General features: G+C 71.0%; 51 protein-coding genes (1 of these 51 running past the window's edge). 24 read left to right on the forward strand and 27 right to left on the reverse strand.

Annotated features, from left to right (window positions below; genetic code table 11):
* Positions 1-536 precede the first annotated feature (536 nt).
* Positions 537-1,520 carry an SEC-C metal-binding domain-containing protein gene (locus tag ACIA8K_RS32825; RefSeq protein WP_396066345.1) on the reverse strand — a complete coding sequence of 328 codons (984 nt, stop codon included), beginning with the start codon at positions 1,518-1,520 and terminating at the stop codon, positions 537-539.
* A gap of 315 nt (positions 1,521-1,835) precedes the next feature.
* On the opposite strand from ACIA8K_RS32825, the gene ACIA8K_RS32830 reads away from it, so the two are divergent.
* Positions 1,836-3,020 carry a chitinase gene (locus ACIA8K_RS32830; RefSeq protein ID WP_396066347.1) on the forward strand — a complete coding sequence of 395 codons (1,185 nt, stop codon included), beginning with the start codon at positions 1,836-1,838 and terminating at the stop codon, positions 3,018-3,020.
* Between the two features lie 45 nt (positions 3,021-3,065).
* Here the strand turns inward: ACIA8K_RS32830 and ACIA8K_RS32835 are convergent, their stop codons facing one another.
* On the reverse strand, positions 3,066-4,133 hold the full coding sequence (locus tag ACIA8K_RS32835; RefSeq protein WP_396066349.1) for a hypothetical protein: 1,068 nt from the start codon (positions 4,131-4,133) through the stop codon (positions 3,066-3,068).
* A gap of 154 nt (positions 4,134-4,287) precedes the next feature.
* On the opposite strand from ACIA8K_RS32835, the gene ACIA8K_RS32840 reads away from it, so the two are divergent.
* From ACIA8K_RS32840 to ACIA8K_RS32855, 4 genes are all read left to right on the forward strand, one after another.
* The gene (locus ACIA8K_RS32840) at positions 4,288-6,003 is read left to right on the forward strand and encodes an IlvD/Edd family dehydratase (protein ID WP_396066351.1); all 1,716 of its coding nucleotides are present in this window, start codon (positions 4,288-4,290) and stop codon (positions 6,001-6,003) included.
* A gap of 96 nt (positions 6,004-6,099) precedes the next feature.
* Positions 6,100-7,332 (forward strand): beta-ketoacyl-[acyl-carrier-protein] synthase family protein, encoded by a 1,233-nt coding sequence (locus ACIA8K_RS32845; RefSeq protein WP_396066578.1) that lies wholly within the window; start codon positions 6,100-6,102, stop codon positions 7,330-7,332.
* Between the two features lie 248 nt (positions 7,333-7,580).
* Positions 7,581-9,104 carry an apolipoprotein N-acyltransferase gene (lnt, locus tag ACIA8K_RS32850; protein ID WP_396066353.1) on the forward strand — a complete coding sequence of 508 codons (1,524 nt, stop codon included), beginning with the start codon at positions 7,581-7,583 and terminating at the stop codon, positions 9,102-9,104.
* An 18-nt stretch (positions 9,105-9,122) separates the two neighbouring features.
* The gene (locus tag ACIA8K_RS32855; RefSeq protein ID WP_396066355.1) at positions 9,123-9,521 is read left to right on the forward strand and encodes a PPOX class F420-dependent oxidoreductase; all 399 of its coding nucleotides are present in this window, start codon (positions 9,123-9,125) and stop codon (positions 9,519-9,521) included.
* 79 nt (positions 9,522-9,600) lie between these two features.
* On the opposite strand, the gene ACIA8K_RS32860 is transcribed toward ACIA8K_RS32855, so the two are convergent.
* From ACIA8K_RS32860 to ACIA8K_RS32885, 6 genes are all read right to left on the reverse strand, one after another.
* The gene (locus ACIA8K_RS32860; RefSeq protein ID WP_396066357.1) at positions 9,601-10,386 is read right to left on the reverse strand and encodes an alpha/beta fold hydrolase; all 786 of its coding nucleotides are present in this window, start codon (positions 10,384-10,386) and stop codon (positions 9,601-9,603) included.
* Positions 10,387-10,556: 170 nt separating this feature from the next.
* Positions 10,557-10,970 carry a MarR family winged helix-turn-helix transcriptional regulator gene (locus tag ACIA8K_RS32865; protein WP_396066359.1) on the reverse strand — a complete coding sequence of 138 codons (414 nt, stop codon included), beginning with the start codon at positions 10,968-10,970 and terminating at the stop codon, positions 10,557-10,559.
* Positions 10,971-11,093: 123 nt separating this feature from the next.
* The gene (locus ACIA8K_RS32870; protein WP_396066361.1) at positions 11,094-12,479 is read right to left on the reverse strand and encodes an NAD(P)/FAD-dependent oxidoreductase; all 1,386 of its coding nucleotides are present in this window, start codon (positions 12,477-12,479) and stop codon (positions 11,094-11,096) included.
* Positions 12,480-12,635: 156 nt separating this feature from the next.
* Positions 12,636-13,589, reverse strand: a complete 954-nt coding sequence (locus ACIA8K_RS32875; RefSeq protein ID WP_396066363.1) for an AraC family transcriptional regulator — start codon at positions 13,587-13,589, stop codon at positions 12,636-12,638.
* Between the two features lie 113 nt (positions 13,590-13,702).
* The gene (locus ACIA8K_RS32880; protein WP_396066365.1) at positions 13,703-14,491 is read right to left on the reverse strand and encodes a GNAT family N-acetyltransferase; all 789 of its coding nucleotides are present in this window, start codon (positions 14,489-14,491) and stop codon (positions 13,703-13,705) included.
* Between the two features lie 109 nt (positions 14,492-14,600).
* The gene (locus ACIA8K_RS32885; RefSeq protein WP_396066367.1) at positions 14,601-15,803 is read right to left on the reverse strand and encodes an amidohydrolase family protein; all 1,203 of its coding nucleotides are present in this window, start codon (positions 15,801-15,803) and stop codon (positions 14,601-14,603) included.
* 275 nt (positions 15,804-16,078) lie between these two features.
* Here ACIA8K_RS32885 and ACIA8K_RS32890 point away from each other — a divergent pair, with 275 nt between their 5' ends.
* A complete protein-coding gene (locus ACIA8K_RS32890; protein WP_396066369.1) occupies positions 16,079-17,023 on the forward strand; it encodes a GlxA family transcriptional regulator in 945 nt (314 codons plus the stop codon).
* A 30-nt stretch (positions 17,024-17,053) separates the two neighbouring features.
* On the opposite strand, the gene ACIA8K_RS32895 is transcribed toward ACIA8K_RS32890, so the two are convergent.
* Positions 17,054-17,833: a helix-turn-helix domain-containing protein gene (locus ACIA8K_RS32895; protein ID WP_396066371.1), complete on the reverse strand. Its 780-nt coding sequence runs from the start codon at positions 17,831-17,833 to the stop codon at positions 17,054-17,056.
* 162 nt (positions 17,834-17,995) lie between these two features.
* On the opposite strand from ACIA8K_RS32895, the gene ACIA8K_RS32900 reads away from it, so the two are divergent.
* The 3 genes from ACIA8K_RS32900 to ACIA8K_RS32910 are packed head-to-tail and all read left to right on the forward strand — an operon-like array spanning position 17,996 to position 20,402.
* Entirely contained in the window at positions 17,996-18,754 is a 759-nt protein-coding gene (locus ACIA8K_RS32900) for a nuclear transport factor 2 family protein (RefSeq protein WP_396066373.1), read from the forward strand.
* 8 nt (positions 18,755-18,762) lie between these two features.
* On the forward strand, positions 18,763-19,560 hold the full coding sequence (locus tag ACIA8K_RS32905) for a protein-ADP-ribose hydrolase (RefSeq protein WP_396066375.1): 798 nt from the start codon (positions 18,763-18,765) through the stop codon (positions 19,558-19,560).
* Positions 19,557-20,402, forward strand: coding sequence for an NAD-dependent protein deacetylase of SIR2 family (locus ACIA8K_RS32910; protein ID WP_396066377.1), 846 nt, complete (start codon positions 19,557-19,559; stop codon positions 20,400-20,402). Before ACIA8K_RS32905 ends, ACIA8K_RS32910 begins: the two co-directional genes overlap by 4 nt.
* Before the next feature lie 24 nt (positions 20,403-20,426).
* Here the strand turns inward: ACIA8K_RS32910 and ACIA8K_RS32915 are convergent, their stop codons facing one another.
* Complete coding sequence (locus ACIA8K_RS32915) at positions 20,427-21,398, reverse strand: aldo/keto reductase (protein WP_396066379.1); 972 nt, start codon at positions 21,396-21,398, stop codon at positions 20,427-20,429.
* Positions 21,399-21,541: 143 nt separating this feature from the next.
* Between ACIA8K_RS32915 and ACIA8K_RS32920 the strand changes: the two genes are divergently transcribed.
* From ACIA8K_RS32920 to ACIA8K_RS32935, 4 genes are all read left to right on the forward strand, one after another.
* On the forward strand, positions 21,542-22,141 hold the full coding sequence (locus tag ACIA8K_RS32920; protein ID WP_396066381.1) for a TetR/AcrR family transcriptional regulator: 600 nt from the start codon (positions 21,542-21,544) through the stop codon (positions 22,139-22,141).
* Positions 22,142-22,355: 214 nt separating this feature from the next.
* Positions 22,356-24,458 (forward strand): EAL domain-containing protein, encoded by a 2,103-nt coding sequence (locus tag ACIA8K_RS32925; protein WP_396066383.1) that lies wholly within the window; start codon positions 22,356-22,358, stop codon positions 24,456-24,458.
* Positions 24,459-24,592: 134 nt separating this feature from the next.
* Entirely contained in the window at positions 24,593-25,537 is a 945-nt protein-coding gene (locus tag ACIA8K_RS32930) for an NAD-dependent epimerase/dehydratase family protein (protein WP_396066385.1), read from the forward strand.
* Between the two features lie 120 nt (positions 25,538-25,657).
* A complete protein-coding gene (locus ACIA8K_RS32935; RefSeq protein WP_396066387.1) occupies positions 25,658-26,377 on the forward strand; it encodes a spermidine synthase in 720 nt (239 codons plus the stop codon).
* 28 nt (positions 26,378-26,405) lie between these two features.
* Here ACIA8K_RS32935 and ACIA8K_RS32940 read toward each other — a convergent pair whose 3' ends face one another.
* The 3 genes from ACIA8K_RS32940 to ACIA8K_RS32950 all read right to left on the reverse strand — a co-directional run bounded on the left by ACIA8K_RS32940 (position 26,406) and on the right by ACIA8K_RS32950 (position 27,858).
* Positions 26,406-27,080: an Atu4866 domain-containing protein gene (locus ACIA8K_RS32940; RefSeq protein ID WP_396066389.1), complete on the reverse strand. Its 675-nt coding sequence runs from the start codon at positions 27,078-27,080 to the stop codon at positions 26,406-26,408.
* 136 nt (positions 27,081-27,216) lie between these two features.
* Complete coding sequence (locus ACIA8K_RS32945; protein WP_396066391.1) at positions 27,217-27,375, reverse strand: hypothetical protein; 159 nt, start codon at positions 27,373-27,375, stop codon at positions 27,217-27,219.
* Between the two features lie 111 nt (positions 27,376-27,486).
* Complete coding sequence (locus ACIA8K_RS32950) at positions 27,487-27,858, reverse strand: DUF4267 domain-containing protein (protein ID WP_396066393.1); 372 nt, start codon at positions 27,856-27,858, stop codon at positions 27,487-27,489.
* A gap of 94 nt (positions 27,859-27,952) precedes the next feature.
* Between ACIA8K_RS32950 and ACIA8K_RS32955 the strand changes: the two genes are divergently transcribed.
* Entirely contained in the window at positions 27,953-28,537 is a 585-nt protein-coding gene (locus ACIA8K_RS32955) for a TetR/AcrR family transcriptional regulator (protein ID WP_396066395.1), read from the forward strand.
* 218 nt (positions 28,538-28,755) lie between these two features.
* Positions 28,756-30,234 (forward strand): hypothetical protein, encoded by a 1,479-nt coding sequence (locus tag ACIA8K_RS32960; protein WP_396066397.1) that lies wholly within the window; start codon positions 28,756-28,758, stop codon positions 30,232-30,234.
* A 62-nt stretch (positions 30,235-30,296) separates the two neighbouring features.
* Here the strand turns inward: ACIA8K_RS32960 and ACIA8K_RS32965 are convergent, their stop codons facing one another.
* Entirely contained in the window at positions 30,297-31,007 is a 711-nt protein-coding gene (locus tag ACIA8K_RS32965; protein ID WP_396066399.1) for an SDR family oxidoreductase, read from the reverse strand.
* Positions 31,008-31,074: 67 nt separating this feature from the next.
* Entirely contained in the window at positions 31,075-31,932 is an 858-nt protein-coding gene (locus tag ACIA8K_RS32970) for a LysR family transcriptional regulator (protein ID WP_396066401.1), read from the reverse strand.
* 87 nt (positions 31,933-32,019) lie between these two features.
* On the opposite strand from ACIA8K_RS32970, the gene ACIA8K_RS32975 reads away from it, so the two are divergent.
* The gene (locus tag ACIA8K_RS32975) at positions 32,020-33,228 is read left to right on the forward strand and encodes an MFS transporter (RefSeq protein WP_396066403.1); all 1,209 of its coding nucleotides are present in this window, start codon (positions 32,020-32,022) and stop codon (positions 33,226-33,228) included.
* A gap of 137 nt (positions 33,229-33,365) precedes the next feature.
* Here the strand turns inward: ACIA8K_RS32975 and ACIA8K_RS32980 are convergent, their stop codons facing one another.
* From ACIA8K_RS32980 to ACIA8K_RS33000, 5 genes are all read right to left on the reverse strand, one after another.
* Positions 33,366-34,781 carry a PepSY-associated TM helix domain-containing protein gene (locus ACIA8K_RS32980; RefSeq protein ID WP_396066405.1) on the reverse strand — a complete coding sequence of 472 codons (1,416 nt, stop codon included), beginning with the start codon at positions 34,779-34,781 and terminating at the stop codon, positions 33,366-33,368.
* 195 nt (positions 34,782-34,976) lie between these two features.
* Positions 34,977-35,909, reverse strand: coding sequence for an NADP-dependent oxidoreductase (locus ACIA8K_RS32985; protein ID WP_396066407.1), 933 nt, complete (start codon positions 35,907-35,909; stop codon positions 34,977-34,979).
* A gap of 265 nt (positions 35,910-36,174) precedes the next feature.
* Positions 36,175-36,432: a hypothetical protein gene (locus tag ACIA8K_RS32990; RefSeq protein ID WP_396066409.1), complete on the reverse strand. Its 258-nt coding sequence runs from the start codon at positions 36,430-36,432 to the stop codon at positions 36,175-36,177.
* 5 nt (positions 36,433-36,437) lie between these two features.
* Positions 36,438-36,656 (reverse strand): LLM class flavin-dependent oxidoreductase, encoded by a 219-nt coding sequence (locus tag ACIA8K_RS32995; protein ID WP_396066411.1) that lies wholly within the window; start codon positions 36,654-36,656, stop codon positions 36,438-36,440.
* Positions 36,653-37,561 carry an NADP-dependent oxidoreductase gene (locus ACIA8K_RS33000; RefSeq protein WP_396066412.1) on the reverse strand — a complete coding sequence of 303 codons (909 nt, stop codon included), beginning with the start codon at positions 37,559-37,561 and terminating at the stop codon, positions 36,653-36,655. Before ACIA8K_RS33000 ends, ACIA8K_RS32995 begins: the two co-directional genes overlap by 4 nt.
* A 128-nt stretch (positions 37,562-37,689) precedes the next feature.
* Between ACIA8K_RS33000 and ACIA8K_RS33005 the strand changes: the two genes are divergently transcribed.
* The 3 genes from ACIA8K_RS33005 to ACIA8K_RS33015 all read left to right on the forward strand — a co-directional run bounded on the left by ACIA8K_RS33005 (position 37,690) and on the right by ACIA8K_RS33015 (position 40,481).
* A complete protein-coding gene (locus ACIA8K_RS33005; protein ID WP_396066413.1) occupies positions 37,690-38,817 on the forward strand; it encodes an LCP family protein in 1,128 nt (375 codons plus the stop codon).
* A 129-nt stretch (positions 38,818-38,946) separates the two neighbouring features.
* Positions 38,947-40,170: a prolyl oligopeptidase family serine peptidase gene (locus ACIA8K_RS33010; RefSeq protein WP_396066415.1), complete on the forward strand. Its 1,224-nt coding sequence runs from the start codon at positions 38,947-38,949 to the stop codon at positions 40,168-40,170.
* 74 nt (positions 40,171-40,244) lie between these two features.
* Entirely contained in the window at positions 40,245-40,481 is a 237-nt protein-coding gene (locus ACIA8K_RS33015; RefSeq protein ID WP_396066417.1) for a hypothetical protein, read from the forward strand.
* Positions 40,482-40,491: 10 nt separating this feature from the next.
* Here ACIA8K_RS33015 and ACIA8K_RS33020 read toward each other — a convergent pair whose 3' ends face one another.
* On the reverse strand, positions 40,492-40,950 hold the full coding sequence (locus ACIA8K_RS33020; protein ID WP_396066419.1) for a PH domain-containing protein: 459 nt from the start codon (positions 40,948-40,950) through the stop codon (positions 40,492-40,494).
* A gap of 109 nt (positions 40,951-41,059) precedes the next feature.
* On the opposite strand from ACIA8K_RS33020, the gene ACIA8K_RS33025 reads away from it, so the two are divergent.
* Positions 41,060-41,824: a tetratricopeptide repeat protein gene (locus tag ACIA8K_RS33025; RefSeq protein ID WP_396066421.1), complete on the forward strand. Its 765-nt coding sequence runs from the start codon at positions 41,060-41,062 to the stop codon at positions 41,822-41,824.
* Between the two features lie 455 nt (positions 41,825-42,279).
* On the opposite strand, the gene ACIA8K_RS33030 is transcribed toward ACIA8K_RS33025, so the two are convergent.
* Positions 42,280-43,932 (reverse strand): hypothetical protein, encoded by a 1,653-nt coding sequence (locus ACIA8K_RS33030; RefSeq protein ID WP_396066423.1) that lies wholly within the window; start codon positions 43,930-43,932, stop codon positions 42,280-42,282.
* Between the two features lie 75 nt (positions 43,933-44,007).
* Between ACIA8K_RS33030 and ACIA8K_RS33035 the strand changes: the two genes are divergently transcribed.
* The 4 genes from ACIA8K_RS33035 to ACIA8K_RS33050 all read left to right on the forward strand — a co-directional run bounded on the left by ACIA8K_RS33035 (position 44,008) and on the right by ACIA8K_RS33050 (position 50,184).
* On the forward strand, positions 44,008-44,745 hold the full coding sequence (locus tag ACIA8K_RS33035) for an alpha/beta hydrolase (RefSeq protein ID WP_396066425.1): 738 nt from the start codon (positions 44,008-44,010) through the stop codon (positions 44,743-44,745).
* A 39-nt stretch (positions 44,746-44,784) separates the two neighbouring features.
* Entirely contained in the window at positions 44,785-46,179 is a 1,395-nt protein-coding gene (locus ACIA8K_RS33040; protein ID WP_396066427.1) for a diguanylate cyclase domain-containing protein, read from the forward strand.
* A 138-nt stretch (positions 46,180-46,317) separates the two neighbouring features.
* Complete coding sequence (locus tag ACIA8K_RS33045; protein WP_396066429.1) at positions 46,318-49,281, forward strand: family 16 glycoside hydrolase; 2,964 nt, start codon at positions 46,318-46,320, stop codon at positions 49,279-49,281.
* 114 nt (positions 49,282-49,395) lie between these two features.
* Positions 49,396-50,184 carry a methyltransferase gene (locus ACIA8K_RS33050; protein WP_396066431.1) on the forward strand — a complete coding sequence of 263 codons (789 nt, stop codon included), beginning with the start codon at positions 49,396-49,398 and terminating at the stop codon, positions 50,182-50,184.
* Positions 50,185-50,290: 106 nt separating this feature from the next.
* Here the strand turns inward: ACIA8K_RS33050 and ACIA8K_RS33055 are convergent, their stop codons facing one another.
* The 5 genes from ACIA8K_RS33055 to ACIA8K_RS33075 form a co-directional block, all read right to left on the reverse strand.
* Positions 50,291-51,475 (reverse strand): hypothetical protein, encoded by a 1,185-nt coding sequence (locus tag ACIA8K_RS33055; protein WP_396066433.1) that lies wholly within the window; start codon positions 51,473-51,475, stop codon positions 50,291-50,293.
* Positions 51,472-51,981 (reverse strand): SigE family RNA polymerase sigma factor, encoded by a 510-nt coding sequence (locus ACIA8K_RS33060; protein ID WP_396066435.1) that lies wholly within the window; start codon positions 51,979-51,981, stop codon positions 51,472-51,474. Before ACIA8K_RS33060 ends, ACIA8K_RS33055 begins: the two co-directional genes overlap by 4 nt.
* Before the next feature lie 1,588 nt (positions 51,982-53,569).
* Positions 53,570-54,547, reverse strand: coding sequence for an asparaginase (locus ACIA8K_RS33065; protein ID WP_396066580.1), 978 nt, complete (start codon positions 54,545-54,547; stop codon positions 53,570-53,572).
* Between the two features lie 25 nt (positions 54,548-54,572).
* Positions 54,573-55,298: an alpha/beta fold hydrolase gene (locus ACIA8K_RS33070; RefSeq protein ID WP_396066437.1), complete on the reverse strand. Its 726-nt coding sequence runs from the start codon at positions 55,296-55,298 to the stop codon at positions 54,573-54,575.
* Positions 55,299-55,346: 48 nt separating this feature from the next.
* Positions 55,347-56,028, reverse strand: the end of a protein-coding gene (locus ACIA8K_RS33075) for a hypothetical protein (protein ID WP_396066439.1). Its footprint extends 1,523 nt past the window's final position; only the last 682 of its 2,205 coding nucleotides appear in the window; the start codon falls outside the window, past its right edge; it ends in the stop codon at positions 55,347-55,349.

The following is a 56,028-nucleotide window of genomic DNA, read 5'->3' on the forward strand; positions in this document are numbered from 1 at the left end:
GAGGTCCTATATCGCCGCCGCCTACGGCCGTGCGCCAGCTGTGCACAAGATCCTGGCGGCTCTGGTGGCCCTTATTCCGCCGGAATAAGGGCCACCAGAGCCGCAAGGATCTTCATCCCGCCAGGTGGATGGTTGGTTCCCGCATGTCGGGCGCGCGCACCGCGCGGCCGGGCATCACAGTGCTCCGCAGCCCTCACTTCGCGGTTCGCGCTCTGCGTGCGGTTCGCGCTCTGCGTGCGGTTCGCGCTCTGCGTGCGGTTCGCGCTCTGCGCGCGGCTCGCGCTCTGCGTGCGGTTCGCGCTCTGCGCGCGGCTCGCGCTCTGCGCGCGGCTCGCGCTCTGCGCGCGGATGTCCTCTGCGCGCGGGCCGTGCTCTGCGTGCGGACTCGCCTGTTCTTGGCGTGAGTGGTCGCGGGCTTGGAGCCCGCGGGAGCGTGCGGGCCGGACCACCACGGGAGCGGGAAAAGTGGTGTAGGTGGTGGTGGAAAGAGGATGGTCCCCCGGCGCGAGGGCGCTGGGGGACCGGTGGGAGGTGGGTCAGGCGCGGGCGCGGCGCAGGCAGCACTTCTTGTATTTGTCGCCGGAGCCGCACCAGCAGGGGGCGTTGCGCTCCGGGGGCCAGGTGATCTGGCCGCCGGTACGGGTGGCGGCCTGGCGGGCGTAGCCGGCGCGGGTCTTGGGGTCGGACGGGTCGTCGCCGGTGGCGGCGAAACCGGTCAGGCCTGCCACGGTGCCGGACGGTACGGTCTGGCCGGCGGTGCCCTGGCGGATCAGCGCGCGTTCGACGTGGGCGCGGTGCTCGTCCCAGGTCTTGCCGTAGGCGTCGGACAGCGCGGGCCACTGGGTGATCAGCTTGTCGAACTCGGCCTGCGGCCAGAACAGCAGCTCGCCGTCGGGCACGGCGGTGTTGGCGATGCCGGCGTTGGCCAGCTTCGTCTCCAGGCGGTCGGCGAGGTTGTCGTTGCCGTCGTGCGGCAGGCCGAGCAGGTGGCGGATCCGGTGCCGTTGCTGCAGCAGGAAGAAGAGCAGGCCGGCGTCCTCCGCGGAGGACGGCTCGGAGGCGCGTTCGGCGAGCGCGGTCTTCACCGCCTCGGTCAGCCACTCCTCGGCGGTCTTGGCGCGGCCGCCGACGGCCAGGGCCGCGCTGATGTACGCGGCCGCGTCCGTGTATTGGAGCAGCAGCGGGCGCAGCGGCTCGATCTCGGCGAGTGCCTCGTCCTCGTGGCCGGTCCGGAAGAGGATGCGGGCGCGCAGCGCGTGTGCGGACGCGGCCTCGGTGTCGTCCCGGGTTCCGAACGCCTCAAGGGCGCGGTCCACGTAGCGCTGGGCGGCGTCGAGCTTGGACCGGCTCTCGGCGATCTCGGCGGCGAGCGTGAGCGCGACCCCGGCGTCTGCCTGGTCGGCGAGGTGGCCGTCGTCCACGGCGCCGGCCAGTTCGGCGGCGACGCCGAGCGGGTCGGGCGCGCCGAGGGCGGACTGCCGGATCTCGTGAAGGTCTGCGCTGGTCAAGTTGGCTTTCATCGGCACCTTGTCACGGTACTGCGCCGAAGGCACCGATATCGGTTGATCTAAGTCTCATTCCGGAGTTCAGGCGCCCGCCGCCACCCGATCGAGTGGCCCGTGATCATCCGATCGTCGCGCGCTCGGAGAACGCGGCGGGGCGGACACCTTAAATAAGTTTAGGGAACCGTCTATGGACTCCGACTGTTAACAGTCCTAATAATTGCTCAACCCCACCACCTCCGGGACGAACGACCCACCGACGTCTGCACGCCGATCTGCGAAGTGAGCAGGTCCGGCCGGTCGCGCGCGCCCCCACTCCCACCGGAGAACACCATGAAGCTCAGAGGGAAGTACGCCGCGGCGCTCGCCGCCGTGCTGGTCGCGTCCGGAGTCGGTGCGACGATCGTGCTGGCGCCGGGTGCCAACGCGGCCGCCGCCTGCGCCACGGCCTGGAACTCCTCGGCGATCTACGTCAAGGACAACGTCGTCTCCTACCAGGCGCACAACTACACCGCGAAGTGGTGGACGCAGAACGAGGTCCCGACCGCGAGCGGCCAGTGGGGCGTCTGGGCGGACAACGGCGCCTGCGGTGGCACCACCCCGCCGACGACGCCGCCGCCGACCTCGCAGCCGCCGGCCACCGGCACGAAGATGGCGTCCGCGCCGTACATCTACCCGGGCTGGGGTAACCCGCCCGCGCCCGCGACGGTGATGAGCGAGACGGGCATCCGCGCGTTCACCATCGCGTTCGTGCTTGCCAACGGCTGTAACCCGGTCTGGGACGGGGAGAGCGGCCTGACCGGCGGCGTGCACGCCAGCACGATCTCCGCGATCCAGGCGGCGGGCGGCAGCGTGGTCCCGTCGATCGGTGGCTGGAGCGGCAACAAGCTCGGCCCGAACTGTGCGACGCCGGAGGCGCTTGCCGGGGCGTACCAGAAGGTGATCAATGCGTTTGGTCTGAAGGCGATCGACATCGACATCGAGAACTCGGACGAGTTCGAGAACACAGTGGTCCAGGACCGGATCCTCGGCGCCCTGAAGATCATCAAGCAGAACAACCCGTCGGTGAAGACGATCCTGACGTTCGGCACCTCGCCGACCGGGCCGAACTACTACGGCATCCGGCTGATCCAGCAGTCCAAGGCGCTCGGCGCGAACATCGACATCTTCACTCAGATGCCGTTCGACTTCGGTGGCGGCACGGACATGTACGCCAGCACTGTCGGCGCGTCCGAGGGTCTGAAGAAGCAGCTCACGGCCACCTTCGGCTGGACCGACGCGCAGGCGTACTCGCACATGGGCATCTCCGGCATGAACGGCCTCTCCGACCAGCGGGAGGTGACCTCGGTCGAGACCTGGGCCCGGATCCGCGACTACGCGAAGAACAACAACCTCGCCCGGTTCACGTTCTGGGCGGTCAACCGGGACCGCGGCTGCCCCGATGGCGGCGTGGCCTCCGACTGCAGCGGCATCGCGCAGTCCGACTGGGCCTTCACGAAGGTCAGCGCCGGCTTCTGACCGGCTCACCTCGGGGCCCCGCCAGAACTGTGGCGAGGCCCCGGGTCAGCCGGCCTGGGTGAGCAGGTCGTTGACGATCTTCTGGGGTACGGCCCGGTCCTCCGGATCGCTGTACGCCCACACGCCCACCTGCCACCGGTCGCCGTCGCCGCCGGTGAAGAAGTGGCTCAGGTCGAGTGAATAGCGGCCCTTGTCGTCCTTCGCGGTCTCGATGAACGACGTGCGCTCGTCCACAGCAGTCGCCTTCGCGCCCTCGAACCACTCCTGGTCACGCGTGGCGCGCTCGGCCGGCCCGCACGACGCCGGGCAGGGCCGCAGCATGATCTGCGCCCGCTTGGTACGGTCCGCCGGGGCGCCGCCCGCCTCGAACGGGTTGCCCTCGTCGATGCACACCCAGGCCTTGGCGTCCGGGACGTCGACTGTCGCGCCCAGGCACCCCCAGCCCGTCGGCGTCCGGAACGCGAACGGCAGCCCGTCGAGCGTCATCGTGTAGGTCTTGTCCCCGGGCGCGTAGGACGGCCCGGCGACAGTGCGTGCCGGCACCTGGCGCAGCGTGGGTTCGCCCGTGCCGGACTCCGGCGTCGGATCCGGCGTCGGGCTCGACGTCCGCGGTGTGCCGGCCGTGGGCGGTGGAGGCTGCGTGTCGGCGGGCTGCCGGGCCGCGGGCGTGCCGTCGTCCTGGGAGAGCACCAGCGCCGCGACCCCGCCGCCGATGCAGAGCAGCGCGACAAGCGGCACGACAAGCAGCGCGATCCCGGCGGCCAGGCCCCGGACGGGCTGCGGCGCCGGGCCGATCGCGCCGCCGATCCAGGCGATCACCGGCGCGCGGTACTCGACCTCCACCACCTGACCCGGGTGCACCGGCACGACGGTCTCGGCCGGGCCGACGCGCGGTGGCAGCAGGTAGGGCACGTACACCTGCACGTGGTGCTGGCCGGGCGGCACCGGCACCACAGTGCGCCCCCACGCGGCCGGCACCGGCTGCCCGTTCACGGTGAGGCTCGGCCGGAACAGCGCGAGCACGAACGCCAGCCAGGAGTACCGCGCGGTGACCGCGATCGCGCTGATCTGGCCGGCGGGCGGCACGGCCCACGGCTGGTGGATGTCGTACATGGTGTTCCTCCCCGTTCGAACCTGGGAAGTGTACGTATGGGCAGCTCATCGACGTGCATGACCCGGCTCGTCGGCACCCGTGCGTTAACGATCTTTCGCGGGTACGATCGGTTCGCGATTCCGTCCACGAACGTCGATGGAAGACGGAGGGCCCATGCCCGCACGACGAAGTGCCCAGTGGTACGCCGGAGACGTCCGGAACAGCTACATCCACCGGGCCTGGATGCGGCGGGGGCTGCCCGCCGACGCGTTCGACGGGCGGCCGCACATCGCGATCGCCAACACCGCCTCCGACCTGACGCCCTGCAACGCGCACCTGAACGAGGTCGCCCGCAGCGTCTCCGACGGCATCCACGCGGCCGGCGGCATCCCGCTCAACCTGCCGGTCGTCTCACTCGGCGAGACGCAGGTGCGGCCGACCGCGATGCTCTGGCGGAATATGGCCGCGATGTCGATCGAGGAGATGCTGCGCGCCAACCCGATCGACGGTGTGGTGCTGCTCGGTGGCTGCGACAAGACCATCCCGGCGCTGCTGATGGGCGCGGCCTCGGTCGACCTGCCCGCGGTGGTGGTGCCGGGTGGTCCGATGCTCACCGGCACGTTCCGCGGCGTGCCGCTCGGCTGCGGCACCGACGTGTGGAAGCTGAGCGAGGAGGTGCGGGCCGGCACGCTGTCCGCGACCGAGTTCCAGCGCTCCGAATCGAGCATGATCAGAAGCAAGGGCCACTGCAACACGATGGGTACGGCGTCCACGATGGGCCTGCTCGCGGAGGTGCTGGGCATGACGCTGCCCGGTCTCGCGGGCACCCCGGCGCCGGACAGCCGGCTCCTCGAGGGCGCGCACGCGACCGGGCGGCTGATCATCGAGATGGTCGACTCCGGCCGTACCCCCGGAGCGGTCCTGACCCGGGGTTCCTTCCTCAACGCGATCGTCGCGCTGGCCGCGCTCGGTGGTTCCACGAACGCGGTCGTGCATCTGCTCGCGATCGCCGGCCGGCTGGGCGTGCCACTCACCCAGGACGACTTCGACTTCGTCGGCGCGGGGGTGCCGCTGCTCGTGGACCTGCTTCCGGCCGGGCGGTTCCTGATGGACGACCTCTACCGCGCGGGCGGGCTGCACGCGGTTCTGGCCGAGATCCGCGACCTGCTCGATCCGGCCGCGCTGACCGTGACCGGGCGTCCGCTGGTGTCCTATCTGGACGATGCGCCGGTCTACGACCGGGAGGTGATCCGGCCCCGGGAGCGGCCGCTGCAGCCGCACGCGGGCATCGCGGTGCTGCGCGGCAACCTGGCGCCGGACGGTGCGGTGATCAAGCCGGCCGCGGCCACGCCCGCGCTGTTGCAGCACCGGGGGCCCGCGGTCGTCTTCGACTCGGTGGAGGATCTGCGCGCCCGCCTCGACGACCCGGACCTGGACGTCACTGCCGACTCCGTGCTTGTGCTGCGCGGGTGCGGGCCGAAGGGATATCCGGGGATGCCGGAGGTCGCCAACATGCCGCTTCCGGCGAAGCTGCTCGCCGAGGGGGTGCGTGACATGGTGCGCGTGTGCGACGGGCGGATGAGCGGCACCGCCTACGGCACGGTCGTGCTGCACGTGACGCCGGAGGCCGCGGCCGGGGGACCGCTTGCCAAGGTGCGTACCGGCGACATGATCATTCTTGATGTGGCGGCCCGGCGGCTGGACGTGGACATCCCGGACGAGGAGCTGAACGCGCGCGAGCCGTCCGCGGCGACGGTGAAGGCGTTCGCGGCGCCCCGGCGTGGCTGGGAACGGCTGTACGTGGACACCGTGGGGCAGGCGGACACCGGCGCCGACCTCGACTTCCTGATCGGCTCCAGCGGCGATCAGGTGTCGCGTGAGTCGCACTGAGCCTGCACCGCACTGAGCCTGCACCGCGCTGATTACCGGGGGACTGCGTCACGTACTGAAATATGTCGATGCGTCAGCTAGTGTTCCACTGTGGATATCACTCGCGGTGACGTGGTCGTCACGGGGATGGGCGTCACCACCTCGCTCGGCGGTGACGTCCCCACCACCTGGGACGGCCTGCTGGCCGGCCGCTCCGGCGTCCGCCGCATCGACGACGTGCTCGCCCGCCACCCGCACGCGGACCGGCTCCCGGTCAGGATCGGTGCACCGCTTGCCGTACCGCCGGCCCGCGTGCTCGACCCGGCCGAAGCCGCCCGCCTCGACCCGGTGCAGCAGGCCGCACTTGTCGCGGCCCGGGAAGCCTGGGCCGACGCCCGCCGGCCACAGGTCGATCCGGTACGCCTCGGCGTCTCCCTCGGCACCGCGCTCGGCGGCATCCACACGCTGCTCGGCGAACACGACGCCGTCCACCGCGACGGCCCCGCCGCCGCCCGGCGCTCCGGCGGCGGCCGGGCCATCTCCGGCGGCGCCTCCGCGGCGGTGAGCATCGCGTTCGGCGCCCGCGCGTTCCTGCACGCGCCCACCTCCGCCTGCGCGGCCGGCGCCGAGGCCATCGCGCACGGCGCCCGCATGATCCGCGCGGGCGAGGCCGACGTGGTCATCGCGGGCGGCGCCGACACCTGTCTCACCCCTGTCGTCCTCGCCTCCTTCGCCGCCGCCGGCGCGATCTCGCTCCGCAACGACGAGCCCGAGGCCGCCTGCCGCCCGTTCGACGCCGCCCGTGACGGCCTGGTCATCGGCGAGGGCGCCGGCATCCTGATCCTGGAACGCGCCGAGTTCGCCGCCGCGCGTGGCGCCCGGGCGCTGGCCCACCTGCCGGGCGCCGCCTCCACCGCCGACGGCTACCACCCCACCAGCCCGGACCCGAGCGGCGACGGCCAGTTCCGGGCGATGCGGGGTGCCCTGGCCGCGGCCGGCCTCACCCCCGACGACATCGACCACGTCAGCTGCCACGCCACGAGCACGCGCGCCGGCGACCCGGTCGAGGCCCTCTCCGTGCACAAGGCCCTCGGCACCGGCGCGGCCGCCACCTGTGTCAAGGCCGGCCTCGGCCACTCGATGGGTGCGGCGGGCGCGGTCGCGAGCGTGCTTGCCGTCCAGGCGATCCTGCACTCCCTTGTCCCGCCGACCCGCAACCTCGACCACCCCGCCCCGGGCGTCGAACTCGACGTGGTCACCGGCGGCCCCCGCCCGATGCCGATCCAGGCCGCTCTCTGCAACGCGTTCGGCTTCGGCGGCTACAACACCTCGCTTGTCTTCACCCGCTGACCTCTGTCGTCCGCGCGGGGAGTGTCACAGCACGATGGACAGAACACGGCAGCGGGCAGTGCGCGCTTTCCGTACCCTCTGATGCTTTTGATCGGGTTTGGGGGTTCGGGGGTGATCTGTTGGGTGTTGCGCTCGTGGGTGACAGGTCGTAGACATGACCGGGCACGCTCAAGATCGGCCGAGCCTGCGGTGGACGGCCCGGCCGGCGTGAAGCGCGGCGGCCGGTGATGGACGGGGAGACGCGCGGCATGACTGTGGAGCTCATAGAGCCGGTGCGGGTGGATTCGGCCGCGGGGAGGCGGCGCTGGGCCGGGGTGTGGCGGCCGCTTGTGGCGCTGGCCGGCGGGCTCGTCATGGATCTGGGGTTTCCCGGGGTCGGGTGGTGGCCGCTGACCCTCGTCGGCGTCGGGATGGTGCTCGCGGCCGTCGACGGGCTGCGGTTCTGGCGCGCGGCAGGCGTCGGTGCGGTCGCCGGGATGGCGTTCTACCTGACCAACGTGTCGTGGAGCGGGCTGTACCTCGGGCCGGTGCCGTGGCTGGCGCTCTCCGCGTCGCAGGCGATCTCGGTCGCGCTCGGGTGCGGCCTGATCGGCGTGGCGTCCCGGTTGGTGCGCGATCGTTTCCTCGCATATCCGCTGCTGGTGGCCGGTCTCTGGGTGGCCCGGGAGGAGGCGGCGGCGCGCTGGCCCTACAGCGGCTTCTCCTGGGGGCGGGTGGCGTTCTCGCACAGCGAGGGGCCGCTCGCGCCGCTGCTGTCCTGGGTCGGCGCGTCCGGGCTGTCGTTCGTCCTGGTCGCGCTCGCGGCGGCCGGCTGTCAGATCGTGCGGTCCCGGTCCCTGCCGGCGGCGGGCGGCTGGGCGGCCGGGGCGGTGGCGCTCGCGCTGGTGCCGGTCTGGCAGCTGCCGGCGGCCGGGACGATCACCGTGGGCGCGGTGCAGGGCAATGGCCCGGCCGGCTACTTCACCGCGCGTGACCGTGGTGATCTGCTGGCCGCGTCCGAGCGGGCGACCGCCACCATCACCCCCGGCAGCGTGGACGTGGTGGTCTGGCCGGAGGACGGCAGCGACCTCGATCCGGCGCGGTCCGGCGAGGCGCTGGACCGGATCCGGCGGGTGACCGCGACGGTGAACGCGCCGCTGATCTTCGGCGTCATCACCAAGCGTGACGATCTCTACTACAACTCAAGCCTGGCCTGGGAGCCTGGCCACAGCACCCCCACCGACTTCTACGACAAGAAGCGCCCGGTGCCGTTCGGCGAGTACGTGCCGAACCGCGCGTTCTGGGCGTCGCTCGCGCCGGACCTGATCGGCCTGGTCGCCCGCGACTACGTGCCCGGCACCCGGGAGGGCGTGCTCGACGTCGGCGGCATGCGCCTCGGGTCCGCCATCTGCTTCGACATCACCGCGGACGACGTGATCAGCGACCTGCCGGTGCAGGGCGCGCAGCTGATCCTCGCGCAGTCCAACAACGGCGACTTCGGCACCACCGACGAGAGCGTGCAGCAGCTCGCGATCGCCCGGATCCGCGCGCTGGAGACCGGCCGCGACGTCGTCAACATCTCCACTGTCGGCACCAGCGCGATCATGTCCGCGGACGGCGGCACGCTCGCGTCGCTGCCCACCTTCGAGGCGGGCGTGATGGTGCAGGAGGTCACGTTGCGTGATGGCCTGACGCCTGCCATCCGGCTGCGCCAGGTGCTTCCGCTCGCGCTCGCGGTGATCTCGCTGCTCTCCCTCGCCGCGCTCACGATCCTTGACCTCAAGCGCGGTTGAGGCGACATGATCGCCCACATGTCTGCTTTCACCGACGCCGAGATCGCGTACCTGCGCAGCCAGCAGCTCGGCCGGCTGGCCAGCGTCCAGCCGAACGGCACGATCCAGAACAATCCAGTGGGGTACGGGTACAACGCCGCGCTCGGCACCATCGACATCGGCGGGCACGCGATGTCGGCGAGCCGGAAGTTCCGCAACGTGGCGGCCGGTTCCGTGGTGTCGTTCGTCGTCGACGACATCGTCTCGGCCGACCCGTGGCAGGTGCGCCTGCTGGAGGTCCGCGGCACCGCCGAGGCGATCACCGACCCGTCCGACTCCGAGGCCCACATGCCCGGCCCGATCATCCGTGTCCACCCCCGCCGGATCATCGGCTACAACGTCACGCCCGGCGGCGGAGGCTCGGCCCGCACCGTGTGACCGCCGTCCGGTGACGCGAGCCGGCAGGCGTGCGCGAGCTGGCAGGCGTGCGCGATGCGGGTCCTATCCGGGGAGGGGGTCAGTCGCCGAGGTCTAGGATGGCGCCGAGAAGCTCCTCGGGCGTTTCGACCTGAGGCAAATGACCGCTGCGGGGCAGCACGGTGAAGGCGGACCGGGGGATGGCGTCGGCGTACGCCTTGCCGTACGCCGGGCTGACGATGCCGTCGCTCTCGCCCCAGATGACGTGAACGGGTAGATCGAGGCCGGCCAGACGCGTGATCAGGGTGGGGTCGGACATGGCCGGGCCGGTGTAGGAGGCCAGCGCGGCGAGGTCCGGGCGGGGGCCGCTCACGCCGGCCGGTGGGCGCGGCGCCTTGGCCGGGTCGTGGAACGACAGCGCGGCCAGCTCGCTCGGTGCGAGTCCGCGGAGGTCGGTCACCGGGTGGCCCTCGACCTCGATCCCGATCCCGTCGACGATCACCGCGCCGGAGAGCCGCGGGTTGCCGAGCAGCGCCATCTCCGCGGCGATCCACCCGCCGAAACTGTTGCCGATGACAGTGACGTCGACGAGGTCGAGCTCGTCGAGCAGCGCGAGGTAGGCGGCGGCCAGGTCGCGCGTGGTCGCCAGCCCGGCGGGTCGGGTCGTGCCGCCGAAGCCCGGATGGGTGGGGACGATCACGCGTGCGCGGGTCCGTTCGGAGAGCAGGGCGGCGAAGCCACGCACGGTGCCGACGCCGCCGCCACCGTGGAGCACGAGGAACGGGCGGGTGCGGTCGTGGTCGTCGACGGTGACCTGCAGATCGCCGACCGTGACAGTCGTGGTGCGGGTGGGCCGGAGACTGCCGGCCGGGACTGTCGTCTTCATGGCACGTCCTTCGTCAGGTGGTGTGTGCCGTGCGCCTGGCACGGGACCGTATCAACATCAGGAACCTTATATCAGGTTCCTTAGTTAAGCAACGGAGTGCGAGACGGGGAGCGTGTCTGCGGTCGGGGCGAAGTGGCGACGCGCGCGTTACGGGTGGCGGATGCGCCGTGTCACAGCGGTTCGCTCGCTTTGCGGAGCAGTTCGTGAAGGGTTTCGCGTTCCCCGGCGGTGAGGCGTCCGACGGTCTCGGTGAGCACGCCGTCCACCGCTTCCGCGCCGGCCTGCCGTAGGTCGTCGCCGGTGGCGGTGAGCTGGTGCTGGACTTTGCGGCCGGGTCCTTCGACGCGCGCGATGAGACTTCGGTCCACCATGCGTTTGGCGAGTTCGCCCATGGACTGGTCGGTCTGGAAGGTCAGCTCGGCCAGTCGATGAAGCGAGGCGCCGGGATTGGCGTGCAGGTGGCGAAGGGTGTCCCACTGCACGAGCGAAAGCCCGAGGGGGGCCAGGCGCCGGTTCGCGTCGCGGTGGTGCCGCCACTGGAGCCGTTTGACGGCCAGTCCGACCTGCTGCAGGGAACTGCTCATCCCTGTAGGCTACTACAAGGTAGCTTATATAAGGTTATTGATATAAGGCGGGCGGCGGCGGGTTCGCGCAGCGACAGTGCCGCCCGAACCCGCCGTGAGGTTGCGCGTGCGGTTACCCCGCGGTCAGGACGGGGTGTTCGCGGCGACAGCGCGCTCGACGACTGACGGGTCGGCGAGGGTCGCGGGGTGCCGGAGCATGTAGGAGACGCTGTTGAACGCCGCCGCGATGGACGGGTCGGTAAGCGAGGCCCCGGTGATCTGCCCGAGCGCCCATCGCTGCGCGCGTACCTCCTCGGGCACCTCGGCGCCGGTCACGGCGTCACGCCGCTCGGTGTCGCCGCCGGCCGAGATCGCCCACGCCGCGTCCACGACCATCTGCTGGAGGTCGAAGAAGGCGCCGGCCGGCTCGTTCAGGCCGGGGTCGCCGGTCAGGTAGGCGGACAGGCAGGAGGCGTGCAGCGCCGCCGAGCTCATTCCCTGGCCGTAGATCGGATTGAACGAGGCGACGGCGTCACCCACAGCGATCAGGCGCGCCGGGAAGCGGTCCAGCCCCGCGAAGTCGCGCCGCCGGCTCTCCGCCTGGTGGTACGTTGCGATGTCCCGGGTGATCGGCCCGCTGGTGGCGTGCCCGAACACGGCGGGCAGCTCGGCGCAGCGGGCACGGAAATCCTCGGGGGTACGTCCGGGGCGCGCCTCGTCGTACCCCATGAGCATGACGATCCACCCGTCGTCCTCGACCGCGTTGACTGCGGCGACGGAGACCCCGCCGACGGTGCCGGCCGGCGAGAACAGGCCGAGCGCGCAGGTGATGTCCAGCTCCTCGGGCTTCTCCGTGCGTGCGAACAGGGCCGTCGCGTAGTTGATCGGCGACTGGAGCCGGGTGAACCGGGGCGCGTCGTAGCCGTGCTCGGCCACCCAGTCGGAGACCCGGCTGGGGCGTCCCATGGCGTCCACCGTGAAGTCGGTCTCGAGTACGTGCTCGCCGCCGTCGTCGACGTAGCCGACACCGCTCACCGCGCCGTCGCGGTACCGCAGGCCTGTCGCCCGCCCGTGCCGGACCGAGACGTTGGGCAGCGCCAGGACCCGCGCGCGCAGGCACGCCTCGATCAACGGCCGGGTCGCGCCGAGCAGCTGGAAGTCGCCGCCGGGCGCCTGCCGGTGCCCATCGAACATGGTGGCAGTCGCCTCCGGGCCGGACAGCAGCGCGCCGCCGTCCAGCGCGTCCTGGGTGAAGCCGGGCAGCCACCTGTCGATCCACAGCCGGCCGGCCGGGAGCAGCGTGTGCACCTGCTGGTCCTGCGGCGTACCGGCCCGTTGTGCGGGGGACACCGGGAGGGCGTCGCGCTCGATGATGACGACCTCGCGCGCATGGTCGGCGAGCACCCGCGCGGCCAGCAGCCCGGCGACACTGCCGCCAAGCACGGCTGCGGTCTCGAACAGCACCCGCGGCGCGACCGGCGGGCCCGCCTGGACAAGCCGGTCGAAGGCGGATATCGGGGATTCAGGCATGGCGCCATCCTTCGGGAGAAATGGGAACTGCCCGAGAAGGTACGGCGCGCGACGGGCGCGGCTCCGGTATCCGCGTGCCTCGTTCCGGTACCAGAGCGCCAGCCGACTGTCGGCAACGCCGGATCGCTCCGGTGCCTGGCCCGGTCGCGGGGATGGTCAGGAACCCGCCCGCCGGCTCCGTGCGCGCCGACCGGCGGGTGTCTCACCGAAGCGCTGCCGGAAGGCTCGGATCAGATGGCTCTCGTCGGAGAAGTGCCAGCGGGCTGCCAGCTCGGAGACCGTCCACGACGTGGAGGCCAGTTCCCTGTCCACAAGGGCCAGGCGCCGTTCCCGGACGTACCCCATGACCGACGTCTCCTCGGCGGCGAAGGCGCGGTGAAGCGTGCGCAGGGAGACGTGCAACAGGCCGGCGATCGAGGCAGGGTGGAGATCCGGGTCGGTGAGCAGGCGTTCGTCGATGCACTGCCGAGCGGCCCGGACCAGGGCCGCATACATCGGCTCGTCATCGATGACGTGGTCGGCCAGGACTCCACGGAACAGTTCGAGCGTGGCGTTGCGTGCCGTGATGCCGACGACGTCGCCGATCTCGATGCAGGCGCGCAGGTGCGCGAGCAGTAGCCGTGCGGCCGGGGAGTCCTGCTGGACCGGCTCGGCCTCCCGGCCCGAGCGCAGCCGTACTTCCTCGATCGGGATGTGGAGCATGAGCGCGCGGGTGCCACGGCTCACCTCGAAGTCCCAGGGCTCGTCGTTGCGGCGGATGTACGCGCTGCCCCGCCCGACCGCGGCGGTCCGGCGTGCGGAGCGGAAAAGCCACTGTCCGCCGAGCGTGAAATGACTTACCACCCGGTCGCCGAGATGGCCGTCGGTTCCACCTGTACTACCGGCTACGGCGTCGCTGTACTGATCCTCCACCACCAGGTCGTGAAGCATCGTGCGACGGATTCGCACGGCGTACGAGCCCTCGCCGTGCCGTGGCAGCCGCAGCGGTGGTGGCGGGACGATCTCACCCGCCTGGCGTCGCCACTCGTCCAGCAGCACGTGATTACGGTTCTCATCCGCGTACGCCACGTTGATGTCGACGTCGAAGCGCTGGCCGTCGCCCTCACCCATCGGCTTTCTCCTCGTGTCTGCCCGGGTGCCAGTGTTCACCGCGGTCCACGGCGGGGCCGATCCCGGGTCGGGCCGCGACAGCAGCCCGACCCGGGCGACGTTCGTGTTAATCGCTAGGCGGGCTGAAAGAAGTGGATCAGCGAGTTGGTCCGGTAACCGATGCGCTCGTAGACGGGCCGTCCGGCCTGCGTCGCATGCAGGACAAGGTGCTGGTGACCGGTTTCCTTGATGCCCTCGTGAATCGCTTTCCTGCTTACCGCTTCGCCATATCCACGGCGCATGGCGTCCGGTACGGTCGCGACAAGCGCGAGGAAGATGGAATCAGCGCCCTTGACCGTGGCGGCGCAGGCGACCGGGTCCCCGTCACGGTAGGCGATGTAGGCGCAGGTCTCCCGGAGCCAGTACGCCGAACCGTTCAGGGCCTTCAGGCCGGCTTCTTCCGACATGCCGTACGCCACGGCGTTGATCTGACCGAAGGTGACCAGTTGGGCTTCGTTCTCGACCCGTCGAAATTCGAGATCAGGATGAACCGGATCGGCGACCGCCGCATCGCCGGCCATGCCGTACCCGGTGAATGCGAGTTCGAGCCCGGCCTCGGCCGCCAAACGGGGCAGGTCCTGGAGTGCCGCCTTGCTGAGCAGGTCCTCGAAGAGCCACAGATAGCCGGCCTGGGTGCCCGCTCTCATGAAGTGAGCCGCCCGCGTGAGCTGGTCGGCGAGGGCGTCTGCCGGAATGTCATGGCCGTCGAGCGCGACAGTGTTCCAGAATCCGAAAGGACTGTCGGCCCACATTCGGACCACGCCGTCTTCGGTGCTGACCTTCCCACCTCTGTCCAGGGCCATGTCGCCCCAGATGGTGATGAGGTGGTCGTTCGACTCCACCGCTTCCGCAAACCTCGACATGAGTCGGTTCTCCTCGTTGTTCTGGTGATGGTTTTGCCGAGCCTGGACCGATCCACGAAAGAGGATCGGCCGGCAGGCTGCCGCAGGTGCTTAATGGCACAGTGCGAATTCAGGCGACGGGTGCCGACTGCTGCGATCGGGTGATCTGCTCGCCCGAACGGAATACCGCGCGGACAGCCCGCAGCGCGGACATGTCCGCGGCCGGATTTCCATCGACGACAAGCAGATCGGCGTCCATGCCGGGCCGCACAAAGCCCTTGTGGTCGTCGATGCCACACGCTGACGCGGCGAGACTCGTCACGGTGGCAAGCGCGTCGGCCGGCGTGAGACCGAAGCGGAGCGAGTGTTCGACGGCGTAGGAAAGGACGTCGTGCGGCTTCCCCGGGCCGACCCCGGCGTCGGAGCCGTTGATGAACCGGACCCCGAGATCTCGCATCAGCCGGTACGGCGCGACGAGCTTGTCGAAGTTCGCTGTGATGACGGCGGCGAGATCCGAGTTGCCGGTCGGTGTCATGCCGGCGGTCGGGTCCACGAACACCCTGCTGGCCGCGATCTCGGGTATCAGCCACTCGGGCGCGACCGGCCCGTCCGGTGTCATGAAGGTCGCATGTTCGAGACTGTCCACGCCGGCGTGCACGGCATCGGCGATGGCGGGCGACGAATGCGCATGCGCGGCGACCGGGAGCCCGAGTCGGTGCGCCTCGTCCACCACGATGCGGATGTCGGCTCGCGAGTACTGCCTGACGAAGGGGCTGGAGCCGGGAGTGATGTGACCACCACTCACCATGATTTTCACTGCCGAGCAACCGCGTTCGTACCGCTCACGTACGGCCGCGCGCAGCTCATCCGGACCATCTGCGACGCCGCCGAGGAAGTGGCAGTGTCCGTCTCTGGTGGTGATCGGTGGTCCGGCGGCGAGGATGTCCGGTCCGCTGTCGGGGGCCTTCAAGAACTCGCGGGCGACCTCGAGCGAAAGGTAACCCCGATCGCCGAGATCTCGTACCGTGGTGATTCCTGCCTCGAGCGCGGTACGACCTGCAGTCCTCATCTGCGCGAGCAATGCCGAATCGTCGCTGCGGATCAGTTCACCGACCGGGTCGGCGCCCCCGTTGAAGCCTAGATGCGTGTGGACGTCGATCATTCCGGGGAGCGCGAAGGAACCGGGTCCGAAATGTATGACGTCGCTCGCCGATATGTCAGGTTGCCCGATCGGCCGGACGGCGATAGTCCGCCCGCCGGCAATGTCGATGATGCTCGGACCATGGAAGGCCTTACCATCGAAGAGCCCGTCGACGTGTATAGCGAGGGTCATGTCTTGCCGTTTCATTGCCACGTGGATTCAGTGGAGGGGGATAGTACGATACTTCGCCCAGCCTCGGGCGGAATCTGTGGCCGGCCGGCACGACGTGCATATCGCCGCACCGCACTACGTCGTAGAGCGGCTCCGCAGTGGTCCGGACGGCGCTTGTCGCGAGAAACGTATGACATGCGTAAATTCTGTTTTTGCGGCATGTGCGACGACAGTGCTAGGAATGACGCATGCCGCAAGGATCCTTTGACAGCACGGGCCGGACGCTCCGGGTCGTCATGATCGTCGATGAGGGCTCCAACCCGTTCGAGGTCGGTTGCGCCTGCGAGATCTTCGGCATCAGCCGCCGGGCCGAGGTCGGCTTCGAGCCCTACCAGCTCACCGTCGTCACGCCCGGCCGGCGGACGAGCATGCGGGACGGGATGTTCAGCATCGGCGCGTCCGGCCGGCTCGCCGATGTCACGTCGGCGGACATGGTCATCGTTCCCAACCGGCCCAATGTCGATCGCCCCTCACGGCCGGCGGTGCTGGCCGCGATCCGGCGGGCGCACGACCGCGGCATCCGGCTGGTCGGCCTCTGTACCGGGGCCTTCACCCTGGCCGAGGCCGGTGTGCTCGACAAGCGCCGCGCCACCGTGCACTGGCAGCTCGCGGACGAGTTCCGGCGCCGCTTCCCGGCCGTCTCCCTCGAGCCGGACGTCCTGTTCGTCGACGACGGCGATGTGCTGACCTCGGCCGGCAGTGCCGCCGCGCTCGATCTCGGACTGCACATCGTGCGCCGCGACCACGGCGCGGAAGTGGCGAATCATGTCGGGCGGCGGCTGGTCTTCGCGGCGTTCCGGGACGGCGGCCAGCAGCAGTTCGTCGAGCAGCCCCTGCCGCCGCCGACGCTTGACTCGCTGGCACCGGCACTCGCGTGGGCCAGGGAACGGCTCCATCTGAGGCTTACCGTCGAGGACCTGGCACGGCAGGCGCACATGACTCCCGGCACCTTGCACCGCAGGTTCCGCCGCGAGGTCGGCGTCACGCCGCTGACCTGGCTCACCACGCAGCGGGTCGCACTCGCGTGCCGGCTCATCGAGCAGGGCGCGAGCGGGATCGAGTCGGTCGCCCACCACGCCGGCCTGGGCACCGGCGCCAACCTCCGCAGCGTCTTCCGCAAGCACATGGGGCTCAACCCGAGCGACTACCGCAAGCGCTTCGTCGCCGGTGGAGTGCGCTGAACCGAAGCAACGCGATCGTGCGAACCGTCGTCAGTCCTGCGGCCCGGCCGAGGCGAGGCCGGTACGGAACGCGATCGGGGTGTGGCCGGTGCGCAGGTGGAAGTACTTGGTGAAGTTGGTGGCGCTTGTGAAGCCGAGGCGGGCGGCGATCTGGGCGGCGGTGCGGTCGCTGTGCACGAGCAGGCGCTTGGCCTCCAGGATGATGCGCCGGTCGATGAACTCCTTGCCGTTGACGCCGGCCGCGGCCTGGGTGGCGCGGGAGAGCGTGCGGGCGGAGTAGCCCAGCGTGCGGGCGTAGTCGTCGAGCCGGTGGGTGCGGGTGAAGTCGCGCTCGAGGGCGTCCCGGAAGCGCACGTAGACCGTGTCGGGTACGGCCTCGGTGTGCGGCGCGCCGAGGTGGGTCAGTTGCGTGATCAGGACGGCGAGCAGCTGTCGCAGCACGGCCTGGCGCACGTCGAGCGGGAGTGAGCCGGGGTCGGCGAAGACCCCGGCGAGGTGACCGGCGGACGCGGTCAGGCGCCGATGGTCCTCGGCGGAGAAGTCGTACACGGTCGGGCCGGTGTGGGTGGCGTCGATGAACGCGGGCTCGACCAGGATCAGCAGGCCGTCGACGTCGCCGAGGTCGCCCCACTGCTGGACCTGGCCGGGCCGCACCCACAGCCAGGACCCCGGCGTCAGCTCGTACCGGGTGAAGTCGACGGTGTGGTGGAGCGTGCCCCGGTCCAGGGTGAGCAGGTGGTGGAAGGTCGGCCGCTGCGGAGGGCCGAGCAGGTCACCGCCGGTGCGGGAACGCAGATCCCGCAGGCTCATCACCTCGACCGACTGCGGGATCCCGGGCGGTGCGGCGAAATCAAGGTCGCGAATGCCAGGTTGTCGTTTTTTGACCATCACGAGTCGCCACCGTACCCCCTCGGGAGGCTTGTGCGCTCTTAGGTTTTAGCTGCAAGGCCACAACGAGAAGGACGAGGGACCATGAGCGCCAAAGAGACAGTACTGTCAGCAGCAGGCCAGCTTTTCGGGGACAAGGACCCGGCCGCGGTCGACCGCTGGGCGGCGCCGACGTACACACAGCACAGCGCGCTTGCCGCGGACGGACCGGCCGGGCTGAGGGCTCTGGTCGAGAGCCTGCCGGACGGGTTCAGCTACGACCTGCACCGGGTGATCGCCGACGGTGACCTGGTCGCGTTGCACGGCACCTACCACGGCTTCGGGCCGGCGCCGCTCGTCGCGTTCGACGTCTTCCGCGTCGCCGACGGCAAGCTCGCCGAGCACTGGGACGCGCTCAGCCCGGTGGTGGCGACGACGGTGTCCGGCAGGTCGCAGACCGATGGCCCGGTCGAGGTCACCGACCTGGATAAGACCGAGGCCAACCGCGCGCTCGTCACCGGCTTCGTCGAGAACGTGCTCAAGGGCGGCAAGGTCGACATGCTGACCGACTACCTGAGCACCGAGTCCTACGCGCAGCACAACGTGGGCATCGGCGACAACCTCGACGGCCTCGGCGCCGCCCTCACCGCGCTCGCGGAGCAGGGCGTCACCATGGTCTACGACACGGTGCACAAGGTGATCGCCGAGGGCAACTTCGTGCTCACCGTGTCGGAGGGCTCGTTCGGGCCGACCCGGACCGCGTTCTACGACCTCTTCCGGGTCGAGAACGGCAAGATCGTCGAGCACTGGGACCTCACCCCGGAGATCGCCACCGACCTTCCGCACGGCAACGGGCTGTTCTGATCACTGCCATGCGGCTCGACGACTATCGACACCTCGTCGACCTGGACCGGCCGTTCACACCGGCGGCCGGTCCAGCACGCCCGGCGGAGTTCGGCGCGCTTGTCGCGCGGCTCACCGGAGGCCCGGACCGGGAGCGGCTGCGGGCGCTGCTGACAGTCCGCGAGCCCGGGCCGCTGCCGGACGACGCGCATCGCGCTCTTGACGCGCTGCTCGGCGGCGAACGCGCCGGGCGTCCGCACGTCGACGCCCGGGAACTGCCGACCATCGACGGTACGGTGGCGCTCTGGCAGGGCGACATCACCACGCTTCGCGCCGACGCGATCGTGAACGCCGCCAACAGCGCGCTGCTCGGCTGTTTTCAGCCGTCGCACAGGTGCGTCGACAACGTCATCCACGCGGCGGCCGGCCCGCGGCTGCGTGCGGACTGCCACACGATCATGACCGCGCAGGGCACGCCGGAGCCGTCCGGCGGCGCGAAGATCACCCGCGGCTACCACCTGCCGGCCCGGTACGTGCTGCACACTGTCGGCCCGATCGTCGACGGGCCGCTGACTCCCGCGCACGAGGCGGTGCTGGCCTCGTCGTACCGGTCCTGCCTGGATCTGGCCGCGGCCGCCGGGGACATCCGCACTGTCGCGTTCTGCGCGATCAGCACCGGCCTGTTCGGGTTCCCGAAGGCGGCGGCCGCCCGGATCGCGCTCGGCACCACAGCGGCCTGGCTGGCCGCGCACCCCGGCGTGCTCGACCGCGTCGTCTTCGACGTCTTCTCCGCCGATGACCTGGCCGTCTACAAGGAAGCGCTATGAACGACACCACCACAGCAGCAGCGCGGGTACGGCGGTGGATCGCCGAGGCCGACCGGATCGTCATCGGCGCCGGGGCGGGACTGTCCGCGTCCGCCGGATTCGACTACACCGACACCCGCCGGTTCGCGGAACTGTTCCCCGCGCTGCACCGGCGCGGGCTCCGGGCCCGCTACCAGCTGATCGGCACCCGGCTGCCCGCGCCGCTGATGTGGGGATACTGGGCCACGCACGTCGCCGACATCAGGTTCGGGCCCGGACCGCACCCGGTGTACGAACGGCTGCGGGCGCTTGTCGGCGACCGGGAACACGTCGTGCTCTCCAGCAACGTCGACGGCCTGTTCGCCCGCAACGGCTTTGACCCGGAGCGGATCTTCACCCCGCAGGGCGACTACGCCCGGTACCAGTGCGAGGTGCCGTGCACCCGGGAGACCTGGGACAGCCGGCCGATCGTCGAGGCCGCGCTCGCCGCCTACGACCCGGCGACCGGCGAGGTGACCGACCCGGCGGCGATCCCGGCCTGCCCACGCTGCGGCGGCGAGGTGTTCCTCAACGTCCGCAAGGGGCCGGAGTTCATCGTCGACCCGCACCTGGCGGCCGGCCGGCGGATCCAGGACTGGCTGGAGGCGACGCCTGCCGACGCCAAGCTGCTGGTCCTGGACGTCGGCACCGGCTTCAACACCCCGAGCGTCGTGCGCTGGCCGATGGAGCGGGTCGCGCTCGGGTACCCGAACGCCCGCCTGGTCCGGATCAACCTTGAGCACCCCGAGGTGCCTGAGGAACTGGCCGGGCGGGCGATCGGGCTGGCGACCGACGCCGCCACCCTGCTCGAACAGCTCAGCTGAACCGGCTCGCCACCGACGATCGGCTCAGTGGCCGAGGGCGGCCATGTTGGCTTCGTCGTAGCGGTCGCCGGCGGCCGGCGCCAGGGTGTCCAGCCGGGCGAGCTGGTCGCCGGAGAGGCTGATGCCGTCGGCGGCGGCGTTCTCCGCGAGCCGGTCGATGCGTGTGGTGCCGGGGATCGGGACGATGTCGTCGCCCTGGGCGAGCAGCCAGGCGAGGGCGGCCTGCGCGGGCGTGGCCCCGGCCTCGGCGGCGACGGCGCGTACCTCGTCGACGATGCGCATGTTGCGTTCGAGGTTGCCGCCGGCGAAGCGCGGGTTGGTGCGGCGCCAGTCGTCGGCGTCGAGGTCGTCGAGCGTGCGGATGCCGCCGGTGAGGAAGCCACGGCCGAGCGGGGAGTACGGGACGAGGCCCACGCCCAGCTCCCGCAGGACCGGCAGCACCTCGGCCTCGGGGTCACGGACCCACAGCGAGTACTCGGACTGCACCGCGGCGATCGGGTGAACGGCGTGCGCCCGCCGGATCGTCGCTGGCCCGGCCTCGGACAGTCCGATGTAACGGATCTTGCCCTCGGTCACCAGCTCCGCAAGCACGGCGACGGTCTCCTCGATCGGCGTGTCCGGGTCGCCCCGGTGCTGGTAGTAGAGGTCCAGGTGGTCGGTGCCGAGGCGGCGCAGTGAGCCCTCCACGGCCGTCCGGATGCTGGCCGGGGTGCTGTCGGCGCCCGGGCGGCCGGTGTGCGAGACGAGGCCGAACTTGGTGGCGAGTACCACCTCGTCCCGGCGTCCCTTGATGGCGCGGCCGACCAGTTCCTCGTTGACGTAGGGGCCGTACGCCTCGGCGGTGTCGATGTGCGTGACACCGAGATCCAGGGCCCGCTGGATGGTGCGGATCGACTGGTCGTCGCGCTGGCCGGCGCCGGTGTAGAAGGCCGACATGCCCATGGCGCCCAGGCCGATGCGGGAGGTCTTCAGTCCGCCGAGCGAGGTGGTTCTCATCGTGGTGATCCTCTTCTGTGGTAGGCACGACCGCTTTAACTCCCGGTCGGTACAGAACGCTAGCACATCTGGACCGATCGGAAGTAAAGTCGCCTGTGGGGAGAGGAACAGCCCGCCGGCCCGTAATCGAGGAGGATGTCGTCATGAGTGGATCCACAGTGTTCGGCCGTCCCCGGGAGTTCGACGTCGAGGAGGCGCTCGAGCGGGCCATGCAGGTGTTCTGGGCGCGGGGGTACGACGGCACAAGCCTCACGGACCTGACCGGCGCGATGGGGATCACCAAGTCGAGCATGTACGCCGCCTTCGGCAACAAGGAGCAGCTCTTCCGCAAGGCCGTGCAGCGCTACGCCGAAGGGCCGGCCTCCTACGCGACACGCGCCCTGCGGGAGCCCACCGCGCGCGCGGTGGCCGAGGCCTTTCTCCGGGGATCGGTCAGGACGACGACGTCGCCCGGCCGCCCGGCGGGGTGCCTGTCGGTTCAGGGCGCGCTGGCGTTGAGTGAGCAGGGCCGGCCGGCGCACGATGTCCTGGTCGGCTGGCGCATCGACGCGGGCGACCAGCTCGAGGCGCGATTCCGGCGCGCCGTCGAGGAGGGCGACCTACCGCCTGACGCCGACCCGGGACGCCTCGCCCGATACGTCATGACGACGGCGTTCGGCATCGCCGTCCAGGCCGCGAACGGTCTCGGGCCCGACACGCTCGACGAGATCGTCGACACGGCACTGCTCGCCTGGCCGGCGTGACCACCGCGCCTCATCCACGATCGTCGAGCACGTCAGCCGCGAGGTCCGCGACGGACCGAGCTGCTCCCGTGACATCTCCGGCGCGATTTTCGTTCGCTACGGCCCGGTCCTGCCGATCGGGACCGTAGTCGATCAGCGCTCGGGGGAGTGGAGGTGCGCCATGGACTGGGCCTCCGTGCCGGACCGGCCGCCGCCTCACCGTAGCGGCGGGGACATGCGGCAGGTGTACGCCCGCAATCTGCTCGACGCCACCGACGAGGTCATCTACTTCAAGGATCTGCAGAGCAGGTTCGTGTGGCTGAGCAAGGCGTGGGGCGCGCTCACCGGCGGTAAGCCCGAGGAGCTCATCGGGCTCTCGGACTTCGACCTCTACGGGCACGAGCACGCGGCTGAGGCGTACGCTGACGAGCAGCGCATCATCGCCACCGGTGAGCCGGTGGTCAACAAGCAGGAGCACGAGACCTGGCCTGATCGTCCCGACCGGTGGGTCACCAGTACCAAGTTCCCACTTCGTGACGACGACGGCCGGATCATCGGCACGTTCGGCATCTCGCGTGACATCACCCGGCTGGTGGAGGCGGAGCGGGAAGCGACCCGCAACGCGGCTGCCCTGGCGTCGGCGCACGCCGAGATCAGCCGCGTCGAGGCCCAGCTCCGTACCGTCCTGGACACCTCGGCCGACGCCATCGCGCTCTACGACGCCGACCTGCGCTACAGGTACGTGAACACGGCCACCGAACGGCTGCAGGGGCTGCCGAGTCAGGACCTGCTGGGCAGGACCGATCGTGAGCTCGGCGGTGAGCTCGCGGCCCTGCCGAGCTGGGAGGCGGGCCTCGCCGGCGTGCTGGCCACCGGCGACAGCTGCTCGGTGGACTTCTCCTACGGCGCCGGGCCCAAGCGCCGGGACTTCCAGTCGCACATGGCCGCGCACCGGGAGACGGATCAGGGGCCGCCGATCGGCGTGGTGACGTCCACCCGTGAGGTCACCGAGCTGAAACGGACCCAGGACAAACTGGCCTACCAGGCGGTTCATGATCCGGTGACCGGGCTGGCCAACCGGGTGCTGCTGATCGACAGGCTCAATCACGCCCTGGCGCGGATGAAACGTCGTCCCGGGCGGATCGTGCTGTTCTTCATCGACCTGGACCAGTTCAAGGCCATCAACGACACGTACGGCCACGGGGTGGGTGACCACGTGCTCGTGGAGGCGGGCCGGCGGCTCACCTCCCTCTGCCGGCCGAGCGACACGGTGGCGCGTTTCGGCGGAGACGAGTTCGTCGTCGTGCTCGACGATTTCTGCACGGACGACGACGCCCATGCCATCGCCGGCCGAATGGTCAGCAGCCTCAGCGAGCCGTTCATCGACAACGGCCACGAGCTGTTCGTCACCGCGAGCGTGGGATTCGTGGTGACCACCGATCCGTCCGCCATCGCGGAGGACCTCGTCCGTGACGCCGACGCGGCGATGTACCAGGCGAAGGCCCGTGGGCGGAACTGTTACCAGTGCTTCGACCCGCAGCTGCGGGACCGCGCCACCAAGCGGTACACAGTGGAGGCCGATCTGGCGCGGGCGCTTGAGCACCGTCAGCTGCGCCTTGAGTACCAGCCGCTGCTCTCCCTGCATGACCGGTCCGTCGTCGGCGCCGAGGCGCTCATCAGGTGGGATCACCCGGCGCGTGGCGTCGTGCCGCCGACGGAGTTCATCGGCATCGCGGAGGACCGGGGCCTGATCGTCTCAATCGGCACCTGGGTGCTTCACGAGGCCTGCCGCCAGCTGGTCGAATGGTCGGCGCGGCATGACCCGGCCCTGCCACCGCTCACGATGGCGGTCAACGTCTCGAGCCGGCAGCTGTGCGCTCCGGACTTCGCCGCGATCGTCAAGGACGTCCTGGACCGTCATCGGATTGCGCCGGCTCAGCTGTGCCTGGAGCTGACCGAGACGGCGCAGCTGCTCGACATGGCGGAAGCGCGTGATGCCTTGGCCGACCTGTCTCGGCTCGGTGTGCATATCGCCCTGGACGACTTCGGTACCGGATATTCGTCGCTGGCGCATCTGATGCAGTTCCCGGCCAACGTTCTCAAGATCGATAGGAGCTTCGTCAGTCACCTCGAGACCGGGGGCCGGGGCCGCGAGATCGTCGCGGCGGTGACCGCCATGGGGCACGTGCTCGGCATGACAGTGGTCGCCGAAGGCATCGAGACGACCGGCCAGCTCGATCGGCTCATCGCCCTGGGATGCGATCAGGGTCAGGGCTATCTGCTGGGCCGCCCGTTGCGGCCGGAGGCGCTCGCCCACCTGCTCCACCCGCCGCTCTGACCGCAGGGCCGCCGAGGCCTTGGCGCGATCGCAACGACTCGACGTCGCCGCGCCGTACCCGGCGGTTGACGAATCGGAACCTTGTTCCGTATATTTGCGGAGCAAGGTTCCGTTTCTATCGAAGGGCTGGCGACATGAGCATTCTGGTCACCGGAGGCCTGGGCTTCATCGGGTCGCACACCGTGCAGGCGCTGCTGGATCAGGGCGAGCACTGCGTGCTTGTGCAGCGGCGTGCCTCGACGCCGGATCGCACCGGCGACGTCGCTGTGGAGCAGGCCGACATCAGGGACCTCGCCTCACTGCGCGCGGTCGGCGAGCGGCACGACATCACCGGGATCGTGCACCTGGCCGGCTCGATGCCGTGGCCGCCGAACACCGGCGCGCCGGTCGAGGACGCGCGCCTGGCGCTCGGCAGCCTGTTCAACATCATGCAGGTCGCGCAGGACTGGGGCGTGCGACGCGTGGGCGTGGCGAGCACAATCGGGGTGTACCTGTCGAGCGGCCTGACCGAGGGCGCGCTGACCGAGGACATGCCGCTCTCGATGGGCGCCGCGCACCTGATCCCGACGTTCAAGAAGGCGGGTGAGCTGCTCGGCGGCTACCTGGCGGACGCCACCGGCATCGAGGTGGTCAACTACCGCATCTCCGGCACCTGGGGCCCGCGCGGCCACGCCGACCCGTTCTTCGCCGGGCCCGCGCTTGTGCACGCGGCAGCCCGGGGCGTCGCGCCCGACCTGTCCGGCCTGGCCGCCACGCCGTACGCGGAGGATGCGCTCGACCTCTGCTACGTCAAGGACACCGGCCGCGCCATCGCGCTGCTCCACGGTGCGGAGAAGCTCCGTCATGCCACCTACAACGTCGCGTCCGGCCGGGCCACCTCCAACGCCGAGATTATCGCCGCGCTCCGGGCCGTCGTCCCCGACGCCGACATCGACCTGCCCACCGGGCACGCCGGCGCACCCCGTGCCTGGCTCGACATCACCCGCCTACACGAGGACACCGGCTTCACCCCGGAGTACGACACCGCCCGCGCAGCAGCCGACTACCTCGCCTGGCTCCGCGACGGCCACGACGCCTGAGGCCGGTCCGGCGCTGCGTCCCCCATCTCGGCCCTCGGAGGGTCTATGGTCTGCGGCATCGCGTTGCGGGGCCTCCGGCTGTCGTCCCGGCGCGGTCCACCCCGCGCTGTAAGGAAGACCATGCACCCGCGATTCGCCGAGCTCGGCTGGGCACAGACACACATCGGCGAGATCAGCCTGCGTCAGCGCCTCGAACCCACCACAAACACGCGGGTGTACGAGGTGAAGCTCGGCGATGAGTACCTGATGTCAAGCATGTTCACGGTCGCCGAGGAGGAGCTTTCCCGGCTCGCGCTCGCCGCCCTGCCGGATGCCCCGTGTGACGTCGTCGTCGGCGGCCTCGGGCTCGGCTACACCGCCCGTACCGTCCTCACCGACGACCGGGTCCGTTCGCTGATCGTGGTCGAGGCACTCGCCCCGGTGATCGACTGGCACCGCCGCGAGCTGCTGCCCGACGCCCGCACGCTCACCTCCGACCCGCGCACCACGCTCCTGGAGGGTGACTTCTTCGCGCTGCTGCGGGACGGCACGGGCTTCGACCCCTCGACGCCGGGCCGTACCTTCGACGCGATCCTTGTCGACATCGACCACTCGCCGGTCAACGTCCTGGACCCCGCCCACGCCGATCTCTACACCGGCGAGGGCCTGCAGCGGGTCAGTGACCGTCTGCGCCCGGGTGGCGTGTTCGGCCTGTGGTCCGACGACGCCCCCGAGGAGTCCTTCCTGTCCCTGCTCCGGCAGGGGTTCGCCACCGCGACCGCGCACGTGGTGCCGTTCGCCAACCCGCTGACCACCGGCCGGTCCGCAAACACCGTTTATGTCGCGAGCAAGGCCGGATGACGCCGTAGCCGGCCGGCCGGGAGACGGGTCATCGGCGGTGGAGGGTGTAGCCGGCGTGGTGGAGGGTGTCGCCGGTGAAGTCGCCGAAGGCCCAGAAGCCGAGGTCGTCGCGGTAGGTGATGCGGGTGCCGTCGATCCAGAAGGAGCCCTGGTAGGCGTGCGGGCGGCCACCGCGGGTCTCGTCGTAGCGGCCGTCGGCGGTCAGCTCCTGGTGCAGGAACCCCGTCTCGTCGATCCACATCCCGAGGTACGGGCTGTCCTTCGGGTCCGGCAGGGTGGACGCCACCTCGTCGGGCGCCGGAACCAGGCGGCGGCCGTTGATCGCGGTGATCCGGCCGTCGACGATGATCGCGGCGGTGCGGCCGGGGTCCACGGCGTCGTCCGTGACGACCAGGAACGTGGCCGGGGCGCCCGGGGCGAGCGTGGCGGGGTGCGGGCGCAGACCGGCGGCGGCGACGCCGTCGAGGACCGCGGGCACGATGGTGAGGCCGGTGCAGTCGACGACGATCATGTCGTCGTCCTCCGCGGCGGTGTGCAGGCCGGGGCCGACACCGACCACGACCGCGCCGCCGACCAGCAGGTCCGCGTCGGGTAGTTCACCGATTATCGGATCGAGCGTGCGGATCGTGGCGTGTGCGAACAGCAGCGGGCGGTGTGACGACGCGGCGATCGTCGTCAGCACGGTCTCGTCGAGGCGTTCCATGAGGCAGCTCCTGGGCGTCGGGTGGTTTCCTCGACTCTGCGTCGTGCGGCTGCCCGCTATCCAGGGCGCGCTCCACCCTGGATGGCTGCCCGTGCTCACCGCGCCTCGTACGTTCTCCAGGGTGATCGGTAGGTGGTCAGGGCAGCGGGGACGGGGCGGCCGGATCGAGAAGGAGTTCCGTCACGTCGACGACGTCGCTGATGTCGAAGCCGGTGGCGGCGACGCCGAGCAGCTCGCCGGTCGATGAGCTGGTGACCTGGGTTGGTCTGGGCCGGCGTCCAGCACCGTCGACCATCCCGCCTCGTCGAGGTCGTCGAGGTCGTCGAGGTCGTCGACGTCGTCGACGTCGTGGAGCAGCCGGAGCCGGAGCGGAACGGCATCGGCTTCGGCTTCGGCGGGTCCATGATCAGACGGCGAACAGCAGGGCCGCGCTGATCAGAACGACGACGGCGGTGGCAAGGTGGACGCCGAAGGCGACGGCTTTCGTGCCGCCGTGGCGCAGCACGATCACCATGTCGCCGAGCGGGATCAGGGCGACGGCGAGCATGAACCAGGCGCCCGCCTGGGCTCCGACGAAGGTCAGCAGCGCCAGGCCCACGACGCCGGAGGTAATGTCCCGTACGCCCTTGACGGCCAGGTAGGCGGCATCGCCGTCGGGCTTGGCAGGTACGCCGTAGCCTGCCGCCGCGGTGTTCGGGGCGAGTATGAAGCGGGCGCCGATGACGATGATGAAAACGTCGAGGAATGCAGAGAGTCCGTAGGCCAGAACAGCGAGCATCGGTGATCCTTTCGATGTTTCCTAGCACTGCTAGAAACAAATTCGACACTAGCAATCCGGTGACAGGTTTTCTAGCCCCGCTAGCATTGCTGTCATGTCTGCCCAGGAACGCCGTGAGCGGGAACGTGCACTCCGCGAGCGACTGATCATCACGACGGCCCGAGACCTCGCCGAGGCGGAGGGGTGGGACGCGGTGACCACCCGGCGGCTGGCCGAGCTGATCGAGTACAGCCAGCCGGTGCTCTACAGCCACTTCAAGGGCAAGGACGCCATCATGGCCGCGGTCGCGGTGGAGGGCTTCGCCGAGATCGCCACCCACCTGCACGGGGCGCGGGACGGGGCTTCCACCCCCCAGGCGGCACTGGCCGCGGTCGTCTCGGCCTACGCCGACTTCGCCGAGCGGCGCCCGGCGCTGTACGACGCCATGTTCGTCCGCACCGTGGGTCTGCGGTTCGACCACCCGGAGACGCCCGTGGCATTGCGGGACGCGTTCGGCGCCCTCCGCGGAGCCTTGCAGCCGTTCGCCGGCCCCCACGACCTCGACGACCTCACCGAGCTGCTCTGGTCCGGTCTGCACGGACTTGTCACCCTGACGGGAGGTGGCCGCCTGCCAGGCGAGCGGCACGAACGACGCCTCGCCTTGCTCGCCGCCCAGTTCGCCGGCCGCGCCGTGTCATAGGTACGTCGATAGTGTCATAAATCCTGATATCGGACCCGACGTGCGTCTGCCGGTGTGCCCTCCTGCCGAAACTGCGGAATCAGCAGGAGGAGGAGAGCGTGCCGCATCGTAAACGCCCCGGCCGGCCCGCGCGCCGCATCGCCGTGGCGGCGCCCGCCGTACCGGAGCCCGCACCCGGTGCCGTGGCCCCGCCCGGGAGGTTGTCACACCGGTGGGTCGTGGCTGTCACGGTCATCGCGACAGCCGTCGCCGCCTCCGCGGGCGTCTTCGCGGCGTGGGAGGGCCGTGACAACGTCGTGAGCACGTACACGATGGTCCTCAGCCTGATCGGCGTCGGGCTGGCCGTGGCACAGCACTCCACCGCCGCGCGCAGACACACCCAAGGATCACTTCGGCAGGTGGGGCATCTGCTTGTCGCCGCCATGGTGGTCGCCACCTGCTACGCCACCTGGGTGGTCTCGCAACGCCCGGTGATCCGGATCGGGGTGAGCATGCCGTTCCTCGCGGAGGATCCGCAGGATGCCCTGGCGGTGCTCAACGGCGTCAAGCTCGCCGTGAATGCCGAGAGTGATCTCGGCATCGGCCCGCACGACATCGAACTCGTCCCGTTCGACGACTCGAACATCGGCGGCGGGATCACTCTCATGTCCGCGGACGGCACGGCCGACCTCAGGTCCGGCGGCAGTCTCGGCACGTTGCTCGCGGACCCGCGGCTCGTGGGGATCGTCGGGCCGTTCCACAGCGACACCGCGCTCGACGAGATCTCCGAGGTCTCGGCGGCCGGCGTGCCGATGATCAGCCCGTCGACCACGCTGAACTGCCTGACCGCCCGGGGCGAGACTTGCGAACGGCTCGCCACCGTGCCACCGGACAGCACCTTCTTCCGCATGGCGGTCCAGGACGAGGTGCGGGTGACCGAGCTCGTCGCCCAGCTGTCCGGCATGAAGCCGGCACCGGCGGGTGGCACGCGGCGGGTCATCGTCGCCTCCGACGGATCGAGCTTCGGTAACGGGTTCGCGGCGACCTTCACGACGAAGTGGAAGAAGGAACATCCCGGGGACGAACTTGAGAATGTGAGCGCGGACCGGGCCGTCGGGTTGGTCCGCGAGCGCTCCGATGCTCCTGCGCTGATTCTCTACTGCGGCACCGGAGTCAAAGGCGTCTCGTTGTACCGGGCGATGTGGCAGCAGCCGTGGGCCGCGAAGACGATTTTCGCGGGCCCGGCCACCCTGATGAACGTGGGATTCAGCGATCCTGCGCGCACCGACGGCGAGCTGTACGCGATCGCGCCCGTGCCGCACGACCCGGCCAATCCGTACCGGAGCGATTTTGAAGCCTCCTACCAGGTCAAGTCCGGGGGCAAGGACGCGACGCCGTACTCGGCGGCCGCCTTCGACGCGACCCGGGCGCTGATCATCGCGATTCGTGCGGCGGTGCGTAACGGTGCCCGGCCGGCGGTGGCAAGCATCGGCCCGTTCGTCGCGGCGGCCGGGGCCAACCTGCGCAGGCGGATCACGGCGAATCTGCGCACACTCAACATTTCCAATCCCGGCTACCAGACACCGACGACCGCCCGGTTCACCTTCGACGCGCGGGGTGACGTCGTCTACGACAGCGACCGTCGGACGGCGACCTACCGCTATGAGTCGCCCGGTGTGTGGCGGATCGTCACGGCCATCCCCGCCGGGCCGCGCTGACATGGTGGACAAGCCGCCCCGCCCGCGCCGCGGTTGATGGGTGGGGGCCGGGTTCGTAGCGGCTAGACAAGCACGCTGCCGCCGTCCACGAGCGTTACGTTTCCGGTGATGTAGTCCTGGTCGAGCAGGGCGACGTAGGCCTTGGCCACGTCGTCCGGCTCGGCGACCCGGCCCAGCAGCGTGGCGCCGCCGGCCCGGTCGAGGAACTCCGGGGGAGTGTCCGACCACAGTGGAGTGCGCACGATCCCGGGCGCCACCACGTTGACGCGGACCGGCGCGAGTTCGGCGGCAAGCGAGCGGGCGGCCGTGATGACCGCGCCGCCGACCGTGGAGCCGAGCAGCCGGCCCGCGCCGCCGTGGAACGCGGCCGCGCCCGCGGTGAGCGTCACCGAGCCGGTGCCGCTGAGCGTGGGCAGCGCGAGGCGGACCGCGTCAAGCGCGCGGAACAGCCGCACGTCGAAGAAGTCGCGGGCCACTGCCGGGTCGTAGTCCGCGATCAGGCCGCGGGCGAGCGCGTCGCCGGCCGTGTAGACGAGGTGGTCGAACGCGCCCACCCCGGCGAAGAACGCCGCTAGAGACGCGGACGAGGTGACGTCCACCGGCGCACCGGAGGCGTGGGCGGGCAGCGCGCCGAGCGCCCGCTTCACTGACTCTTCCGCGCGCGAGCCCACGATCACCTGCGCGCCGGTGGCCGCCGCAGCCTGGGCGACGGCGAGGCCGATTCCGCTTGTGCCGCCGATGACGACGACCCGGGAGGAGGACGAGAGAGGCACGATGTGTTCCTTTCGACGGAGTCGCTGCTCAGTGTTCGGCGCACCGGCGCATCCCGTCCAAGACCAGTCAGGTCCCAACAGATGCCGGATCGGCATGAGTGGAGAACGCCAGCAGTTCCCGCAGCACGGCGGAGCGCCGGCGCGCCTCGACGACCAGGCAGAACTCGGCGTCGGGCAGATCCGTCACCGGGACGAACGCCAGGTCCGGCCGCCGGTAGTAACGCGTCACCGACTCCGGCACGATCACGACGCCGCGCCCGGCGGCCACGTTCTCGAACTTCTCCTCGACCGACAACGACGACGGACCGGAAAAAGACGGAAAAATCCACTCTGGTACGGCTTCAGCCGGCTGCAGCAACTCCTCCCCGGCGAGGTCCGCCAGCCGCACCCCGCCCGGCGTCGCAAGCGGGTGCCCGGCCGGCAGCGCCACCACCCGCGGCTCCGCGTAGAGGTCGACCACTGTCAGCCCGTCCTCGTCGAACGGGCGTTGCGCGTACACCGCGTCGAACCTGCCCTCGCGAAGCGCGGTGATCTGCTCGTGCCAGGAGGCCCGGCACACCTCCACCCGCAGCCCCGGGAACCGCTCCTCCAGGTGCCGTACCACAGGCGTCAGCACCATTCCCGGCATGAACCCGATCGTCACCCGCCGCCCCTCCCGGTCGGCGAGCCGGAGTCGCTGCTGCAGCACGTCCGCGGCGTGCAGCAGCGCACGGGCCTCGTCGCGAAGCAGCTCACCGGCGGGCGCCAGCCGGGTCCCGGCCCGCGAGCGCACGAACAGCCGCACCCCAAGCTCCCGCTCCAGCGCGGAGATCGACCGGCTCAGCGCGGGCTGCGCGACGTGAAGCAGTTCGGCGGCCCGCCCGTAGTTCAGCTCGTCCGCCAGGGTCAGGAAGTACCGCAAGCGCCGCAGGTTCAGGTCACCCATACCGCAGATTCAACCAGCCGGAACGGCGTGACCTCGCCGGACGGAATGTGATTGACATATTCCGATCCCACCGCTGGGGTGGGTTCCGTGACGATCGAGAAGACACAGTGGACGGCGACGACCGCGCGGACGGCAGGTGCGCTCGCCGCGATGGGCGCCGGGGCGTTCTGCTTCGTGGCGATGGAGACGCTTCCGGTCGGGCTGTTGCCGCTGATCGCCGGCCACTACCGGGTCTCGCTTCCGGACGCGGGCCTGCTCGTCACCGGGTACGGGCTGACCGTCGCCGTCGTGTCGGTGCCGCTGGCGTGGCTTTTCCGGGCCGTACCCCGGCGGCTGTTGCTCTCGGTTCTTCTCGCCGTTTTCGCTGCGGCGACTGTCGCGTCCGCGCTCGCGCCGACCTACCCGCTGCTTCTCGGCGCGCGCGTCGTGGTCGCGCTGAGCCAGTCGGTGTTCTGGGCGGTGGTCGGGCCGGCCGCGGCGGGCCTGGTCTCCGCCGAGATGCGGGGCCGCGCCGCCTCGATCGTGTTCGGCGGATCCGCGCTCGCCCCGATGCTCGGCGTCCCGGCCGGAACCTGGCTTGGGCAGACGGCCGGCTGGCAGACCGCGTTCTACGCGCTGGCCGCACTCGGGCTGATCGCGTTCGTCCTGGTGGCCGCGCTGATGCCGGCCAGCCCGCCACGCACCGGAGCGGCGGCCGCCGGTGCCCTACCAAGCGCCCGCCGCTATCGCGCGCTCACCGCGATGACGGTGCTGTCGGTCGGCGGCCTGTTCGCCGCGTTCACGTTCACCACGCCGTTCCTGACCGAGATCACCGGCCTGGACGATGTCGCGATCGGCCCGGTGCTGCTGCTGCGCGGCCTGACCGGCCTGGCCGGCGTGATCGCCTGCGGCCTGCTTGTCGACCGCCGCCCGGACCTTGTCATGATCGGATCGACAGCGCTGCAGGCCGCCTCACTACTCGGCATGTGGGCGCTCGCCGGTTCCCCTGTCGCGGTCGTCGCCTGTACCGCAGTCTCCGGGTTCGCGCTCGGCACGATCGGCCCGGCGTTGACCGCCCGGGTGCTCGTGGTCGCCCCGCGAAGCGTGGACATGGCCGCCGCCACCAACTCGGCCGCGTTCAACCTCGGCATCGCGGGCGGCTCATATCTCGGCGGCGCGGTCCTCACCCTGGCCGGCCTGCGCCCGACCGCGCTTGTCGGAGGCCTGGTCGTGCTGTCGGCCCTGGCCCTGGCGATCGCCGACCCCGTGCTCGCCGCAGCCGACGCCGCCCCGGAAGCGCCGGCTGCCGCCCGTTGACCGGACCGACAGTGCGCGGGCCGGCGACCACAACGGCCGGGTCAGGGCGGTTCGCGCTTTTACGGCCGAGGCGGCCCGACGCTCGGCGTGGGCCGGCGCGTGGCCGCCCCGGGTGGGACGGCCACGCGCCGGTGTCGTCAGCTTCCGGCCGGGGTCCTGCGGTCGCGGACCGCGCCTGCGATCGCGTCGACCGCGACGAACACGGCAAGCGTGATGCCGAGCAGCGGCAGCGCCCAGCCGATCGCGAAGATGACCAGGATGCCGACGACGACCGCCCAGGCGGGTACCGTCCGCCAGTCGACCCGGGCCGGGGCGGTGCCGACCGGCGCGCGGCGGGCATCGCGGGTGGGACGGCGCTGCCACCACATGCGGTAGCCCCAGAAGATGACGCACAGCAGGCCGATCGCGAGCGCGGCAAGCACGATCTGGTTGACCACGCCGAACAGCAGGCCCATGTGGGCGTTGATGCCCCAGCTGGTGAGCTTCGCGGTGAACGGCCAGTCGGCGAAGTCGACCCTGTCCACGACCGTGCCGGAGGTGGTGTCGACGGCGACGCTGTCAAGCCGTTCCGGCCACTGGTTGTCGGCCTGGCTGACCTTCCACGCGGTGGTCGCGTCGGCCGGTGGCACGATGGAGACCGGCCCGTCCAGGCCGTTGTCCCGGGCGACGGTGAGCGCGGTGTCGATGCCGTCCGGGTCGCCGCCGGTGGCGGGCGCGGTGCCGCCGCCGTGGTGGCCGCCGTTCTCGCCGGCCGGGGCGGAGGTGAGCGCGGTCGACACGTACGGCGTCTCGCCCTTGATCTGCGCGATCAGCAGCCCGAAGTTCGCACCCGCGTAGTTGGACCAGGTCAGGCCGGTCGCGGAGAGGCCGAGCAGGCCGACGAGCAGCCAGGCGCCGACCGCGCCGTGCCAGCCGCGGGTGCGCCGGACGCCCTTCTTCGCCGAGAGCTCGGGGGCGAGCATCTTGCGGACGCTGCGGCGGCGGCGCCACCAGAGCACGATGCCGCCGAGCGCGATCACCCACAGCCAGCTCGCGGCGAGCTCGGAGTAGAGGTTGCCGACCGCGCCGAGGTGCAGGTCGCGGTGTAGCACGTCGAGCCAGGACTGCAGCGGCGTCCAGCCGAACTGGGTGGTCAGCTGCCCGGTCACCGTTCCGGTGTACGGGTCGACGTAGACCGTGTGCACCTTCTCCTCGGCGGCCAGCTCCGGCATCGCGAAGTCGACGTGGGTGGTCCATTCGCCGCCCTTGACCCGTACCCCGGTGATGGTGCCTTCGGGGTGTGCCGCGCGGGCGGCGGCGACCTGCTGCGAGATCGGCACGGTCTCACCGCCGGCGTCGTCGACGAGCAACTCCTGCGCGTAGACGATCCGGTCGAGCGTCGGTGTCGACACGAACAGCAGGCCTGTGGTCGCGGCGACGACAAGGAACGGCGCGACCAGGACACCGGCGTAGAAGTGCAGGCGGAGCAGCAGCGCGCCGAACGCGGAGGCGCGGCGGGGCTCGGGCGGTGAGGTACGGGCCGCTGGTGCGACCGGGTCTGTGGTGACGGACATCTGCAGGATCCTCGGTGTCGGCGGCGCGTGGGCGCCTGGGTCGGCAACGCGAGGTGTCCGCATCGACGGCAACCTCTGGCGCAGTAGTCGTCTGTGCACCCGGGAAAGTTCCCGCGACTTTCCGGGCCGCCGCCGTGAGGAGGCGGCCCTCGAACGTCTACAGACATTCGCTGCGGTACGTGCCGGCCAGGACAGTCAGAGGACGATGACGGTCTTGCCGTGCAGCGCGCCGCCGGCCGCCTGGGCGTGCACGGCCGGCAGTTGCGCGAGCGGAACCCGCTGCGCTACGTCGATGCGCAGCTCGCCGGCGTCGACAAGCGCGGCCAGGTGCGTCAGCTGGGCCGCGTCACTGCGGACGAACAGGTCGATGCCGCGTACGCCGCGCCGCTCGTCACCCGGCGCGGGCATCCACACCGTGGTGTTGACCAGGACGCCGTTGTCCCGGATCAGGCCGACAAGTCCCGCCAGCTGGGCCGGCTCGACAGGTGCGAGGTTGAGCACCACGTCGACCTGGGTGGCGAGCGTGGTGACGGCCGTGGTGGTGTGGTCGATGATCTCGTCGGCGCCCGCGGCCTTGACCGTGTCGATGCTGCGCGGGCCGGCCGTGGCGATCACGTACGCGCCGGCGTTCGAGGCCAACTGCACGGCGTACCCGCCGACCGCCCCGCCCGCGCCGTTGATCAGCACGCGCTGGCCCGCCGTGAGCTTCGCGTGGTCGAACAGCGCCTGCCACGCGGTGAGGCCCACGGCCGGCAGTGCCGCGGCGTCGGCAAGCGCGACTGTGGTGGGCGCCGGCGCGAGGATGCCGGCCGGAGCCACGACGTACTCCGCCGCCGCGCCGTCGCCGGTCATCGGCAGGAACCCGATCACCTGGTCGCCGACCTCGACGCCGGTCACGCCCTCGCCGAGCGCGGCTACCGTGCCGGACACGTCGAGGCCGGGGGTGTGCGGCAGCGCCACCGGGATCGGGCCCTGCATGAAGCCGGCGCGGATGTTGCCGTCGACGCCGTTGAACGACGTGCCGGCGACCTGGATCAGCACCTCTCCGGCGCCGGGGGTGGGCTGTGCGGCGTCCTCGTGACGAAGGACGCTCGGCTCGCCGTACTCGTGGAAACGCACTGCCTTCATTGTCGGCTCCTCGACGTGTTGTGCTTCGATTTCGAAGCAATATGACTGGAGCGTGCTTCGAGTTCGAAGCAATAGTGAGCTGGCCGACAGTGGTGAGGCGGTGGCTGGCAGCCGCAGTTTCTCCTCGCTCGGCGAGCCGGGGGCGGCCGTGAGCACCAGCGGGATCTGGCGCGGCTGCCCGGCGGTGGACGGCCACCGCTCCTGCTGTCCGCCGGCAGCGACCGCTCAGCCGGCGAATTGCCCGCTCGGTCGGCGGATTGCCCGCTCAGTCGGCGAACGGGGCCGCGAACAGTATTTCGTCGATCGCGGGCAGGCCGAAGCCCGGCACGTGACGCCGGCCGACCTCGGAGAAGTAGTGCATCAGTACGCCGGCCGGTTTTTCCGCACAGAGCGCCATCATCGTGTCCAGCGCGTCCTTCTTGAAGCCGAGCCGCGGGAACGCATCAAGCACCGCGGCAGCGGCGCCGTCCGGCAGCGCGTCCAGGCCCACACCCGCGAAGTCGAGCCCGGACCCGAGCGCCACGATCGCTATCTCCGGCCGCTTGCGCCGATCAGGATGCGGGTGGTGGCGGTGGCGGCGACGGCCAGCGCGATCGTGCACTCCACCGTCGGCATCGGGGCCGCCAGGTGGTCGCCGTGCCAGACGCTGTCGAGGCCGGCGTTCTCGGCGTGCCGGGCGGCGGTGGCGAGGTCGAGGCCGTCGCGGTGCTGGACCGGGAGCGACGGGAGGATGACGCCGATTTTCACGCGACCAGCACCACCTTGCCGCGGCCGTGCCCGGTCTCCACCTCGCGGTGCGCGTCCGCGGCCCGGGCCATCGGGTACGTCCGGCGGACGGGGAAGCGCAGGTCACCGGCTGTGTAGAGCGCGACGAGAGAGGCGAGGCGGGCGGCGGAGCGCAGGTCGGAGGTGGTACGGATGCCGAGTGCGGCCGCGCGCCCGTGTTCGACGAGCGTGAGGATCCGGGACCGGTCGGGGCACAGCTCGAGGGACAGGTCGAGTGCCTCGCCGCCCGCGCCGTCGAGCACCAGGTCGGCGCCGCCGGGTAGCAGCGCCCGGAGGCGGCCGGCCAGGCCGGGGCCGTAGACGACCGGCTCGACACCCAGATCGCGAAGATAGTCCTGGTTCGCGGCGCTCGCCGTACCCACGACGCGGTTGTTGGATCTGAGTGCGAGTTGGGCGGCGACCGCGCCGACGTTTCCGGCGGCGCCGTGTATGAGCAGTGTTTCGGCGGTGGAGAGCCGGAGCAGTTCGAGTGCGATGTCGGCGACCTGGGCGGCGCCGCTGAAGCCGCCGGCGACCTCCCACGGCATGCCGGCCGGTTTGGCGGTCAGCTGCGTGGCCGGCACCACCGTGAACTCGGCGGCGGACCGGCCGGTGCGGAAGCCGAGCACCTCCTGGCCCGCGCTGATCCCGTCGACGCCGGGGCCGGTGCGGTCGACAACGCCGGCGAACTCGTTGCCGGGGACGCCGGGCAGCGTGATCGTCATCCACGGCGGGGTGAGGCCGCCGCGGATGGCGCAGTCGATCGGTTGCACGCCCGCGGCCCTGATCCGCACCCGGACCTCGCCGGGGCCGGGCTCGGGGGTGTCGATCTCGCCCCATTCGAGCACGTCGGGACCGCCGGTGCGCCGGTACAGTGCCGCCTTCATCCGCCTGCCTCCCCGTGGATCACACCGGAAGTGTCCGCGCTCAACCGAGGTTGAGGTCAAGGCCGGTTCTTGGTGATTCTGTGTAGTCTTGCGCGAACGCTGAGCTGTACGCAGGGAAGGAGCCAGTCATGGCGCTGCTGCGCCGTAAGGATCCGCTGTGGGCACGCGTCCTGCTGATCGCCGGCGTCGCGCTGACCGTCCTGAGCGGGGGCACGCTTGTCGCGGCGCAGACGCTGATCAGCCAGGCGACCGGTTCGATCACCCAGACCAGCCTGATCGGTGAGGACGGCGCCGAGGGCGGCAACGACATCGACGGCGCGGTGAACCTGCTGCTCGTCGGCATCGACGCACGGAAGGGTGAGAAGGAGTTCCGCTCCGACACGATCATCATTCTGCACGTGCCGGCCAGTCACGATCAGGCCTATCTGATCTCGATCCCGCGGGACTGGGTGGTCGACATCCCGGCGAGTCCGAAGCTCGACTTCGACGGCTCGACCGAGAAGATCAACGCGGCGTTCTTCTACGGCTCCCGGCTGGACGGCACCGATCTGGAGAAGCGGGCCCGGGGCATGGAGCTGCTCTCCAGCACGCTCCGGAAGGAGACCGGGATCCAGTTCAACGGCGGCGCGATCATCGACTTCGGCGGGTTCAGCAGCATCATCCACGCGCTCGGCGGGGTGGACATGTGCGTCGACGAGGAGGCCGCGTCGAGCCACATCGGCGTCAACGACGAGGGCCACCTCTACCAGGGGTACTTCGACGACGCGACCGAGTCGCTTGTCGGCCTGCCGCCGGGGTACCGGCCGTTCGTGCACAAGGTCGGCTGCCGGCTGATGAACGCGACAGAGGCGCTCGACTACGCGCGCATCCGGAAGAGCTTCGACAACGGCGACTACGGGCGGCAGCGGCACCAGCAGCAGCTGATCAAGGCGATCGCGAAGAAGGCCACCTCGTCCGGCGTGCTGACCGACTTCGGCAAGCTCAAGGGCCTGATGGACGCGGCCGGTGAGGCGCTCACGCTCGACACCCGCGGCACGGATCTGACCGATTTCATCTTCACGCTCAAGGGCGTCGCGGCAAACGACCTGATGCTGATCAAGACGAACGCCGGCGCGCTGAACACGGTCCGGGCGCCTGATGGCTCCGAGGCCGAGGAGCTGACCGCCGAGTCGCTGCAGATGATCAAGGCGGCGAACGACGGCACGCTCGGCACGTTCCTGATCGAGCACCCGCAGTTCATCGCCCGTTCGACCTGACCGAGGAGGACGCCATCGAGGTCCGGACATGCGGTCGCGCGCCGGCCTGTGTCGGGACTGTTGCCAGCTGATTACCGGCGCGGTAGGTTCTCCTGCATCGACAATCCTCACTTGATCGAGGGGGTTCGCATGTCCGTGCCGCTCAGCCGCCGTGCCATCCTGACCGCAGGCTCAGGCGTGGTCGCCGGCCTGGCCCTGCCCGGTACCGCGTCCGCCCTCCCCGGCGGGGACCGCGCCGTCGGCTTCGTGCTCGACGCCCGCGTGCTCGACGGCGGTGAACAGGTCGTCTCGCTCACGCTCGGCACCGCCCGGCTCGGCCGCATCGACCCGGCCTCCGTCACGCCCGGCACGTTCGGCGTGCACGTCACCGCGACCAGCCCGATCCCCGGCGCGGCCGGCTACGACCTCGACCGCACAGTCACCGCGGCCCGCCTCGACCGGCGCGGCGACCTCGTGCTCGAACTCGCCCACGGCGAGGGCGTCCCCGGCGGCAGCACGCTCGGATGGCTGTCCAGCGGCGGGCGCAACGTCCGCCTCGACCTCGCCTACACGATCACCCAGCACGCCCCGGTCACGCTGCGCGGCGGCCGGCCGCTCACCATCGCGCGCTTCACCCAGGGCCCCCTGGCCAACCCGGAGGTCGACGCGTTCAGCTATCACGCGTCCGCCTCCGGCCTGAAGTACCGGCTGTTCACGCCGCACCAGGCGGCCAGCCGGCGCCCGCTGATCGTCTGGCTGCACGGCGGCGGCGAGGGCGCGTCCCTGCCGAACGGCTACTACGACAACGAGACCACGCTGCGGGCCAACCGGGGCGCGCTCGGCTTCGCCACCCCCGAGGCCCAGAAGATCTTCTCCGGTGCGTACGTCGTGGCCCCGCAGAGCACCTCGTTCTGGATGGAGGACGGCCCCCGCTTCGCCCCTCTCATCCACGAGGTCATCGCCGAGGTCTCCCGCAGTCACCGCGTCGACCCGTCACGCATCTACGTCGCGGGCTGCAGCAACGGCGGCTACATGAGCCTCAAGATGACCACTGTCTACCCGGGCCTGTTCGCCGCCTCGATCCCGGTCTGCGGCGTCGTCATGCCGTTGGGCGGCGGCACCACGCCGCTGATCACCGACGCGGAGCTGGCCGCGATCAGCACCCCCACCTGGCTCGTCACTTCCCTGGACGACACCACAGTGCCCCCGCAGCCCAACACCGTCCACGCCGCGAGCCTCATCCCCGGCGCCGAGCTGACCCTCTACGACCAGGTTGTCTGGAACGGCTACCGTTTCCCCGGCCACTGGTCCTGGATCTACCTGGCCCGCAACGACAAACCGTTCTGGCAGTGGATGTCCCGCCAGCGCCGCTGACATCCGGTCTGCCAGGTTCGCATGAGGAGACCTATGACGCCGCTGGCAGCACGACATGGTGGAGGGCTCCGGCCGTGGCGCTGGCCGCTGGGCGGTCTGGCGGCAAGGGCCGTGGGCACCTGGGCGCCGGCCACTCGGTCACGCTGATCTCGCGTAGTTCGCTTGCGATCCTGCGACACCAGGCCGGTGAGCCGACAGCCGTGTCCGACCTCGCCGTGGTCGCCGACGACATGGAGCGTGCCCTCGGCCCGGCCGACCCGACCACAGTCGGCACCCGCAAGCTGCTCAGCAGCTGGGAGACGATCCACTAGAAGCGGGCGCCTACGCCGCCTGGGAGTCGAGGTGGAGCTTGCGCAGCCGGCGGATGGCCTCCAGGGCCCGCTGCCCGTCCAGCGCCTGCACCGCGAGCACCGTCACCACCTCGTTCGTGACCAGGTCAAGCGTCGCCCACGGGGCACCGTGGCGGTAGCGGACCGCGCGGACCGCGGACCAGGGCACGTCGAACTCGCGGACCAGATTCTGCACGTGGACCCCGGCCGCGTCGGCGTCGATGCGGACGCGCAGGGGCAGGAGGAGGGGAAGGGCCAGGAGCGGGCCGAGCGCGATGAGCGCCCAGGAGTCGGACTCGAACGTCTGGCCGCCGTTTGCGGTCATCGTGCCGGACAGGTTCAGCCCGGAGACGACGATGACCCAGCAGACCAGGATCGCGATCACGAGGGCGGCGACGCGCATGGCGCGCGGGCGGAACGCGCGCAGCGGGGCGGGCGTGGCGGTGGTCATCGGGGGCGGTCCTCTCGTCGGTGCACCGGCTGACGATACTCGCGTCAACTGTTTGTCCAGTGGGGCTGTCTAGGGTCTGGCCGATCACCCCGACACCCAGGAGTCACCGATGAGCAGTCCGAGCAGGTTCACCGCGCACGGCATCCGGTTTGCCGAGGAGATCCGCGGGGCGTTCCGCAGTGGCGACGGCGACGCCGTGCTGCGGATGGCCGAGGCCGAGGTGGCGCGCGCCCGTGCGGCAGGCGACCCGGCCGGTGAGGTCGAGGCGATCTACGCGATGTCCCGCCTCGCGCTGCGCGCCGGGGACCTGTCCCGGGGCGGGGAGCTGGCCGCCGCCGCGCTCGAGGTCGCGCTGCGCTCCGGCGACCGGCGCCTGGAGGACCGCCCCCGGCACGTGCTGGCCGCGGTCGCCCGGATGTCCGGCGAGTACCTGATGGCCCGCGAACTCTACCTGGCCAGCATCGCGCTGAACGAGGAGCTGGGCAAGCCGGAGACGGTCAACTCCGAGTACCACAACCTGGCCTTCACCGAGCTGCACCTGGGCAACCTCGACCGCGCCCGGGAACTCTTCGCCGAGGGCCGGGTGCGGGTGTTCCGCGAGGGCTACCGGTCCTTCGTCCCCTACCTGGGCGTCGCCGCGACCGCGCTCGCCGCCGCCGAGGGTGACCACGCGCGCGCCGCCACGATGATCGGCTTCACGGACGCCGCGTTCGCCGCGCTCCACCAGGTCCCCGACCCCGACGACGCCGAAGAGCTGGCCACCGCCCGTACCGCCGCGATCTCCGCTCTCGGTCCTGACACCTTCGACGCGGCCCACGCGGCCGGCGCGGCCCTCGACGCCACCACAGCCTTCGGCCGCACCTGGCGCAACTGATCAAGATCAAAATCAAGCCTCATGGGTACGGCCGGAGCTTCCACCGCCCGGCCGTGCCCAATGCCACGTAGCTTATTTTGATCTTGATAGTGGGTGAAAGCGGAATGTGGCGGGTCCGGCGTGGCGGGTTCGTTGCGTCGTTGTGGCCGATACACGGTGTGGCGGCAGCGGTTGACGGCGCGGGGGCAGGTCCGGTGCCGGCGTCGGGGGTTGAGTTTTCGGGTGATCTGGGCCTGGATGGCGGTGAGTTGCCAGGGAGCCTCCCTTCCGGTGCCGCCGCCGGTCGCGTAGACCCCGCCACGGCGCCCAGCCGCCTGACTATGTATGCGAAATCAACGTTATAAGGACACCAAAACGTTGATGACGCATACATCGTCGACGGCCGTGTGCGCGGGCGGGCTATTATCGTGAAATGTCGGGCGCGGAGTGCCGAGGCTGCGCCCTGACGCCGAAACTCAGTATTCGGGAGGGAGTGCCGACCTGGGCTGGAACCCGCCGGGCTGCCCGTATCCCGCCGTCCGCTGGTAATCCGCCGGAACGCCGGCGCCCGGGGGCCTCACCTCCGGCGGCTCCGTGGTCCGGATCGACAGCCGGTCGAGGTAGAACCACTGCAACACGGCCAGGAGCAGCGCGAACAGGACCACGGCCGGCACCGGCATCGGCATCGCGGCGGCCCCCTCGGCGAGCGGCCCGAACTGAGTTCCGACCTGCAGCGCCGCGGCAGGCGTCGTCATCTGGTCGATCTCGTTGACGCTGAGCGTCTGCCAGAACACGTCCTGCGCCTGCGTCAGGTAGGTGATGCCGCCGGCCACCGCGGCCATCGGCAGCGCGGGAAGCGGCGTCCGCGCCGGGGCGCCCGGGTGCCGCTCGGCGAGCCCGCGGAACAGCAGCGTGAACACGACAAGCGACGGGATGCTCAGGTAGACCGGCGGGAGCAGCGCGGCCGGGGTGTCGAGCAGGCCCAGGTCGCGCAGCGTCTGGAAGTGCACGGTGCTGAACGGCCCGGTGCCCACGAACAGCCACGGCGCGAAGACGAACAGCAGCAGCTCACTGTGCCTGCCGAGCGGCCGCAGCACGCCGATGCCGAAGCCGGCAAGCGCGGCCAGCCCGACGCCGACACCGCTGGTGAGCAGCGGCGGCGCCCAGGTGTTGAGCGCGCTGCCGGCGTTCGGCGTGTCCGCGGTCAGCCCGGACAGCCACGGCCAGAGCCCGTACCCGGCGAACGCGAGCACGACCGCCAGCAGCGCAAGCGCGCCGATCAGCGCGGGTGCCCCGGCCGGTCGCACCCCGGTCCGCGGCGCGACCACGTCGACCCGGACCCGGCCGAGCACCAGCACGGCGACCGCGGCCAGCCCGAGCACGCCGAGCAGCAGCGCGAGCACGGTGCCGCCGGCCGCTGCCGCACCGAAGTCAAGCATCCGGAACGAGACGTTGTAGATCGTCAGCAGCGGTGTGCCGGTGGCGTTGCGCGGTCCGCCCTGGGTGAGCACGAACGGATAGGTCCAGGTCTGCAGCGTGTACGCGACGACGGCGAGCCCGGCGGTCAGCCCGACCGTGATCACCGCGCCGGCCGGCCGCCCCGCCCCGCTGCGGCGCAGCGCGGCGAGGAACACCGTCACGCCCGCGCCGACAAGCAGCCCGAACAGCGTCACCCAGAGCACGCGGCCCACTGTCACCTGCGCCTGCAGCGGCTCGCCGGTGAGGTCGAGGTGCACGGCGGACCAGGCCAGGGCCAGCCCGGCAGGCGTGACAGCCACCATCGGCAGCACCAGGCCGAGCCGGACGATCCGCCGCCCCGGGGTGCCACCGCGGTGGGCGAGCCAGGCGAGCACCGGCGCGAGCACGCACGCGGCCAGCACCGGAAGTACCGCGAGCAGTAGCACGTACCAGATGTCGCCGAAGAACCCGGTCTCGGCGATCCGGGAGTAGTTGTCGAAGCCGGTGAACTCGTCGCCGCCGTCGTCGAGCAGGCTGATGCGATGGAAGCTGTTCCACAGCGTCCGCGCCCCCGGCACCGCGTAGCAGGCCAGCAGCGCCAGCAGTGCGGGCGCGACAAGTAGCGGACCGAGCGGCCGGGCGTTCCTGGCGGGCGGCGGGGGATGCGACATCCGGACACCTCGATCGGTCGTGGCGGCGACGCCGCGATCGTAGCCACCCCGGGCAAGCTGCCTCGTTGAACGTCGGTGCGACGACGAACAGTGCTCGGTGCGGCGGCGGCGACCGCTGCGGCGACGGGCCTCTGGGTGGGCCGGCCCCGGCGTCCGCCGGCCGGGGTGGAACGGCGCTTCTCCACCGCGCGCGGCCGGGAGGTGGACTTCTACACCGCGGTCCCGGACGGTCACGGCGACGGCCGCGGCCTCCCGGTCTGCCTGATCCTGCACGGCGGCACCGCGCGCCCGGCCGACTTCGCCGCGTTGGGCTTCCAGACCCTGCTGACCGACGCGGTACGCCGTGGTGCCGCGCCGTTCGTGCTTGCTGGTGCCACCGGCGACCGGCTCGCCTGGCAACGGTCCGGCGACGACGACCCGCAGCGCATGGTCCGGGACGAGCTGCCGGACTGGTGCGCCGCCCGCGGCTTCGACGCCGCCCGGCCGGCCGCGTGGGGCTGGTCGATGGGCGGGTACGGCGCGCTGCTGCTGGCCGAGTCGTTCCCCGGGTTCGTCCGTGCGGTGGCCGCGTTCTCCCCGGCCGTCGCGCCGTCCGACCCGGTCTTCACCGGGGCATCGCGGCTGGCAGGGACACCTGTCGGGCTCTGGTGCGGCCTCGACGACGGCCTCTATCCGAACACGCTCGCGCTTGCGCGGGCACTTCCGGAGCCACCGGCCGCCGGGGGTTACGCGCCGGGCCGCCACCACTTCGCGTACTGGCGCACGGTGATCCCGTCCGCGTTCGACTTCATCGCCGCCGCGCTTCGCGGGTAGTTGTTCAGCTCCGCGGGTGCGCCGCCGATAGGTATCGGCATGAGGTCGAGGTGGGCAGGCCGGCTCAGCATCGGACTTGCGGTGCTGCTCAGCGCCGCGCTGGTCGGGGGCGCCGGGAGCTACCTGGCCCGGACCACCTCGGACGCGCGGGCCAAGGTGTTCGCGGAGGTCGACGCGCGCGCCGGCATCGCCGCCGAGCTGATCGGCGGCCTGCTGGCGTCGACCGACGCCCAGCTCCGGGCCGTCGGCACGGCCCACTTCACCGGCACGGCCGCGCAGTTGAAGACGCAGCCGCGCATCGAGGAGCTGGACGCCACCTGGTACGCCGTGCTGAACCAGGGCGGCGATCTGCTGACCGCGGATCCGCCCTCGGCCGGCGTGACCGCCCGCAGCCTGACGTCGAACGCCGGTTTCGCCATCGCGCTGGAGACCGGGACGCTCGCGTTCGGTGATGTGCTCGACGACGGCGGCGAGCCGACCGTGCCGGCGTTCCAGCCGTTCGACGCGCCGGACGGGACCCGGGTGATGGTGATGCCGATCCCGCTCGCCATCGTGTCCGAGCAACTGGCCGGCGCGCTGCGGGTGCCCGCCAGCTCGTCGTACGTGATCGACGGCGACGGCCGGGTGGTGGTGGCGTCGGACAAGTCAGCCCTCGGCGTGCCGCTTGCCAGCCGGGAGCTGAGGGACGGGCTGCAGGCCGGGTCACACGGCGGGACCGGCGCGGACTACGTCACCGCGCAGCCGGTACCGGGAAGTGAGTGGCGGGTGGTGCTCTCCACGCCGCGGCAGGCGCTGCTGGCACCGGTGCAGGCCACCAGCCGGGTCGCGTGGCAGTTGTTCGCCGCGTTCGCGATCGCGATGACAGCGATTCTTCTGATCGGGATGTTCGCGCTGCTGAGCGCGGCCCGGCTGGCCCGGGCCCGGCTGCACGACGCGCTTACCGGCCTGCCGAACCGCGCGCTCTTCCTGGAGCATGCGAACCAGGTGAGCGCCGAGTGGCGGCGGCGCCGGCAGACCCGTACCGAGGGTACGGTGGCCGCGCTCTTCCTCGACCTCGACGGCTTCAAGCCTGTCAACGACACGTACGGGCATGCCACCGGCGACGCGCTGCTGCAACAGGTCGCCGGCCGCCTGATCGCCGCGACCCGCCCGGAGGACTTCGTCTGCCGTTTCGGTGGTGACGAGTTCCTGGTGCTGTGCCGCGGCCGGCACGACGCAGCCGACGCCTCCGCGCTCGCGAACCGCATCCGCGAATACCTCACCGAGCCCTTCGACCTCGACGGCCATACCGTCACGGTCGGCGTCTCGATCGGCATCGCCACTCTCGGCGACGCCGCCCAGGAGCCCGGCGACCTCATCCACAACGCCGACCTGGCCCTCTACCGCGCCAAGGAGGCCGGCCGCGGCCGCGTCGAGTTCTTCAGCCACGCCTGACACTTCGTCGCTTTCGACCCGAACTTTCGTCGTCACAGAGAAAAGTCTGTCAAGAATAAATCGAAAGATATAGACGGGCTGACGGAAGTGGCCCAGGATGTTCACAGCCGTGAATCACCCTGGTAACCGGGAGCGCAGATGAAACGTCTGTTAGCCGCCACTTTGCTCACCGTCACAGTTGTCGCCGGCGCGCCGGCGCCGGCCCGAGCCGCCGTCGATCCACCAGCGCAGGAGCCGGGGGTGACGCTCCGGACGTTCGACATCGGATCGCCGCTCAGCCGGGTGTGTGAGCTCAAGCCGGGGCAGACGCCCAATGTGGACAAGCTGATGCCGGCGATCGACTGGTCGACGGTGGAGGACTTCGGGCTGGAGACCAACTTCGTCACGCACGCGCTTGCCAACCTGGTCGTGCCGGCCGCGGGCAGCTATTCGTTCCGGCTGGTAAGTGATGACGGGTCGAAGCTGTTCATCGACGACACGCTTGTCATCGACCACGACGGGCTGCACGGCGCCGATCCGAAGGACGGCACTGCCGAGCTGACCGCGGGCGTGCACCCGCTGCGCGTCGAGCACTTCGAGCGCGACGGTGGGCAGCAGCTCACGCTCGCCTGGCAGCCGCCGGGCACGAGCGGGTTCGTGACCGTGCCGACAAGCGCGCTGACCACCGATGCCGGCGTGGTACGGGTGACCGCGCCGGGGCTCAAGGAGTGCGTCGCCGGGACGGACACGCCGGGCGACGGGCTGCCGCTGACCTCGGTGAACCCGGGCTACACGCTCACCGACCTGCGCCCGCCGGGCTTCGAGCCGCAGGTGAGCGGCATGGCGTGGCGGCCGGACAAGAAGATGGTGATCACCACCTGGGGCGGGTCGGACGAGGTGACCGGCGAGGTGTACCTGGTCGGCAACGTGACCGGGCAGACCGGGCCGGGCAGCGTCACCTACAAGAAGATCGCCGGTGGGCTGAAGGAGCCGATGGGCGTGGCCGTGGTCGACGGCAACGTGTACGTGTCGCAGAAGCACGAGCTGACCGAGCTGAAGGACACCAACGGCGACGACGTGCTGGACACCCGGCGTACCGTGGCGACCTGGCCGTTCGGCGGTAACTTCCACGAGTTCGCGTTCGGCCTGCTGTACAAGGACGGGAACTTCTACCTCAACCTGTCCGTCTCGATCAACCTGGGCGGCGCGACCACCGACCCGCAGCCGGTCGGCGGCCGGGGCACGAGCATCGTGGTGAACAAGCGGACCGGCAAGGTGACCACGGTCGCCGGCGGCCTGCGCACGCCGAACGGCATCGGCTGGGGGCCGAACGACAAGCTCTACGTCACCGACAACCAGGGTGGCTGGCTGCCGTCGTCGAAGCTGGTGCGGATCGAGGAGGGCGCGTTCTTCAACCACTACACGAACCCGGACGGCCCGTTCGACAACAAGCCGGTGACCCGGCCGGTGCTGTGGATGCCGCAGAACCAGATCGCGAATTCGCCGAGCACGCCCGTGCTGCTGAAGTCCGGGACGTACCGTGGCCAGCTCTTGATTGGTGATGTCACCTACGGCGGTCTGCAGCGGGCCGCGCTGGAGACTGTCAACGGCGTGGAGCAGGGGGCCCTCTTCCGGCACACGCAGGGGCTTGAGGCGGGTATCAACGAGGTGTCGATCGGGCCGGACGGCGCCATCTACGTCGGTGGTCTCGGCGCGGACGGCAACTGGGGCCAGGAGGGCAAGCTCCGGTTCGGCCTGCAGAAGCTCACGCCGAACGGCACCGACGTCTTCGACATGAAGACCGTGAAGGCCACGCAGGGTGGTTTCGCGATCGAGTACACCAAGCCGCTCTCCGACGAGACTGTCACCGAGCTGGCGAAGAAATTCCAAATCGAGCAGTGGCGGTACGTCCCGACCGCGCAGTACGGCGGCCCCGAGGTGGACACCGAGACACTCACGGCAAGCGCGGCCACCGTGTCGAAGGACCGCAAGACCGTCCGGCTGACCGTGCCCGGCCTGCGCCGCGACCGGGTCGTGCACCTCCGCTCGCCGCGCCCGTTCGCCGCGAAGGACGGCTCGGCGCTGTGGAGCACCGAGGTCTGGTACACGATGAACGAACTGCCCGGTGACACGTCGCAGCAGGTCTTCTACGAGGCCGAGGAGGGCAACCGGGAGGGCGGCGCATCGCTTGCGACCGACCACCGCGGCTTCTCCGGCATCGGGTTCACGGCCGGCTTCGGCGCCCTGAACGCGTCGACCACCATGCACGTCACCGTGGGCAAGAACGCGGACTACGCGGTCGGCCTGCGCTACTCCAACGGCCCGGACCCGTTCAGCGGCCCGAAGACCGTGAGCGTGTACGTCAACGGCCGCAAGATCAGGCAGGTGACGCTGCCGACCACCGTAACCTGGGACGACTGGGCGATGGCGACGGAGAAGCTGCCGCTGAAGAAGGGTGTGAACGCGGTGCAGTACCGCGTGGACGCGCTCGACACCGGCCACGTCAACCTCGACCTGATAAGTGTCCGCGAGTGGAACGCCAAGCGGATCACGCTCTTCGACGGCAAGAACCTGGACAACTGGGCGCACACCGACGGGCGGCGTCCGCAGTGGCCGCTGATCGCCGGCGGCGCGACCGAGGTGTGCTGTGGCGACCTGCGCACGAAGGAGGCGTACGGCGACTACACGCTGCACGTCGAATTCAAGGTGCCGCTGCTGCCGCCGGAGGTGACCGGGCAGAACCGCGGCAACAGCGGCGTCTACCAGCAGGAGCGGTACGAGCTGCAGATCCTCGACTCGTTCGGCGACACCACGCTCGACAACAACGAGGCCGGCGCGATCTACACGGTGGCGCCGCCGGCGGTGAACATGGCGACCGCGCCGGAGACGTGGCAGACGTACGACATCACGTTCCGGGCCGCCCGCTACGACGCGGCGGGCGTCAAGACCGAGAACGCCCGGATCACTGTGGTCTGGAACGGCCGCACCGTGCACGACAACCGGGAGATCCCGAACGGCACCGGTGGCAACATCGCCGAGGGCCCGTCCACAGGCGCGATCCGGCTCCAGGACCACGGCAACAAGGTCCAGTACCGCAACGTCTGGATCGAACCGGCACGCTGACCGCACGATGACGGGCCCCGGCGACCGTGCCGGGGCCCGTCCGCGTCCTCCCCGAGCGGTGGACCCGACCTCGATATCCGGACAAACACCCCGAAACACCTGTATACGGATAAAATGGTTTATAGCCCCTGTTACCTGGTCGAGACTGATCCGTGCGATGACGAAGAGCGGCTGAGGCTCGGCGAGCTGCTGTGGGATTCGGGCACCCTGGACCGTCTGGCCGCGCTGGGCGTCGGCCCCGGCTGGTCCTGCCTGGAGATCGGCGCGGGCTCCGGCTCGGTGGCGACCTGGCTGGCCGGCCGCGCCGGGCCGGACGGCGAGGTGGTCGCGACCGACCTGCGCACCGACCGGCTCGACCACCTGGCCGCGCACGGCGTGACAGTGCTCCGGCACGACCTGACGTCCGACGCGCTGCCGCCCTCCCGCTTCGACCTGGTGCACGCGCGCCTGGTCCTCCAGCACCTGCCGGCCCGGCGCGAGGCGGTGGCCCGGCTGGCCCAGGCGCTGCGCCCCGGCGGCGTGCTGCTGATCGAGGACACGGACGTCAGCTCGCTGTTCAGCCACCCGGACGTCGACGGCTTCCTCGGCCGGGCCAAGCGCGCGGCGTACCGGGCGATGATCTCCTCGGGCTACGACCCGCGCTGCGGCCTGCGCAACGCGTCACTTGCCGGGGCGGCCGGCCTGATCGACGTGCGGAGCGAGGCCCACGCACACGTGGTGACCGGCGGAACCCCACAGGCTCGCTGGTACGCGCTGTGGCTGCGGCACCTCGCCCCGGCCATGCTCGGCGCCGGCGACCTGGAGGAACCGGAGCTCGCCGCCGCCCTCGACGCGCTCGACGACCCCGCTAACTCCTGGCTCTCCCAGGTGATGATCTCGGTCAGCGCCCGCAGGCCGGGTTAGCGGAGCCGGCGTGGCCTCAGCCGGCCTGGCCTCAGCCGGCCTGGCCTCAGCCGGCCTGGCCTCAGCCGGCCTGGCCTCAGCCGGCCTGGCCTCAGCCGGCCTGGCCTCAGCCGCAGCGGGACGTGAATCCGCGCGTTGGCGCGCCCACCGCGAACCCGGTCACCGTGCCGTCGTCGGACAGGCCGCTGATCTCGTAGAGCGTGTCCGCCGGGTCGTCCGGCCGCAGCGTGCGTACGACGCCGCCGGTCAGCAGGACGGCCCGGTAGCCGCGGGCGGGCACCACAGGCGCGGGCACGCTCAGGCCGGCCACCGCGCCGTCCGCGCCGACCGCGGACGGCCAGGTGATCTGCGCCGGCAGCGTCTCCATCGTGTCCCGCGCGATGTCGTAGCGGAACGCGGAACCGTCCGAGACCAGGCCGACCACCCAGTCGTCGCGCATCGCGGTCGGGCGCACCCAGTCCGCGCCCGGCGGGAGCGGCAGCAGCCGGGTGTCGCCGCCGGCCAGCCAGAGCAGGCCGGTGCCGGTGCCCGCGGTGTCCGTGATCTGGACGGTCCGGCCGGTGCCGACGGTGCCGAGCACTGTCTCTCCGTCGTCGCCGACCGCCACCACCTCGCCGGACGTGAATCCGGCCGGCAGCGGCAGCAATGCCGGGTCCGCGTCCGGCGCGTCCCAGACGACAGGCAGCTCCCCGAGCCGCCCGCCGAACCGCCCTTGCTCGGAGACCGCGGTCGCCCGTCCGGCGCCGCCGCGCAGCAGCGTCGGGGTGCCGTCCACGTACGCCCAGGGCTGTGTGGTGTCGTCGACGGTGGTGGCGGCGAAGGTCCCGGCACTGTTGATCTGGGACACGGTGAACTGCCCGCCCTGCGTCGCCACCGCGCTGACCAGCTCGCCGTCCCGCCAGAGCGCGGGCTCGTCGGTCACGGTCCAGCGGCCGGTCCGGTCCGTCGCCAGTGGCGTGCGCTCGACGTCGCTGCTTACGCAGGCGGCTCCCTCCGGCGCCGCCGGCAGGCCGCCCGGCCCGGCGACAGGTGGAGCCGACCCGGAACTCGCGGAGGGCCCGGCCGCCACCTGTGCACCGTCCCGGTCGCGGTCCGGCAGCTGCATCAGCACCGCGGCCGCAGCAGTCACCGCGAACACCGTCGCGAACGCGGCGCCGATCCTTGCGGTGCGCCGGCGCCGCAGCCGGGTGCCGTCCCGCATCGCCGCGGCCACGTCGATCCGGGGAGCATGCTCCGGCTCGCCGGCAAGCGGGCGGAGCAGCCGCCGTGCGTCGTGATCCGTCCCGCTCACTGCGACACCTCCGGGGTCAGGCGCCGCGGCCGTTCGCCGAGGATCTTGCGCAGGGCGGTCAGCGCATGGGAGGTCTGCGACTTGACCGTGCCCTCGGAGACGTTCAGGTGGTTGGCGACGTCGGCGACACTCTGGTCGCAGAGAAACCGCAGCACAAGCACGGCCTGCTGACGCGCGGTGAGGCGGCGCAGCGCGTCCCGGAGCACCTCCCGCTCCTCGACCGCGGGCGCGGGCCCGGGCTGCTCCGGGGTGACGTCGCCGAGGAAGCGGACCTTCCACCAGCCACGGCGGCGCTCGTTCAGGAACGTGCGGACCAGGACGCGGTGCGCATAGGCATCGATGTTCTCCGCTCGCGAGACCCGGCGCCACTGGGCATAGAGGACCGTGAGCGTGTCCTGCACGAGGTCGTCGGCCTGGTGGGTGTCGCCGGTGAGCAGGTAGGCCCACCGTCTCAGCGCCACCATCCGGCCGTTGACGAACGCGAGGTAGTCCGCATCGGTCGACATCGTGCGTCAGGCTACCAACGAGTCCAGCGCGCTTTCAGCCGACGTTGATGTCCTTCTCCGAACCTCGCCGAAACCCGCTCCGGAGCGACGTGCAGAGCGCCAGCGGAGCCCGACGCGCTGGGTTGCCCCGCGGAAGCGACGCTGTTGCCCATTCGCGTCCGGCCGTCTGGGACCGACGACCGAATGGGCTGGGGCGTGGTGAGTGGTTTCGGCTGTTCGTTGTGGTCGCGGAGGGCGAGAGCAGCACTGCCGTCGTCTCGGCGGCTTTGGGTCGTGACGGCTTTGGGTCGTGACGGCTTTGGTTCGTGACGGCTTTGGTTCGTGACGGCTTTGGTTCGAGGCGGCTTTGGTTCGAGGCGGCCGCGAACCGAGGCAACTGCGGCTTGGGCGGTCGCAAGGGCTGGCACCGAGGCCGGGAGTTTCGCAGGTGTGCGGGCTGGTCGCGGCACTCCGGCAGGTCTCAGGCCGGGCATGAAGACGGAGCCATTACCGGATTCCGCATATGTCAGGACACAGCCGACGCTCACGACCCGGCTCATCTGGAGATCCGCGGTCAGTGTCCAGGTTCGAGCGCTACGCGCCCGACATTTCGTCATCTGGGTACCTCCCTCTGCGTTTCGTCCTGACGCCGAAGGGTCAGGAAGGCCCACGTCAAGATCCTTGCGGCTCTGGTGGCCCTTATCGCGCTCGGATAAGGGCCACCAGAGCCGCAAGGATCTTGCATCCCGCCAAGTGGACGCGAGATCCCGCACAACGAGCCAATCTCGGCGCGGAGCGCCCGAGCTGCCGCTGTCTCTGGCGCGGCGGCACGCGAGAGCCAAGATCGACTAACCCTGCGGCAACTCTCGGCTTCGGTGCTGGTCCTTGCGACCACCCAAGGCGAGCTCGACCGGCTTATCCGGTCGCGTCCGCTGTCTCGCTGCTGGTCCTTGCGACCGCCCAGGGCGAGTTCGACCGGCTTACCCGGTCGCGTCCGCTGTCTCGGTGCCAGCTCTTGCGACCGCCCAGGGCGAGTTCGTCCGGCTTGCCCGGCCGCGCCCGCTGTCTCGGTGCCAGCTCTTGCGACCGCCCAGGGCGAGCTCGACCGGCTTACCCCGCCACGCCCGCTCTCTCGGTTCCGGCCCTTGCGACCGTCCAGACCGCAGCCGCCCAGACCAGCCGCCGCTCAGACGATGACCGTGCTACCCCCGCGTGCCGCGAGACCGCTGACCAGCCGGAACGACCCGCCAGACTCTCGGCTCGCTGCCAGCCCTTCGATCGTGAGGCCCCAGACCGCCGCACGCGGATGGGCAACAGAGTGCGGGCCGGGGCCACCGCGCGAGCGGGAAGATCGGGGTCCGGGGCCGTCCCCAGGCTCGCTCGAGTGCCCGCGGGAGCACACGGGCCGAGGCCACCGCGAAAGCGGGAACAGAATCTTGATCTGGTTACGTCAGGGAGTCTGCCGCGGCTGGACGGTCAAGGTGCGGCAACGTGTGAACCGGGCGCGAGGCGGGAGATCGGGCTCGGCCGCCCCACGCCCGGAGAGAAGGGTGCCGATCCGGCACGTCAGCCGTATCGGCAGGCCGGGCCGGTGGCTGAGAATTTCTCGTTACCGGACGGCGTCCGCGAACGCCGGCGCGATCTCCGCCCCCGGCACCCCCGCCGCAAGCAACACGTGCAGCAGCACCCGTGCCTTCAGTGGATCCAGCATCCCGGCCGGAATCAGCCCTGCCGCAAGTAGTTCCACCTCGCCGCCCGGATATCCGTAGGACGAGGTCAGCACCGGCCCGGCACCGGTCCGGGACGCGAGCACCACAGGCATCCGCGTGGCCAGCCGCCGGAGCGCCGGTACCACCCCGGCCGGTACGTGCCCGCCGCCGAAGCCTGCGATCACCGCGCCGTGCCAGGCGTCGTCCCGCAGCAGCGCCTCGACGAGCGTCCCGTCGTCGCCGAGCGCCATGGTCAGCAGCGCTACGCGTACGCGCGGCCGTCGGGGATCGAGCGCGGGTGTCGCCACGGTCCGCCGCGCCGTCATCGCGCCGGCGAACCGCACTCGCCCTTCGGTGATCTCGCCGAGCGCACCGCCGTCCGGCGACCGAAATGCGGCGACGCTTGTCGTGTGCGTCTTGCGGACCCGGGACGCCGCGTGGATCTCGTCGGCCATCACCACGAGCACGCCGCGCCCGCGTGCCTCCGGCGAGATCGCGGTCCGGACCGCGGCCAGCAGGTTCGCCGGGCCGTCCGCGCCCGCGAGGCTCGCCGCGCGCATCGCCCCTGTCATCACCACGGGCGTGTCGCCGCGGTAGACGAGGTCCAGCAGGTAGCCGGTCTCCTCCATGCTGTCCGTGCCCTGCGTGATCACGATCCCGTCGACGCCGTCGAGCGCGTCGAGCACCGCGGCCAGCCCGAGCAGGTCGTCGAAGCTGAGTGACGCGCTCGAGGTCTGCCGGAAGTCGAGCACCTCCACGTCCACGCCCACCCCCGCGAGTCCCGGCACGGCCGCGAGCAGTTGCGCCGCTCCGAGCGCGGGCACGACGGCCCCGGCGGACGAGGCCATCGCGATGGTCCCGCCGAGACCGATCAGCATCACCCGGGGTCGTGGCACCGCAAGATCATAAGCGCCGGCCGGCCCGGAGAGCTGCCAGGATGCGGGCGACCGCGGCCGGATGGGCGAGATGGGGGAAATGACCGCCCGGCAGCACTGTCACGCCCGCGTCCGGAACCAGGTTCGTCAACCACGCCAGATACGCGGCGGGCGGCTCGCTCCCGGTCACCAGGTGGTAGCCGATGCCGCGCGCCGCGATCGCCGCCAACTCCGCCCGGCGCTGCTCCGCGATCTCCGCATCCGAGTGGCGCAGGATCTCACCCCAGTAGCCGAGCAGCAGGTCGGGCCGCGGATCCGTCGCGGTCTCGACAAGCCTGCGCGCGTCGTCCGGAAGCGCGTCGATGCCCATGCCGGCGAGCATCCGGTCCCAGACCGTGCGCCAGTCCGGGCCGCGCAGCACCGGCTCGGCCGCGCGCACCGCCGCCCCGAACGGCCCGAGCAGCAACGGCTGGTCGAGGTTGAGCACGGCCGCGGCCGGATACGCGGCCGCGTACGCCGTGGCGATGATCGCGCCGACCGAGTGCCCGACCACGATCGGTTCCGTCAGGTCTTTCGCCTGCTCATGGACGACCTCGACGACGTCCCGCATCGCATAGGAGCCGAGCCGAGGCGCATCTCCGTGTCCCGGCAGATCCACCGCGCGCACCCGCCACTCCGGGCCGAGCTCGTCGCGCAGCGGCCCCCAGGTCCGGTGGTCGTAGGTCAGCCCGTGCACAAGCAGAAGATCAGTCATACCCGGAGTGGCGTAACCCGGCACGGAACAACCCGTTCGTCGCCCGGATCACACCCGCCAGCGCCGCGGCCCACCCGGCGCCGGCTGATAACGGAACCGCCCACCGGTCCGTACCGACGCCCGCAGATGGGCCGCGGCCAACGGCACGACCGCGTCCAGCCGGCGCAGCACGACACCGATCGCCCTCGTGGCATTGACCCGCGCCCGTTCCGCCTCCGCGCTCTGCCGCCGCGGCCGCCCGGCCGTCCCGGTAGCCGCCCGTAACTCGGTCACCAGGGCGGCCCGCTCCCGCGTCACCTCCGTGGCCCCGGCGACGTCGCCGGCGCGGTCGGCTGCGTCAAGACGCTCCTCAAGCTCCGTGAGCCTTCGCTGATAGGCGCGGCGGGCGGCGGCGTCCAGCAGCGGGTCCGGGGCTGGGACCAGCAGCCCGGCACCGCCCGCCACCAGGTCCAATGCGGCGAGCTCCCGACCGGGCACGGCGAGCAGGGTGCGCAGAAAGTGCAGTCCGCGCACATCCCGCAGCCGCGCCACCTCCACCCCCGCCTCCACAACCCAGTCCTCCCCATCCCGCAGAAGCCCCCATTCGACCCCAGCCGGATCCAGAGCAAGATCCCGCGTGGGTACGCCGAGCAGCGCCCCCGCCGCGCCACGCAACGGGCTGTCCGGGTGAAGGGCGGCGTCATCCGCTCCTCGGCGTTCATCGTCGAGACCTCGCCGGTCGACGCCTTGC

The sequence above is a fragment of the Catenuloplanes sp. NPDC051500 genome (assembly GCF_044454585.1).
Taxonomy (GTDB): Bacteria; Actinomycetota; Actinomycetes; order Mycobacteriales; family Micromonosporaceae; genus Catenuloplanes.

Excerpts from the sequence above, each read along its gene's own strand:
- ACIA8K_RS33025 (WP_396066421.1), top strand. The coding sequence starts at position 41,060 with ATGAGCAGTCCGAGCAGGTTCACCGCGCACGGCATCCGGTTTGCCGAG.
- lnt (WP_396066353.1), top strand. The coding sequence starts at position 7,581 with ATGACTGTGGAGCTCATAGAGCCGGTGCGGGTGGATTCGGCCGCGGGG.
- ACIA8K_RS32890 (WP_396066369.1), top strand. The coding sequence starts at position 16,079 with ATGATCGTCGATGAGGGCTCCAACCCGTTCGAGGTCGGTTGCGCCTGC.
- ACIA8K_RS32940 (WP_396066389.1), bottom strand. The coding sequence starts at position 27,080 with ATGGAACGCCTCGACGAGACCGTGCTGACGACGATCGCCGCGTCGTCA.
- ACIA8K_RS32925 (WP_396066383.1), top strand. The coding sequence starts at position 22,356 with ATGCGGCAGGTGTACGCCCGCAATCTGCTCGACGCCACCGACGAGGTC.
- ACIA8K_RS32920 (WP_396066381.1), top strand. The coding sequence starts at position 21,542 with ATGAGTGGATCCACAGTGTTCGGCCGTCCCCGGGAGTTCGACGTCGAG.
- ACIA8K_RS32970 (WP_396066401.1), bottom strand. The coding sequence starts at position 31,932 with ATGGGTGACCTGAACCTGCGGCGCTTGCGGTACTTCCTGACCCTGGCG.
- ACIA8K_RS32985 (WP_396066407.1), bottom strand. The coding sequence starts at position 35,909 with ATGAAGGCAGTGCGTTTCCACGAGTACGGCGAGCCGAGCGTCCTTCGT.
- ACIA8K_RS33010 (WP_396066415.1), top strand. The coding sequence starts at position 38,947 with ATGTCCGTGCCGCTCAGCCGCCGTGCCATCCTGACCGCAGGCTCAGGC.
- ACIA8K_RS32855 (WP_396066355.1), top strand. The coding sequence starts at position 9,123 with ATGTCTGCTTTCACCGACGCCGAGATCGCGTACCTGCGCAGCCAGCAG.
- ACIA8K_RS33050 (WP_396066431.1), top strand. The coding sequence starts at position 49,396 with ATGGTTTATAGCCCCTGTTACCTGGTCGAGACTGATCCGTGCGATGAC.
- ACIA8K_RS32905 (WP_396066375.1), top strand. The coding sequence starts at position 18,763 with ATGCGGCTCGACGACTATCGACACCTCGTCGACCTGGACCGGCCGTTC.
- ACIA8K_RS32870 (WP_396066361.1), bottom strand. The coding sequence starts at position 12,479 with ATGCCTGAATCCCCGATATCCGCCTTCGACCGGCTTGTCCAGGCGGGC.
- ACIA8K_RS32895 (WP_396066371.1), bottom strand. The coding sequence starts at position 17,833 with ATGAGCCTGCGGGATCTGCGTTCCCGCACCGGCGGTGACCTGCTCGGC.
- ACIA8K_RS33030 (WP_396066423.1), bottom strand. The coding sequence starts at position 43,932 with ATGTCGCATCCCCCGCCGCCCGCCAGGAACGCCCGGCCGCTCGGTCCG.
- ACIA8K_RS33005 (WP_396066413.1), top strand. The coding sequence starts at position 37,690 with ATGGCGCTGCTGCGCCGTAAGGATCCGCTGTGGGCACGCGTCCTGCTG.
- ACIA8K_RS32865 (WP_396066359.1), bottom strand. The coding sequence starts at position 10,970 with ATGAGCAGTTCCCTGCAGCAGGTCGGACTGGCCGTCAAACGGCTCCAG.
- ACIA8K_RS32835 (WP_396066349.1), bottom strand. The coding sequence starts at position 4,133 with ATGTACGACATCCACCAGCCGTGGGCCGTGCCGCCCGCCGGCCAGATC.
- ACIA8K_RS32915 (WP_396066379.1), bottom strand. The coding sequence starts at position 21,398 with ATGAGAACCACCTCGCTCGGCGGACTGAAGACCTCCCGCATCGGCCTG.
- ACIA8K_RS32930 (WP_396066385.1), top strand. The coding sequence starts at position 24,593 with ATGAGCATTCTGGTCACCGGAGGCCTGGGCTTCATCGGGTCGCACACC.
- ACIA8K_RS32830 (WP_396066347.1), top strand. The coding sequence starts at position 1,836 with ATGAAGCTCAGAGGGAAGTACGCCGCGGCGCTCGCCGCCGTGCTGGTC.
- ACIA8K_RS32955 (WP_396066395.1), top strand. The coding sequence starts at position 27,953 with ATGTCTGCCCAGGAACGCCGTGAGCGGGAACGTGCACTCCGCGAGCGA.
- ACIA8K_RS33040 (WP_396066427.1), top strand. The coding sequence starts at position 44,785 with ATGAGGTCGAGGTGGGCAGGCCGGCTCAGCATCGGACTTGCGGTGCTG.
- ACIA8K_RS32840 (WP_396066351.1), top strand. The coding sequence starts at position 4,288 with ATGCCCGCACGACGAAGTGCCCAGTGGTACGCCGGAGACGTCCGGAAC.
- ACIA8K_RS32900 (WP_396066373.1), top strand. The coding sequence starts at position 17,996 with ATGAGCGCCAAAGAGACAGTACTGTCAGCAGCAGGCCAGCTTTTCGGG.
- ACIA8K_RS33045 (WP_396066429.1), top strand. The coding sequence starts at position 46,318 with ATGAAACGTCTGTTAGCCGCCACTTTGCTCACCGTCACAGTTGTCGCC.
- ACIA8K_RS32880 (WP_396066365.1), bottom strand. The coding sequence starts at position 14,491 with ATGTCGAGGTTTGCGGAAGCGGTGGAGTCGAACGACCACCTCATCACC.
- ACIA8K_RS32950 (WP_396066393.1), bottom strand. The coding sequence starts at position 27,858 with ATGCTCGCTGTTCTGGCCTACGGACTCTCTGCATTCCTCGACGTTTTC.
- ACIA8K_RS32875 (WP_396066363.1), bottom strand. The coding sequence starts at position 13,589 with ATGGGTGAGGGCGACGGCCAGCGCTTCGACGTCGACATCAACGTGGCG.
- ACIA8K_RS32945 (WP_396066391.1), bottom strand. The coding sequence starts at position 27,375 with ATGGTCGACGGTGCTGGACGCCGGCCCAGACCAACCCAGGTCACCAGC.
- ACIA8K_RS33060 (WP_396066435.1), bottom strand. The coding sequence starts at position 51,981 with ATGTCGACCGATGCGGACTACCTCGCGTTCGTCAACGGCCGGATGGTG.
- ACIA8K_RS32885 (WP_396066367.1), bottom strand. The coding sequence starts at position 15,803 with ATGACCCTCGCTATACACGTCGACGGGCTCTTCGATGGTAAGGCCTTC.
- ACIA8K_RS32860 (WP_396066357.1), bottom strand. The coding sequence starts at position 10,386 with ATGAAGACGACAGTCCCGGCCGGCAGTCTCCGGCCCACCCGCACCACG.
- ACIA8K_RS32935 (WP_396066387.1), top strand. The coding sequence starts at position 25,658 with ATGCACCCGCGATTCGCCGAGCTCGGCTGGGCACAGACACACATCGGC.
- ACIA8K_RS33000 (WP_396066412.1), bottom strand. The coding sequence starts at position 37,561 with ATGAAGGCGGCACTGTACCGGCGCACCGGCGGTCCCGACGTGCTCGAA.
- ACIA8K_RS33065 (WP_396066580.1), bottom strand. The coding sequence starts at position 54,547 with ATGCTGATCGGTCTCGGCGGGACCATCGCGATGGCCTCGTCCGCCGGG.
- ACIA8K_RS33070 (WP_396066437.1), bottom strand. The coding sequence starts at position 55,298 with ATGACTGATCTTCTGCTTGTGCACGGGCTGACCTACGACCACCGGACC.
- ACIA8K_RS33020 (WP_396066419.1), bottom strand. The coding sequence starts at position 40,950 with ATGACCACCGCCACGCCCGCCCCGCTGCGCGCGTTCCGCCCGCGCGCC.
- ACIA8K_RS32825 (WP_396066345.1), bottom strand. The coding sequence starts at position 1,520 with ATGAAAGCCAACTTGACCAGCGCAGACCTTCACGAGATCCGGCAGTCC.
- ACIA8K_RS32910 (WP_396066377.1), top strand. The coding sequence starts at position 19,557 with ATGAACGACACCACCACAGCAGCAGCGCGGGTACGGCGGTGGATCGCC.
- ACIA8K_RS32980 (WP_396066405.1), bottom strand. The coding sequence starts at position 34,781 with ATGTCCGTCACCACAGACCCGGTCGCACCAGCGGCCCGTACCTCACCG.